Origin of the sequence: Pseudoalteromonas sp. APC 3355, from assembly GCF_030407615.1 — a bacterium.
GTDB classification, from domain to species: Bacteria; Pseudomonadota; Gammaproteobacteria; order Enterobacterales; family Alteromonadaceae; genus Pseudoalteromonas; species Pseudoalteromonas distincta.
Genome location: NZ_JASDDB010000014.1, coordinates 57,672 through 107,299, shown reverse-complemented (window position 1 = coordinate 107,299; position 49,628 = coordinate 57,672). Strand labels below are relative to the sequence as shown.

Here is a 49,628-nt window from a genome sequence, read left to right as displayed (position 1 = left end):
GTGGGGTCGCATTATAGGGAGATCCGAAAACAGATCAACCCTTTTTTGAAGAAAACTTGAAATAATGTGCTGTTCGCACATATTTACATCGAAATGGTTACTTTAAACACTAAAAAGGCCCTGATGGGCCTTTTTAATTAGTTTACTATGAGCTTCCAGCCAAGTTTTCCTTGCTGTTTAGACTCTTGTTGCAGCTCACTGGCCATTAATGGATGATCTTTTAACCAGTTACTTTCAAACTTAAGGTCTAAGACTTCATTTTTAGCAGTTAACTCAAACTTAGGCAGTACATCATCTTGTCTGCGCATTGATAAAATGACTGCTATTCGTAGTAATCTCACTATATATTGCGCTAATAGACTATTTACGCCGAGTGAATTAAAACAACCTTTTGGAAAATCAGATCGATGTGCATCTGCTACCGCTACTATTAATTTATGCTCTGACTGTGAAAAACCAGGCATATCGGTATTTTCCAAAATATAAGCGGTATGTTTGTGGTACTGCTTATACTCTATTAGTAATCCAATCTCATGAAGCTGCGCTACCGCTTTTAATAGTGGTAACCCATTTAAGCTTTCAATCGGCCAATCTTTATCAATACTCAGCGCTAACTGCATTGCCAAGCTTGAAACTCGACACGCTTGTTTTTGATCAACATGATAACGACTCATAAACCCATCAACTGTGCGTTTGCGAATGTCGTTATTATGAAACTCCGGAACCATGCTATATAAAACACCTTCACGCAGTGCTCCACCCGCCAATCCCATTTTTTCTATTTCAAGAGATTCAAATAGTGCGATTAAGATTGCAAGTCCTGATACAAATACCAGTCGACGGTCTTCACTTAACCCAGGAAGGTCTAGCGCTGCAATAGTGCTAAATGCAATTGCTTGATCTTTTATGGTGTTGAGCTTTTCAAGTGTAAGTAAGTCGTCAAGATTTTGCGCGACCATAATTTCTTGAATTGCTTGTACTGTACCAGAAGCTCCAGATGCAATTTGCCATCCAGCTGCTTTATACTCCGGAGAAATTTCATCAATGACTGTACGAGCCGCTTTTATTGCTGCGTTAAAGTTACTCTTACTTAGTTGGCAATCTTTAAAATAGCGTTCAAGATAGGTAACACACCCCATATTGAGGCTTTTGTAATGTAGGGCATCAAATGCTTTACCAATTACAACTTCTGTACTTGCACCACCAATATCAATAACAAGCTGTTTGCCAGTACAAGATGAAGTATGGGCAACACCTTTATAAATTGTGCGCGCTTCTAATTCTCCGCTGATAACATTAATGTTATGACCAAGAATCTTTTCGGCATGATTTTTAAATACGTCGGCGTTAGTTGCTAAGCGTAAGGTAGCTGTTGCTACTATGGTGATGTTTTTGTCTGGGATATCTTGTAGACGCTCAGCAAAAAGGGCAAGGCATTCCCAGCCTCGCTGCATTGCTTCAGTGCTTAATACGTTTCCTTTATCAAGCCCTGCGGCTAATCGGACTTTGCGTTTAACACGTCCAATTGTTTGTAGACCGCCAGCAATTGATTTGGCAATAAGCATATGAAAGCTATTTGAGCCCAAATCAATAACTGCGTACACATTTTTTTGCGGTTTAAGTTGCCCCACCGTTCAAAAACCTCTAGTTACTACTACTTATACAAACGGTCGCTTACGACCGTCCTTTTTGGTAACTATTATTTGGGCGACGTCCGCTGTTATTACTACGGTTACGTGGACCTGTTGAATAGTTGCGCTTTCTTTGAATAATAGGCTGAGTTAAATCATCTAGCAATGCTGTTTTATCATAATGTGATAAAGGAATGCTGTGCTCTATATATTCTTCAATTTCATGCAGGTTGTATGCATATTGCTCACATGCAAAACTAATTGCGTGGCCTGATGCACCAGCGCGGCCAGTACGGCCAATACGGTGAACATAATCTTCACAATCGTCAGGTAAATCAAAGTTAAACACATGACTTACTTCTGGAATATGAAGACCACGCGCTGCAACATCGGTTGCAACTAAAAAGTCTAAATCACCTTTGCTGAATTGCGCTAATATAGTTTGGCGTTTTTTCTGGTTAACATCACCAGTAAGCATACCTACACGATGACCGTCTGATTTAAGCCAAGCATATACTGTTTCACAACTATGCTTGGTATTTGCAAACACGATTGCTTTCTCTGGCCATTCTTCTTCAATTAAGGTTAATAACAGCTTAATTTTATCTTCTTGCGAAGGATGAAATAGCTCTTCTTGAATACGTTTACCCGTTTTAACGTCAGGTTCAATTTGAACATGCTCTGGGTTTGTCATGTGCTCAAAAGCTAATTCTTGTACGCGGTACGATAATGTGGCAGAAAATAATAAGTTTAAACGCTTTGATGTATCTGGCATACGATCGAACATATAGCGAATATCTTTGATAAAACCTAAATCGAACATACGATCGGCTTCGTCCAGCACGACTACCTCAATTTCATTAAGGGTGTAACAGCCTTGCTTATACAGATCAATTAGGCGACCTGTAGTACCAATTAAAATATCAACGCCTTTTTCTAGTTGTGCACGTTGTTTTTCGTAATCTTCGCCACCATATACTAAACCTAAGTTAAGATTACAGTGCGGCGCTAAAATTTTAGCATCTTTGTGTATCTGAATCGCAAGCTCCCGAGTAGGGGCCATGATCAGGGCTCTTGGATGTTTACTAGGTGCTTTGCTAGATTGTAATAACCGATGGCACGTGGCAGTTAAAAACGCCAACGTTTTGCCTGTACCCGTTTGAGCTTGGCCCGCGATATCGCGTCCATCACAAATAAAAGGTAGGCATTTTGCTTGAATAGGTGTGCAATATTCAAACCCATTCTCGGTTAAACCGGCAACCACTTCCGGTGCGATAGCAAAGTCTGAAAACTTTTTATCGGTTAAATGTGTCTTAGTCATAGCGTTTAAGCATAACGTTTAAACTTGCAATAAGAAACAAGAGTGTTTAAATACGCACTAAATATTTCGCCTAACTAAATCGGAGAGCGCAATGAGCGAGAAAATAATCCAAATTACTGACGATAGCTTTGAAGCTGACGTATTACAATCAGACAAACCAGTACTAGTAGATTTCTGGGCTGAATGGTGTGGACCTTGTAAAATGATCGCCCCTATTCTTCACGAAGTTGCTGATGAATACGACAGCCGTGTGACTGTTGCTAAATTAAATATTGACCAAAATGCTGGCACACCGCCAAAGTTTGGTATTCGTGGTATCCCTACTTTACTTCTTTTTAAAGATGGCCAAGTAGCTGCAACGAAAGTAGGTGCTCTTTCAAAAACTCAACTTATCGAGTTTTTAGAAAACAACATCTAACGGTAAGCTAGAACAATAAAAAGGGCTTTTTTGCCCTTTTTTAAATTTATTTTGTATAAAGACTGGACGCTTTGCCAGTGAACTGCTAGTTTATAAAGCCAACTAATCCTTAGTTATATTCAACAAACCTCACTCAACGATCAAAGCGATTTTGAGTATGACAACTGTAATAAAGAACCCACCAATATGCATTTACGCGAATTAAAAGACAAGTCGATTAAAGAGCTTGTAGACTTAGCTGAGTCCATGGGGCTCGAAAACGTAGCCCGCTTAAGAAAGCAAGATATCATTTTTGCCATTCTTAAATCCCATGCCAAAGGCGGAGAGAATATCTTCGGCGGCGGTGTATTAGAGATTTTACAAGATGGTTTCGGCTTCTTAAGATCATCAGAAGCCTCTTACTTAGCTGGGCCAGATGACATTTATGTTTCACCTAGCCAAATTCGCCGTTTCAGCATGCGTACTGGCGATTCAATTTCAGGCCTTATTCGTCCACCTAAAGACGGTGAACGTTACTTTGCTTTACTCAAAGTAAATGAAGTTAACTTTGATAAACCTGAAAACTCTCGAACTAAAATTCTTTTTGAAAACCTTACTCCACTACATGCAAACGAACGTTTTCGCATGGAACGTGGTAACGGCAGTAAAGAAGATATTACAGCCCGTGTACTTGATTTAGCATCTCCTATTGGCCGCGGCCAACGTGGCTTGTTAGTAGCTCCGCCAAAAGCGGGTAAAACAATGCTACTTCAAAATATTGCACAATCAATTACGCACAACCATCCTGATGTAACATTAATGGTTTTACTTATTGATGAACGTCCGGAAGAAGTAACAGAGATGCAACGCCTAGTTAAAGGTGAAGTTATTGCATCAACGTTTGATGAACCAGCTTCTCGTCACGTACAAGTTGCCGAAATGGTTATCGAAAAAGCAAAACGCCTAGTTGAACATAAAAAAGATGTTGTTATCTTATTGGATTCAATCACTCGTTTAGCACGTGCTTATAACACCGTTATTCCTTCATCAGGTAAAGTACTTACTGGTGGTGTTGACGCTAACGCATTACATAAACCTAAGCGCTTCTTTGGTGCTGCACGTAACGTTGAGGAAGGTGGTAGCTTAACAATCATAGCTACAGCGCTTATCGACACTGGCTCTAAAATGGATGAAGTTATCTACGAAGAGTTTAAAGGTACTGGTAACATGGAACTTCACCTTAACCGTAAAATTGCGGAAAGACGTGTATTCCCTGCTATCGACTTTAATCGTTCAGGCACTCGTCGTGAAGAATTACTAACAAAACCAGATGAGCTTCAAAAGCTTTGGATTTTACGTAAAATTGTTCATGACATGTCAGAAATTGATGCGATGGAATTCTTAATCGATAAACTATCGATGAGCAAAACCAATGATGAATTTTTTGATTCGATGAGACGCCAATAAAGCGTCTTAGCTGAATAAAAAAAGCGCCTTAGGCGCTTTTTTTATGTCGGGATTAAACACAGTTTAACTTTCATTATACTTTTTAAGTACACTCTGCAACGTATCAACGAGCGCTTTAAAGTCATTCGCACTACTTTTTTGGGTCCTGCGTAAAAGTGCTCTATCTAAACTTTGAGCCGATTGCGCAATTTCATCTAAACCAAACATTTGCGCCGCTCCTAAAATGCGATGACTATCTTTTTGTAGCGCGGCTAAATCTTCACTTATAAAATGCTGAGTAATCGTTTCACTCTCCAAAGCAAAGCTTTGCTTAAAACTAATGACAAGATCGCTCATATCAACTTCATTTTGCTTTGTAATTGGCTGATCTTCTGCATTATGTAGGTGGCTGGAAAGCGCTTTATAAAATGACTCTTTATCTATCGGTTTACCTAAGTAACCACTAAACCCTAACTCTAAATAGCCATCTACTTCATGACTCATAGCATTTGCAGTTAAAGCAAAAATAGGCCGCTCAAAACCACACTGTTTTAATAGCTGAAAAGCAGAACGCCCATCCATCACAGGCATTTGAATATCGAGTAGCACTAAATCAGGATACTCTTTTAAGCACTGCTCTACCGCTTGCTCACCATTTTCAACGGCAATAACCTCGAGCCCCATTGAACGTAAATAGCGGCTTATTAACCTTCGATTATCAGGGTGATCTTCTGCAAGTACAACACGCCCTGCCAATTGCTTATTTACCTTTGGAGCACTTTGAGTTTCAATCAGGCTTTGCGATTTATTTACTTCTGCGCACGGTAAAAAGAACGAAAACTGACTGCCCTTTTTGTATTCGCTTTGTACACTGATATAACCGCCCATCATCGCGGCTAATTGTTGCGATAAGCTAAGGCCTAACCCTGTCCCCCCAAAGCGACGGCTAATACTGTTATCAGCTTGGCTAAAGCATTCAAAAATAAGCTTTAACTGTTTAGAGCTCATACCAATACCGGTATCTTTTACAATAATCACTAGCCCTTGTTCACTCTTATTTAAAGCAATAATGATTTGGCCAGCGTGAGTAAACTTAATAGCATTAGCGCATAAATTTATAAGAATCTGTTTTACGCGTATTAAATCCAGCTTAGTGTAAAACTCATTACCCACTTGATTGTCTAAAATAAGGCGTAGATTTTTTGCTTTTGCTTGAGTGATAAACATTGCATGTACGTCATTTACAAGCTCTACAATATCAAAGCACGAAATATTTAACTCTAATCTATTGGCTTCAATTTTACTTAAATCGAGCACGTCGTTTATTAAGCTTTTTAAATGGTCACTGTGACGCTGAATTACTCTTAGTTCATCTTTAAGTGACTCAGGCTCATATAATTCATTAATTAAAGCATCTGTTTGCCCTAAAATAGCCGTTAGTGGAGTGCGGATTTCGTGGCTAATATTGGCCAAAAACTGGCTTTTAACATCGTTAGCTTCTCTTAACTCCTGTGCTATTGCTTGTAACTCGGCAGTGCGCTGCGTAACTTGCTCTGTTAACTGCTGCTTAGCGCGTTTTTCTGCGCCACGGCGGTAAAGCGCAATACCAGTTACAACAACCAAAAGTAATAGTAAAAAAGAGAATAAAGTAAGCTGAGAACGCTGCGACATTTTTAGCTCTTGCACACGTCGATCTTGTTTAAGTTTTTCTATCTCTTGGTTTAATTGGGTTGCTTTAAATTGATGCTGAAGTACCGCTAATGCATTTATAATTGCTGTACTTCTGAGTTTTCGCAGCTCACTAATATATTCTTGTTGCAAGGCCATTGCGCTTGAATAATCGCCTTTACTGGCTTCAAGTAGTGCTTTAGTCCCTAAACCCTCCCTAATTATTCGCTCACTGCCATATTCGTGGGCAAGTGAAATAGCTCTATCTAAACTTATTTTCGCCTCTTCTAAGTTGCCTTTAACAAACTGAATTTTACCAAGCGCATGTAGCGCATTAAGCTCTAAATTATGGTTACCTATTTTAAGCGCATAGTACTCACCTAATTTAGCTTGCTCGTACGCTTCATCTACTTTTTTTAACACTAAATTAGTATTTGCCAAGTTAGTATATTGCGTAGATAACTTATTGTAATCATTGGCTGAAATATAATAACGCAGCGCTAGCTGGTAATAATGAAGTGCTAAGTCAAATTGATTACTCTCCATATGAGCAACACCCATATTGTTGTATACCTGCGCAATACCACTTTTATCATCTAATCGCTGATAAACTTTAAGTACATCTTGATAAAGACTAAATGCACTATCGTAGCGTGATAAGCGTATATAAACGCCTGCTATATTAAGTAATATGTCGGTTTGATCTTGCTCACTACCGTGCGCTTCGTAAATAGCTTTTGCCTTTAAGTAAAACTCTAGGGTATCGCCTAGCTTATTCATATTAAAATAAGCCAAACCAATATTATTTAGTAAATTTGCTTGTTCAAGTAGTTGTTCATTTTTTTCAGCTAATACTAGGGTGCGGGTATATTCAGTTATGGCCTTTTGAAATAAGCCTTGATAAAAAAGTGCTACACCTTGCATTTTTATTGCACGAAAGTGCTCGTCAGGAAAGAAAGTATCTGAAGTGTTTTTTTCTAATAATTTAAAATAGTGTAAAGATTCTTTAAAATTATCAGCCGATAACGCACTATTACCTAATGCCGAATAAACAGCGACACGCTCTTTTTTAGAAACGTTTTTATTAGCAAGTAACGTATTTGCTAATTGTAATTTAGGCTCCCACTGCACTTCGTTTCTGAATTGCTCAAATAACGAATCACTATTTTGGGCATAGCTAGGAGCTATTAGTACACAGCATATAGTAAATAAGAGGCATTTAAACTTGCCCAGCATAATTTTAATCCTTCAAACCGTTACTTATATCAGTGTAATCTTTATTGAAGATACACTAACTACTAGGGCCTAAACAATGCTTAACCCACTGATTGATGAGATTTTTGAGCTGATATTAACAAGGCAGGTTTGGCAAGTTCATACTTTAGCAGCAGAACTGACAAACCGCAGCGCAATAACAACACTCGATAAAAGCCCTGAACGTGATTTATTTAAACGTAACTTTTTAATTATGAATGCATTGTACCAACTGCAGGCACAATTACGCCCTCAAAGTTTACTCATTTCAACTCTGCATATCGAGCTTTTAGAAAAAGAAGATAATAGTTTAGTAACAACGAACGAAAATTTGCGAGATTATTATTTAGATTGGCGTAATTACGATACCGGTGAAGAGAAAATTGATGAGCTTTTGAATAGTTTTTGGCGTCAGTTTAAAACGACATCACCACAACTGGTATTAAATGACAATGAATTTAAAGCGTTGGCTTTAGAATGGAAGTTACCTGAAAATTTCACTCTTAAAAACGTTCAAAAGCGCTGGAGACAACTTGCATTACAGATGCACCCAGATAAACCAAATGGTTGTGAAGTTAAGTTTAAAAAAATAAAATTACAATACGAGCAGCTAAAGGTAGCTGCTCGCTAATTTGTTAATTTAGCGGTTTAAATTAACGAGTAAGGCGACGAGCGCGTATTTTACGCCCTTTAATGTTGCCTTCGGTTAGTTTGCGAAGTGCTGGTTTTGATGAGTTACGTTCAACAGCAACAAATGCTACGTTATCAAGTACGTTAATTTTACCTACTTGACGACCTGCAACCCCATCCTTACCTGTTAGAGCACCAAGAATATCGCCTGCACGTACTTTTTGCTTTTTACCTGAATCAATCATCAAAGTAACCATTTCAGGGCGGTACGGCGGTTTATCTAATAAATTAAACGGCGGCATTTGCTCTGGAGTAATATCACGCTCGTAATGATCGCCAATTTGTGCAATTTTAAACGCTTCAGCTTCACCGTAAATAGAACAAGCAATGCCCTTTTTACCAGCACGTCCAGTTCGGCCAACACGGTGAACATGTGTTTGCGTGTCATGTGCTAAATGGTAGTTAATAACCATATCCATGTCATCAATATCTAAACCTCGTGCAGCAACATCGGTTGCAACAAGTATTGAAGCACTTTTATTTGAAAAGTGAATTAGCGTACGTTCACGATCGCGTTGCTCTAAATCACCGTGCAATGCAACAGCGCTGAAGCCTTCGTCAGCTAAATCATCACACACTTGTTGAGTTTCTACTTTGGTATTACAAAATACAACACAGCTTTGTGGTGTAAATTTAAGAAGTAATAACTTAAGCGTTGGATAGCGCTGCTTATTGTTATCCATTTTGTAGAAGTACTGCTTAATTGTGCTTTTGGCTTGCTCTTCTTCTACTTTAACCATTTCTGGATTTTTAAGTACACGCTTAGCAATTGCTTCAATAGCTCTTGGGAAAGTAGCACTAAATAACAATGTTTGACGATTTTGTGGAATACGCTCAATAATTGCATCAAGTGTGTCTTGAAAACCCATATCAAGCATTTGATCAGCTTCATCAAGCACCAATGTTTCCACATCATCTAAACGTAGAGTACCTTTACGAATATGGTCATCAACACGCCCTGGCGTGCCAACAATAATATGCGCGCCATGTTCAAGTGAACCTATTTGCGGGCCAATTGAAACACCACCACATAACGTCAATATTTTAATGTTATGAATGCCGCGCGCTAATTTACGCATTTCTACCGCAACCTGCTCGGCAAGTTCGCGAGTCGGACACAAGACTAAAGATTGAATACGAAAGCGTTTTACGTTTAATTTAGCTAACACACCCAAGCTAAACGCAGCAGTTTTACCTGAACCGGTTTTTGCCTGAGCAATGATGTCTTTACCAGCAAGTACAGGCGGCAAACTTTGCGCTTGTACAGGTGTCATGTGGGCATAGCCAAGTGTTGATAAGTTATCAACGAGTCCAGCCGGTAAAGCCAAAGATGAAAAAGCAGTTGAAGTCACAGTAAGTTCCATAGCAATAAAATAACATGGGAGAAAGCCCCACTAATATGCAGCTTATAATAGCAGAATTCGTAATTGGCAACCATTAACAAACACATTATAAAACATGTTAATGAAAGGTGTTGAAAATGATAGTAGTTTGCATTAAGATCGCGATTGTTTTTTACATACCTGCGCTGGAAGCAATTAATGAAACTGAATTCTATTTACATAGCACTATTAGCAAGCATTACAACAAGCACATATGCAAACACTACCGACCTTGAACGCATAGAAGTAAAGGGTAGCTACTTTAACGATTACAAAGTAGATAACGCTAATGGCGCAATGAGAACATCAGCTTCATTACTTGAAACTGCACAATCTGTCACTGTAATAACCGACACTATTATTAGCGAACAGCTTGCCACTACACTTGGCGAAGTACTCACAAATGACGCAAGCTTAACTGCAGGCTCACAACAACGAAATCGTGAAGTATTTAACTTACGCGGCTTTGAGCTGAGCTCATCGACAGGTTATTTACGCGACGGTCATCAGCATTGGTCGCACTATCAGCAACCAATCGAAATTTTGCAACAAGTTGAAGTAATTAAAGGCCCATCAAGCATTTTATATGGTCAGTCAGGCCCAGGTGGCTTGGTTAACATGGTAACTAAAAAGCCTACAGCACAAACATTATTTAATGCCAGTGCCGATGTAGATCAGCATGGGTCAACGCGCTTTATGGTTGATGCTGCAGGTGCATTAACTGAATCAGAAGATTTACGTGCTCGCGGGATTTTAGTAAAGCAAGACGTTGACTACTGGCGTGAATACCAAAATGGTGAAAACCGTGAGCGTGACCGCTTTTTAGGTGCTTTAGTTGTAGATTACGATATTAGCGATAACGCATTAGTACGTGTGCATTACGACCGCACAGATGACGAAGCAGGTTTAGATACTGGTGCATGGATAGATGATAATGCTAATGTAATTGGTAGCGATAAAACAATCCGTGATATGTCTTGGGCGTTTACCGATATTACCGTAGAAAACCTAGGTGTAGACCTAGAAGTATTTTTAACCGATAACTGGCAAGTAAAACTTGGCTATAACGAACAAACGTTTGAGCGCCAACGCTTTGAGTCAGCACCTCGCATGCCTAGTGGCTTTGCTGAAGGTGACAGCTATGAATCTCGTCCTTACGACCGTTTTGACGATTGGCAATTTAAAACTGCATTTATTGATTTTATTGGGGAATTTAAAACAGGTAGCTTACAGCATCAGTTTTTAATTGGCGCAAACTCGCTAGATTACTACTACGGGCAACGCCGTACTTCTGCTGACTACTTTGATTTTTCTGCAGGACAAGCAGAACCATCACGCCCATCTGTAAGTTATAAAACAGATGATACAGTAAGCGAAACTGAATACGACTATTACGGTATTTACGTTCAGGACTTAATTTCGTTCTCACCACAATGGCAATTATCGCTAGGTGGCCGTTACGATAAACAAACACGAGAAGGTGCAGATAACGAGTCATTTGTACCAAAGGTAGGTGTGCTTTATCATCCAAATACTTCGGCAACTATATATGCTAGTTACTCAGAAGGTTTTGAGCCTCAAGGTAGTGAAACTCTGATTGATGAAACCGATGTAAATAATGGCATGAAGCTAGATGCCATTACCTCAGAGCAAAGAGAGATTGGTATTAAATGGCAATTATTTGATGACCGTTTACTGCTTACAGGTGCACTTTTTGATATTAGTAAAGAAGGCACACTTGTTAGCGAACAGCTTGAGACACCTATTGGCTCATTCACAAGTGAAACAAACCAAGTGGGTGAACAACGCCATAAAGGTGTTGAAGTAAGCGCACAAGGTGCTGCTACTGACCGCTTATTTGTTATGGCATCAACTATGTATCTAGATGCTAACTTTGAACGCGATGAAGTATTGGAAGGTAAGCGCCCTACCGATGCACCAAAATGGTCGGCATCTCTGTGGACTCGTTATGAATTAAACGACGCCATTGCCATTAACGCTGGCGCTTTTTACGAAGGCGAGCGCTTTGCAGATAGCGATAATACAATTACTAAAGATGCATATACACGTGTTGATGTTGGCGCCACTTATAAGTTTAACTTAAGCAATACCGATATTAACTTACGCCTTAACATCGAAAACTTATTTGATAAAAGCTATTTAGGTGGTGGCGGCACGAGTAATGTAACTGTTGGCGAGGGCACAAATCTTCGTTTAGCAGCGCAATTTAGCTTTTAATTAAATGCTTAAATAACAGCTTTAAAATATAGCCCGCGTACATTTACGCGGGCTTTTTTGTATCTAAACGTTTATACCTAACAGCATTAAACCTATTACAAAGCCTATTCATCTCATCTATTTTTTATCATGTTTGTTACATGTTCTAATAGCGCTAATTATTAAAAAGGCTTACCCAAATGAAAAAATTAATTACCGCACTGCTGCTTACTAGCAGTATGGCTGCAAACGCTAACAACGCCGAATTTACCCAAAAGCAATTACAACAAGTCAATGAAGTGCGCACCTCTGCACTAAATAGTGATCTAAGCTATAAATTACTAGAGTCATTAACAACTGAGGTTGGCCCTCGCTTACCTGGCACTGAAAATGATAAAAAAGCAGTGGCATGGGCTAAAGCTAAATTTAATGAGCTTGGTTTTGATAAAGTATGGCTTGAAGAAGCGACTTTTCCTGAATGGCGCCGTTATAGCGAAAGCGGAAAAATACTAACACCAAGTGAGCAACCTCTACATTTAACTGCATTAGGTAACAGTATAAGCACGCCTAAAGGTGGGATCACAGCATCAGTAGTCTTGTTCGAAACACTTGATGAGTTAATTGCAGCACCAGCAAACAGCCTAAAAGGTAAAATTGCGTATATTAATTACCGCATGAACCGCGATATAGACGGGAATGGTTATGGACCTGCTGTAAAAGCACGTGGCACAGGCGCTATAGAAGCGTCTAAAAAAGGCGCTGTTGCCTACATGATGCGCTCGGTAAGTACTGGTCATCATCGTTTTGCACACACTGGCGGTAGTTACTACAAAGAAGGTGTTACAAAAATACCTAATGTAACCATTGCTAACCCAGATGCCGATCAAATAGCACGACTCATTGCTTTAGATAAAGACGTATCGGTAAATATTAATGTGCAAACCGAAAGCCTTGGTGAAGGCACAGGTTATAACGTTATTGGCCAATTTAATGGTACCGAAAACCCTGAGCAGTATGTATTAATTGGCGGGCATTTAGATTCTTGGGACTTAGGGACTGGCGCACTAGATGACGGTGCAGGCGTTGCGCTAACAATGGCAGCCGCTAAGCATATTAGCGATGTAAAGCGTCCTAAGCGCAGTATTCGTGTGGTACTTTTTGCAGCCGAAGAGCTAGGCCTTTGGGGTGCAAAAGCCTATTTTGCAAAGCATAAAAACGAGCTAAGCAATATTGTTGCAGCAGCTGAGTCTGATTTTGGCGCCGATGTTGTATATGCTTTTGAATCGAACGTAAGCGCAGAGTCACTTCCTGTAGTGCGTGCTATTGCAAAAGAACTTTCGCCGTTAAATATTGAGCATATTGGTAAAAACCAAGCGAATGGTGGCCCTGATCTAATTCCACTTAAAGCAGCAACCTCAGCACCTATTTTTGAACTTGCTCAAGATGGAACAGATTACTTTGATTACCACCATACAGCTGACGATACGCTTGATAAAGTAACACCTGCTAAGCTTCGTCAAAATACCGCTGCATACGCTGTATTTGCTCTAATGGCTGCTGATGCAAAAACAACAATTAAGCCTAAAGCTCAAAATAAGTAATAACAGACATACTTACTTACAGTTTGTGGCTTTAACTTACACGCTTCTTGTTTTACCTTTAGGTAATTAAACAAGGAGCGTGCTTTATGTTACTTTTCAACACGAGTGAATCATTTCCACATTTTGCACAAACAACACGCTGCCCTCATTGTCAAAGCGACGCCTACCATTTACTAAATAAAAGTCGCTATTTACGATTTAGCATTTTACCTATGCTTGCCTTAAAATTAAGTTATAAACGCGAGTGCTATCAATGCGGAAAAAGCGAACCTGTAAAAATAACGCAACTACCGTTAATAGAAAAACTAAGCCTACCTAAATACTTTATTGGTGTATTTTTATTACTTTGGATTGTTTTATTTTTTTATCAACAGCACCTTAATAGCGAGACTCGAAAGGAAGGCTATTTAAATGCGCCTAAAATATATGATACCTACTTAGTACACGCCGACAAATTTACACACGAGCCCTGGACCCTAACCAATTTAAAAATTGCTCAAGTTTTAAATTTTGACGAACAATTTATTACCTTTCAGATAAGCAACTACAGCTATAAACGTAATAATAGTATTACTTTGGCAATGCGTACTAGCCAGCTAATTCAAGACAATTACTTTTCCACTAAAACAATCACCCTCCCTCGTGATGAAGTAGCACGCCTTTACAACGACGAAGCTATTTACGACGTGCTGCGCCCCTATGCCAACATCCTTTATGGTGGGTTTGTGATGCATCCTCCCAAACCTAAGCCACTATATAAAGGCTTAAAGCTCGATAAAAACAATCAACAAGGCATTATTTATTTTAAAGATGGTTTGTTTGTTGAAGCATTTAATAGCTTTAAACAAGCTGCTGAAGCGGGCTCTCAATGGGGGCAATTAAATTTAGCGCAAATGTATCGTGATGGTCAGGGAATAGATCAGGATCAACAGCAAGCTATTTATTGGTACAAAAAGGCTATTGAGCAAAAAAATACTAAAGCACAATTTGAATTGGAATCTCTTTGTAAAATAGCTAGCTGTGAATAAAGCAGCAAGTATGTTACTTGCTGCTTTAATATTTTATAACTCTAAATGTTTATCTAAAAAATTAATTACTTGTTTGTAGTAAGCAGTTCTGTGTTCTTCTTTGTAAAAACCATGGCCCTCATCCTCCAATAACACGTACTTATAAGGATGGTTAGCTTTTTTCAATGCAGCAATTAATGATTCGGCTTGTTCAATAGGGGCTCGTGCATCTTCACCTGCGTGAACTATGAACACAGCTGCTTTAAGCTTATCTATATTATAGCTAGGTGAAAATGCCTTCAAAAGCGTTTCATCAGTGCCTAAAACGTTTTCAAGATAGTTTTGTCCTGTACTACGCCCTGAAATATCACCTTCTTCAAACATTAGCGGTAGGTCATAAATACCAACTGTTCCAATTGCACACTTAAACATGTCTGGCTCTAAAATGGCGCTCTGCAAAGCTGAATAAGCACCAAAGCTTGATCCCATTATACAAATGTTGTTTTTGTTTACCGTTCCATTAGAAATTAAAAAATTAACACCATCAATAATATCAAACTGAATATCAGAACCCCACTTTTGGTAACCTGCTTCTTCGAAGTTTCGACCAAACCCACCTGAACCTCTAAAATTAACTCTTAGTACAGCCATTCCCCTACTTGCTAATAACTGTACCTCAGAATCATACCCCCAATAATCACGAGGGCCATGTGGACCGCCATGAGGCATTACAACTAGAGGTAAGTTTTTATCTTCAAGACCATTAGGAACAGTTAAATACCCATAAATAGTTAAACCATCCCGAGTTTTATATTGAATAGGTTTTGTCTTTGAAAGCTCATTTTCGTTCAGCCAGCCACGCGCTGAAAATAATATTCTTAGCTTATTTTGTACCCCATCGTATAAGTAATATTTACCAGGGTTGGTATCACTTGATGCGTAAATAACATTAATATCGCCATTAGAGGTGCTACTGACTAACTGCACTTGGTCGCCTTGCAATGCTTCTATCAAAGACTTTAAACGAACACTTTTATGAGAGTCTTTATCTATAAAAGCATAGTTTGGATAACCTAACTCACTTTCTATTGCAAATAATTCTTTTGAAACTTCATCAACCCACACTCTTTTTGGAGATACATATTGTTCTTGATGAACTAATTCAATTTCCTTAGTATTTAAATTTAGTTTATATAACCCTTCAGCCTCTCCACCAACAGAAGCAGTCATATAAATGCTGTCACCAGACTTATCAAAAGCTTTTAGTCTAATATCGCCATAACTAACCTCTCCTAAATTTAATTTCTCCCAGTCACCGCCATCTTTTGCCTTGGTATGTATTTTTGCATCTATATAATTATCTGTAGATACTGAAACTCGAACATTACCATCATGATCAGTTAAAAATTCAGCCATACGTGATGGAGACAAAGTAACTTGCTTCCTTTTGCCCGTATATACATCTACTTCATAGACAATAGTATGCGGCTCATTACTCGAGGTCCAAGGATAGGTAACTACTAACATTTTTCTTTTGTTAGTAACTAAGGGGTCTAATACAAATGAAGTTCCGTATAAAGGAGTCTGCCTTTTAAGGCGTGTACCTGTTTGCATTTCACCATGGTAACCAATTAGATACTTACCTCTAGCCCCATTAGCATTTACGCCAAATATCTCACCATGATATTCAGGGTGGTCTTGCCACCCTTTTAAATACTCTTTAGTGACAACAACTCGTTCATTATTAACCCAATGATAATCACCAACTTGAGCATTTCCTTCAAAGGCAACTGCATGAAGCATTTTAAAGTTTTCAGTATCAAAAATAACAAGCGCATCTTTACCTGCAACTTTATTTATAACCGCTAAATACTCGCCGCCTGGAGAAATAGTAGCGTGATTAAACTCTTTATTTTTACTGAAGTACTCCACGGGGATTTGGGGCTGCTTTGAGAAGCTAAAAAAGCTTACAAATAACAGAAGTACTAACAAGTTACATCTTAAAAGAAAATTCATCATAATTCCCTGTATTAACAACAAGAAGTCATAATATATAAAGTCTTATGAAATGTAACGAAAATGATAACTAAATGTGTCTGCTATTTTTTAAATAACTTTGTATAACCTACATGTATAAGCACAACAACTAAGCCAGCAATCACGCCTAGCAAACCATCAAACAATAGAGGAGCTAATACTTCTCCTGTACCGCCAGCAACAGATTGGGCATAGTTTGTTACATCGACTTGAGTATGATGTAGTAACTCAACACCATGTACTAAAATCCCGCCACCTACTAAAAACATCGCGATGGTGCCCGCAAATGCTAAAAACTGCATCAACCTAGGCGCTGCTGCGAGTAAGCCTTTCCCAAGTAATTCTTTAAATTTATTAGCTGTTACCTTTGATTGGTTGAGTAAATAAAGCCCGGCATCATCCAGTTTTACAATACCTGCCACTAAGCCATAAACACCAATAGTCATTATAATTGCGATAACACAAAGCACTAAAGCTTGATTAAGCAATGTAGCACCTGCCACAGTACCTAAAGTAATCACAATAATTTCGGCAGAAAGAATAAAGTCGGTTCTTATTGCCCCTTTTATTTTTTGTTTTTCGTACTCAACTAAATCTAACTTTTCATCTTCGTCTACCGCTTCACTGTTATGAGGCAAAAACTTAGCAAATACTTTTTCAGCTCCCTCAAAACATAAAAACAAACCACCCATCATTAAAAGCGGTGTTATTAACCAAGGCAGCCATACGCTTATTAATAAAGCAGCGGGTACGAGTATCGCTTTATTTAAAAATGAGCCCTTTGCCACAGCCCAAACAACCGGTAATTCACGCTCTGCTGCTACACCTGTAACCTGCTGTGCATTGAGCGCTAAGTCATCGCCTAATACACCTGCTGTTTTTTTTGTTGCTACCTTACTCATTGTCGCAATGTCATCAAGTAAAGTGGTTATATCATCTAATAACGTTAAAAGGTTAGTGCCTGCCATAAAGCTTCCGAGCTCAAAAAATATTGCTATAAACATAACTTAAAGCGCTACTTTCACCAACGGTTAATTTTGCTTTGTTATTCTTACATTAGATTAAAATTTTGCCCTGTGTTTTAACTAACGTTTAAAGAAGATGGGAGGAAAAATGAAAGTATATTTAGCATTAATCGCTATTTTACTAAGCTTAACCGCATGTAGTGATTTAAAAACCAGTACTGCTTACCAATGCGATGATGAGAGCGTAAAACTCAATATTATTAATAATTCTGAAGCCGAACTTATCTTTAACAATAAAGTGCATGTACTTAATCACGAAAAAAGTGCATCTGGGAATAAATATATAAGTGAAGAGGTACTGTTTTGGGGTAAGGGTAATGAAGCCATGTTAATCATTGCAGGTAAAAAAAGACAGTGCACCAAGGCTTAACATAAAAACAACCAATAAATTACAATAATGCTACAATAATTAAAGACCCATTATTGTGATGAAGTTATGCGTTCAATTGCGATCAAACATAAAATAATTTTAGCCTTTACAGCCATTGGCATATTGGTGCTAACAAGTAGTGTATTTTTTTATTGGTCATTAAACAAAATTAGCGTTAACAATACCCGCACCGAAAAATTAGCGGTTCCGGTACAACAGTTCAGCAAAGATTTAAGGCTATCATTACTGTCTATTACCAAATTTAACGCCTTAGCTTACAGCCAAGCAAACCTTGATTTACTTCAACAAAATAAAAAACAGGCGCAAGTTGAGCAACTACAATTTAGCGATATGCTCAATTCGTTAAGCGCTCAACTAAATCAACAAATAACCATGCAAAATTTACTCACCAGTACCAACGCAGGCTTCGAGCAACTGACTGAAGTAAGTGTCGCAATGTTTAGCGCTAAAGAGCGTAAGTTTGTAGCGCAAAATTCCACCATAGAATTATCAGCAACGTTTAACGAGCAACTTTACAATTTAAGTTCTAACTTACTTGATATAGAACTTTTAGAAGTGCCTGTAAAACAGCAGGCGTTACTTAATGCTATGTTTGGAACAGCGACCCGTATAGACGATTTATTGTTTAACTTAAGCAATAATATAAAAAGCATTACTCAAACTGCAAGTATCAATGATTTAAATAGTCATCAGCAAGATACTCTATTTCTACTAGATAACATCCAACCTAATTTCACCTATTTAGAGCAACAAGCGCTACCTTTTAATAATGCGTTTAATGCTAAAAATTTAACGGCTAAGTTTAATCAATTAAGAGAATTGCTTAACAACGATACAGGAATTTATGCCCAACAAAATAAAGTACTCAAAAGTGCTATTGCTGCGGCTCAAAATTTTGAACACTTTCAACAGCAATTTATAACAACAGAAGGTCAGCTTATTGAACTTAATAAATTGGCTGATGAGCGCTTTAATGCCTTACAAACTAATGCAAAGGCCGCCATAAATACAGGGATTAGTTCTGTAGTAATTATTACGATTGTTTTAATTATATTGATTATCGCTATCTCTATTTTTACAACTCGCGCAATGCTAAAACCGCTTAAAAAAGTAAACCGCGATTTAGCCCGAATCGCCTCAGGTGATTTATCAAAGCGAAGCCACCCACGTAGTAAGGATGAATTTGGTACTTTGCTAAATAACATAAATAAACTCAGTGAAGACCTGACTAACCTAATTGGTGCAATTAGTAGTGACGCCCACGAGCTAGACCGCAGCGCTATTAAAACCAGTGAAAAAGGTCAGCAAATGACGGTTGTTGCACAACAGCAGTTAGAGCGAAGCGCGCAGGCAACATCGCTTGCACAAAATATGCTAATCAACTCACAAGCGGTTTATGAACAAGCAGATAAAACATCAAGTGAAATAACAAACGCATCGCAATTTGCAAATGATGTAAACGAGATTGCTAATCAAAATAGTCTAATAAGTATAGAAACTTTATTGCAGCGCCTTGATAAAGCAGTAGGCAGCACAGAAGAACTCGCACAGTACACCCAGCTTATTGAAGCCATTGTTGAAACAATTAGTAGCATTGCCGAGCAGACTAACTTACTTGCACTTAATGCTGCAATTGAAGCAGCGCGAGCGGGTGAAAACGGACGCGGGTTTGCTGTAGTTGCTGATGAGGTTCGATCATTAGCTGCACGAACACAAACCTCGACTAGCGAAATAAACACCATGATCCAAACATTGCAACAACACACTAAAACAACTCAAGAACACATTACTGATGGCCAACACCAAGCCAAGCAATGTGTTAAAAACAGCACTGAACTAAATAAAGCCGTAGAGCGTATTAAAAGCACATTGTTGTCTGTTAATCAGATGAGTGAGCAAATTGCTCATGCATCACATGAGCAATTGACTAACAGTGGCGACATTCAACAAATAATGGCAAAGGTGACAGAGCAAGCAACCTTGAATGCCCAAAACGCGACAACCCTAGCAAGCGAAAGTGAAGACGTAAACCAACTTGCACACTCTTTAACGAGTGCCGTAGAGCGCTTTAAGTTTTAAGTGCAAGTAATGACTTGCCTTGCATGAAATGGGTATAATACTTTAACTCTTTTGCTTAATAGCGGCCCACAATGAAATATAAAGATCTACGTGATTTTATCGATTTGCTTGAAAAAAAAGGCGAACTTAAACGTATCACCCAAGAAATCGACCCGTATCTTGAAATGACCGAAATATCTGATCGCACCTTACGTGCAAAAGGTCCTGCGTTATTATTTGAAAACCCAAAAGGCTACGATATGCCGGTGCTTACCAACTTATTTGGTACACCAAAACGCGTAGCAATGGGCATGGGCCAAACAGATGTTAGCGAGCTTCGCGAAGTGGGTAAGCTACTCGCTTTTTTAAAAGAACCTGATCCACCAAAGGGTATTAAAGAAGCACTAGGCGCTATACCTATTTTTAAGCAAGTGCTTAATATGCCTGCAAAAGAAGTTAAAAAAGCGCCTTGCCAACAAGTAGTTTTAGAAGGTGATGATGTAGATTTAACTAAATTACCTATTCAACATTGTTGGCCAGGTGATGCAGCGCCATTAATTACATGGGGCCTTACCGTTACTAAAGGGCCTTATAAAAAGCGCCAAAATTTAGGTATTTATCGCCAGCAATTATTAGGCAAAAATAAAATAATTATGCGCTGGTTGTCACATCGTGGTGGCGCGCTTGATTTTCAAGAATGGTGTAAAGAAAACCCAGGGCAACCCTACCCTGTATCAGTAGCATTAGGTGCCGATCCTGCCACTATATTAGGTGCTGTAACGCCTGTACCTGACACTCTAAGCGAATATGCATTCGCTGGCTTATTACGTGGCAGCAGAACCGAAGTTGTAAAATCTATTTCAAATGACCTACAAGTCCCTGCCAGTGCAGAAATAGTACTTGAAGGTTACATAATGCCTGGTGAAATGGCGCCAGAAGGCCCTTATGGTGACCATACCGGTTACTATAATGAAGTCGATGACTTTCCAGTAATGACGGTCACTCACTTAACGCATCGTAAAGATCCTATTTATCACAGCACATTTACTGGCCGTCCGCCTGATGAGCCTGCTATTTTAGGTGTGGCACTTAATGAAGTGTTTGTACCGATATTACAAAAGCAATTCCCTGAAATTGTCGACTTTTACCTTCCGCCTGAAGGGTGCTCATATCGTATGGCGATTGTAACAATGAAAAAACAATATCCAGGCCATGCTAAGCGCGTGATGATGGGAGTTTGGTCGTTCTTACGTCAGTTTATGTACACCAAATTTGTAATCGTCTGCGATGACGATGTTAACGCCCGCGATTGGGAAGATGTTATTTGGGCTATAACAACCCGAATGGATCCAGCGCGTGATACAACATTAATAGAAAACACACCTATTGATTATCTCGATTTTGCATCGCCAGTCTCAGGTCTTGGTTCAAAAATGGGAATGGATGCTACCAATAAATGGCCTGGCGAAACCACCCGCGAATGGGGCGAGCCTATTGTTATGGATAAAGGCACCAAAGACCGCGTAGATGATATTTGGGAAAGCCTTAATATTGTTTAAGTGTTTATATGTAAGTACATATCAGGCTATAAAATAACCCTGCAGATATGCTAGAATCGAGCTATTCGATTGCGTATCTGCTGTTACAAGCGCTGCTAAAAGGTAAAAAATGCAAACATTAAAAGCTGAAGTTGTAGCTATCAGCCCACTTACAGAATTTGTTCATAAAGTAATTTTAAAGCCACAACAACCTGTGACCTTTGAAGCTGGCCAATACATGCAACTCGTATTAGGCGAAAAAGACAAACGTGCTTTTTCTATAGCTAGTCGCCCTTCACAGTGCGATGCAATAGAACTGCATATTGGCGCCTCAGGTGCCGATTCGTATGCAATGCAATCGTTAGAGCATTTACGAAACGCCCATACCACAGGGCAGTTAGTAGACATTGAAGCTGGCTTGGGTATTTCACAGTTGCGCCTGCAATGTGAGCGCCCTATTATTTTACTCGCCGGTGGTACTGGTTTTTCATACGCAAAATCAATGGCTGATCATTTAGCTGAAATAAAATGCGACCGTCCTGTGTTGTTTTACTGGGGCGTAAAAGAAGAATCTGCTTTATACGCACATACAGAAATGCAAACATGGGCAGATAGCCATGAGAACTTTAAGTTTATTCCTGTAGTAGAAAATCCATCTGCTAATTGGCAAGGACACACTGGCTATGTACACAAAGCAGTAATGCAAGATATTGTGTCACTAGAACCATACGATATTTATATGGCAGGTCGTTTTGACATGATAGGTATTGTCCGTGATGACTTTATTACTCATGGTGCAATTCGTGAAAACATGTACGCAGATGCATTCGCATTTATCAAATAATTGAAATTTACTTTCAGTTATAAATAAAGGCACCTAATCGGTGCCTTTATTTTTATAACAACAAATATTTAATAGTTAAAACCTATCAACTCCATCAATATAAACAATTTCCTAAATCCCTATCTATAAACCATACTTTGTATAGAACATCAGCGGGAGAGACCCAAATGCTAAATACAAAAGTAAAAGATTTTATGCAACGCAAATTGCCAAATATCACACCAGATACAGAAATGACGACAGCCATAGCAGAACTACAAAAATTTAAACTACTTGGCGCACCAGTATTTGATAAAGATAAATGCTTAGTTGGATTTATATCAGAGCAAGAGCTGTTACAACCACTTACGCAAAGCAGTTATTTTTGTGATGGGATGGTTAAAGTCTCGCAGCTTATGCAAACAGAGGTAGTGACCGTTAGCGGCGATACCAACATTATTGAGCTTGCACAGCAGATGCAGCCTGGTAAACCAAAAAACTACCCTGTTGTAGAGGGTGTTAAAGTAATCGGTATGATCAGCCGAGCAGATGTACTTAAAGCACTTTACGATAATTACATAAGCTGCCAAACACACTAAATTGCAGATACAAAAATGCCGCTTATATAAAGCGGCATTTTTAATGCTCTTACATTAACGTGCGCTAACGAGTGCTAAAAGTTCTTTTTTATCGCCATCGCTTAAAAATGCTATTTCTAAAGCATTTTTTTGGGCTTTTTCCATATCAGCTTGAGATAAGCCTGCCTTAGGTGCAGCAACGGTATATTCATACTCAATTTCAATACCTTCAACCGCAGGATCATCAGTATTAATACACGCTAAAATACCATGATCTAAAAACGGTTTAAGTGGGTGCTTAGTTAAATCGTTTACTGTACTGGTTTGAATATTACTTGTTAAGCATGACTCAATACCAATACGGTTATCGCGTAAATAATCCATTAGTTTTGGATCTTCAATTGCTTTAACGCCATGCCCTATTCTGCTCGCACCCAACTCATTAATTGCTTGCCAAATACTTGGAGCACCAAGTGCTTCTCCAGCATGGACAGTCGAAGCTAAATACGCATTTCGTACTTGTTTAAAGTGCTCTACAAACAAATCACCCGGGAAGCCAATTTCGTCACCGGCTAAATCAACAGCAACTAAATCATTTTTAAATGCGAGTAATGCATCAAGCTCTTTTTGACACGTTTTTACGCCATAAGTACGCGATAAAATACCAATCAAGTTAGCTTTTATATTTGCGCCCTTTGTTGCTGATTTAATACCATCAACAACTGCCTCTACAACGCCTTCTGGGTGTAAACCTTGGCTTTGTGCCATGTAGTAAGGGCTAAATCGAAGCTCCACATAATCAAGACCTTGTGCTTGTGCATCTTCAATGTTTTCAATTGCGATACGTCTACACGCATCGTAGTCGCCAAGCACAGTAACTCCCCAATCTAACTTTTGTAAAAAAGCCATGAGGTTTGGTTCAGGATCAATAACTTGAACATGAGGGATTAATGCTTCAACGTTATCTGCAGGTAGCTCTATATTAAACTGTCGACCAAGTTCTAATATGGTTTGCGCACGTACATTACCGTCTAAATGGCGGTGAATATCTAGCAAAGGTAATTTTCTATTGATCATAATAGCAACCCAGTTTAGTTAAATTTGCGCGCATGATACGCAGATACAGTTATTTTTCAAGTCTATATGATTTGCGGTAAGTTTTAGCGGTCATATGTCTGCTTTTTGTGCAAAAAAATGATACAGCTTATTTTCCTGATAAGTGGTGCCAAAGAGTTTTAAAAAGCGTATTTGCATCAATAGGTTTGGTGATATAACCATTCATTCCACAGGCTAGTGCCTTTTTAACGTCATCGTCATGGGCGTTCGCCGATAGCCCTATTATGGGTAAATCAATTAACTCTAAATCACGACGAATTACTTTTGTTGCTTTGAGTCCATCCATTTTTGGCATTTGAATATCCATAAGAACAATGTCGTAGCTATTTTCGGCTAGCTTTTCTATGGCCTCAAAACCATCGTTAGCAATGTCGGCAATACAGCCTTTCGTTTTTAAAATAGCATTAGCAACATGCTGATTAAGTGGATTATCTTCTACTAAAAGTAATTTATAGCCTGTAAATGATAATGTACTTACGTCTATTTCGTTGTATTGCTGCTGAATTTGCTCTGCCTTTGGTAAAGGCGATATTAGCGGCAAACTAAATGTAAATGTAGAGCCTTTACCTTCATAACTAACTAAATCAATTGCACCACCCATTAACTCAACTAGTTTTCTGCAAATACTTAATCCTAAGCCTGTACCACCATATTGACGTGAGGTTGAGCTATCAGCTTGCGCGAACGGTTTAAACAATTGTTTTTGTGCTTCGCTACTAATACCAATACCCGTATCGTTAATACTAAAATAAGTCATTTTTTTCGACTGCCAAATTTTCAGAGTGATTTCACCTTCCCCTGTAAATTTAACCGCATTATTGAGCAGGTTCAGCAGCACTTGTTTTAAGCGGATTGGATCGGTATTGATGACCAAATTTGATGTTTTATCAAAATCGAGACTTAACTTTATTGATTTAATATCAGCCTCAAATTGAAGTAAATTAAGCATTTCATCAGCTAAACTCGCTACATTAATAGGCTCTTGCATTAAGTCTAGCTTGCCTGCTTCCATTTTTGAAAAGTCGAGCACATCGTTTAATACTCTCAGTAAAACACCCAGTGCCCCATCTGCTTGCTCTATGTAACTTCTAGCTTGTTGCCAATCGTTTTGCTGGAGCGCTAAATAATGCAGCCCTTTTATACCGTTAATAGGGGTGCGGACTTCGTGGCTCATATTTGCTAAAAACTGCCCCTTTATATGACTCGCTTCATCTGCTTTTTGTTTTTCTTTGCGTAATGTATGCGTTTGCTTAGCCACTTGTTCGCGAATTTGTATGTTTGTACCAGTAACTGAAATCAAAAATGTAATCAGTAACCACACAAATAACATACCTACTATTTGTGCAAGCCAATATACTAACCAAGACGTTCTAACTATTGGCTCATATAACTCAACCTGCCACATACGTTTGCCAATCAACAATTGATATTCTTTAAATAGCGCTTGCGAATTAGCGGTATCTGCAATATAAATTGCCTGCTTTTTCCCTGGTACCGTTGTATCAAAAAAACTAGCTGAAATTGAGTTGTTGTGATCAAATAATAGTGTTTGCGATAAGCGTTTCAGACTGACAATCGCTGCCACAAAGCCTTGAAAATCATCTTCGGTAGAGGACTCTCCAAAAACAGGATATAAAAAAAGCACACCGTGTTCGGCTGTATTTTGGACCAAATTAATTGGCTCACTTAGTGCAAGTTCATTAAGCTCTTTCGCTTTGCTAAGCGCTGCACCTCTTACTTTACTAGAAGCTAAATCAAACCCTAAAACATCTTCATTACCTTTTAAGGGATATACGTACTTTACTGGAAAGTAATTACTACGCGTACCTGCAGGTTGCCAAGCTCCATCTAGTGACTTTTCTTTTATATATAGAGGTTTGCCTGTGGCTGGATTTTCATGTGTCTCAAAATCTGCGAGTTTATTTGCTGGTATATAAGGTATCCATTCAAAAGCCAGAATTTCTTGGCTGTAGTCCAACTGCTTTGAAGTAAATTGTTTAAACTCTTTAAAATCCACGTCACTACTACTAGCAAAAAACGTAGCCAATAAGCCTAAATGAGCAGTAATACCATCGAGCTTTTGGCTTATAGCATTTTGCACAGAAAGTATTTTGGCTTCTTGCTTTTGAATATCTTTTTCTTTTTTAACACTAGCAGCGCCATAAAAACTAACGCTGATCAGTATGTAAATTAATAGCGAGGGTAAAATTACCAACATACGGTGGCGTACTTGTGTGTAATTAAAAGCGGCGAGTACTAAAGGTGTAAATATAAGCACGCCAATACTGTCGCCAATCCACCATGCTATAAAGTTATCAAAAATAGCATTGGTCGGAATCACATTATTCAATGCTAATAAACTTGTTCCTACACCTGCAGCAATAACACAACATATTGGCCCCGCTACTATTAAGCTTTGAACACTGTGTTTTAAAGAAGATAAATCCAACGGCGCTTTTATAACATTCACTATAATTTGTCGGCCAATCCAAGCCTGTAAAACAGAGGCTAAAGTAATGCCTATAGCTTGTAAAAGCACAATAAAATGAAAAATATCTACGGTGTGTTCAAGGTGAATTAAGTTAGTACAAAAAGCCCCAATAATAAGGCCAATAAATGACTTACGTCCCCAAATTAAAAAGCTCGCTAAAGCAATTCCTGAGGGCGGCCAGGAGGCGACCGCATAGCCATCTACAGAAAGAAGTGAGTTGCTAAAGTATCCTGTAAAGAAGTAAGCACAAGCCAAGCTAAGGGTTAATATTAAAAACTTTCTCAAAGCTTGTGCTCCTGAACTACAAAAAATGCTAAGTAGTTATAGTGTAGTCATTTATTGATATAAAACGAGCGCCTTTTCTGCCTGTGCACTATTTTTATAACTCAACACAGCTTGTTCAGAGAACTGTTTTTTATTTTCACTATTCAGTGCTTTATCAAATATTCTAGCTGCTAAGTCATAATCACCCTTAGCATTAGCAAGGCAAGCTAGCGCAAGTAATAGTGAATTATTTGAATCATCCTTCTTAAGCCGTTCTTGAATGCTTATTTGCAACTTAGCTGCATCGGCTGCTGTTGCTTTACTTAATATATTTGCAAGCTCTAAGTGTTGCTCACTATGCTTAACCATCTTAATTAAGTCACTTTCAATAACAGCCAATTGACCTGCTTGCGCCATTTGCATTAAATATGCGGTGTGGGCATGAGCTTGCAGCTTTTTAGGCAGCTGTTTATATTTTTCACTCAGCTTGTCTGCATCTAACGCACTAAAATAAGCACTAAATAACTGCGTCCACTGTGCATCAGTAAGTGCTTTTTTGCGCAGTAAACGCGGCAAAAAGTCTTCCAGCGCACCAAAGTGTTGTTGCTGTACTAATACTTCTGCATAAAGTTTTAACTCAAGTGCGGTGGCTTTTTTAGCTTCTGCGCTAATACGCATTTGTGATTCAATCGCGCTACTATCACCACTTGCCAACCATAGCTTTGCTACTTTTAATTGATGCTCTGGGCTTATTTCAAATAAACGCTCAAGTGCTTTATCTGTTTGATTATTAGCAAGCGCTGCTTTTGCAAGTAATGCTAAGCGAATATCTTCAAACTTATCTGGTACGCTATTACCCGATAAAGCCTGTTCTACGTGCTCGTAATCATCATTAATAGCACTCCAAAGAGCCTGCTCAATAGCTGCTTGTTTGCGCTCTTGGCTACGTGCAAAAAAGCCATGCTTAGTATTATGATAAATCGATAATAAATAACGAATTAACTTATATGTTAAATATAAAACAACAGCGGTAATGACTGCCATTATACAAAACGATACTATCGTGCCTTCTATCGTCGTATTGTTAAATGAAATAAGTACATAACCTTTTTCATCTAGAACGAATGGAGTAACCGCGAGTACAACAACAATAGCTACAATTAAAATAATTAGCCCTATCATTGCGCCCACTCCTTAACCTTTTGTGTACTGTTTAAGGTTACTTTTGGATTAAAGTTAAGCTGCTCTTTTTCAAGTTTAGACAACGCTTTGAGTACCGTTTTAGTTGTATCATCGTCTTGCTTAAAGTACTCACCAACTAAACGTTTTGCTTCACTTAAGGCGCTAAAGAAAATACTCGCCTGCTTACTCATAAGTGCATCTTGTGCCTGAGTTATATTAAGCTTGATTCGTTGATTTATTAAATGGCGCTCTTGATCCGTAAGTAATGGCTCAATGGAAACACCCTCGTGCTGACGAATAGTAATAAAGCTATCCACAATTTTATTCCAGCTATTACTCAAGTTTTGCTGCCAATCACTCACGTCACCACTTAAAGCATTTTCATCTATTGTAGCTGCTTCTTCTGGTAAATTAACAGCATTAAAAACTAAGTCGTCAATACTGCTTAGTACACTGTTTAACTGTAAATAAATAGCCTCTGTTGCAACAGGCTTAAGGCTATCAAGTGTTTGTATATCTTGCATAATCGCTTGGCGAACTTCAACTGTTCCTGGGTGCTCACTAAGTAATCCATCTAAGCGCTTTAAAACAGCACTAGTCCCTTGGTAGTCTTTTTCAGCCCATAGTTTAAACTCAGCCATACGCTGTAAGCTGGTTACTTCCTGCGGGTTTAACGATGAGCCTTGTTGCTGCGCCTTTTGCAAAGCCGCTTTTAGTTCTTGCTGATTTTGAACTGCACTTTCATTTAGGGCTGCGGCAACTTTTTCTTCACTATTAAACAGCGCTTGTTGCAAATTAGATTGCGCCGATTTAAGTGCTTGCAGCTCCTGGGTGAGTAACTTATTTTGCTCGCTTAACTCATTAACGGCTAGGTTTTGCGCCTTACCAGCATTTAATTTTTGATAAAACTCGTATCCAACACCAGAGGCCACAATTAACGAAATAAGAAGCGCAAGTACTGCAACCTTACTTATTTTTTGTTTACTTTTGTCTGCCGTATTTTTTGTAGCTGTAGGCTCTTGCTTAGTTGATTTAGCAGAGGTCGTGTTAGCTATTGTTGGTGTGGCTTTTTCTGCCGTTACTGGCTTTGACTGTTCGCTCATGTTGCTACCTTGCTGATTTATGCAGGTAAACATAGCATTATCGCTAGCCCCTGCTGCAATGTGTATATTAGCCGAACTTACCTGTTGCAGCTTTAAATAAGCGGCTATACGCTCGCTAGCAACATAAAATCGGCACTGTTGTAACCATTGTAGTTGGTGTGCAGTAAGGCTTTTAAATATAGCATCAACTGCTGCATTACTTGTTATGACTATACCGTGTACATTCTGGCTTTTCCAGTGGTCTGTCCAGTTAGAGGTAATACTCTCTGTCGGTTCACGTTTGTACACAACACAATTATTTAAAAAAGCACCGCGCTCTTTGAGCGTTTTAGCTAACTCAGGGCGGCCACCTTGGCCCTTAACTAATACTATATTACAGCCATCCACCTCGGCGAGTGATTTAAGCGCAAGTAACCCTTCTGAATCATACTGCTTTGGTACTGCTGCGCGCACACCAAATTGCTCATATATAACATCGGCTGTTTGTTGTCCAACCGCATAAAATTGCGCTTTGGTATTTATATCTGGTTTTAATTGCGAAAGTGCACTGACTGCATCTTGCGATATAAATATTATTTTATCTGCATTTAATAGTGGACTAAGCTCAGTGCTGGAGGGTGCTAAATGCGTTATTTTTAATACCGGAAATAAAGACGCCTGATAACCCGCTTGCTCAAGTTGCTGTGCAAGGGCTGCGCCTTTTCCTTCGGGCCGAGTTATCAGAATATGTGTCATTTATGCGTCTCTATAAACTTCAGCTAATATTTTGTCTGCACCTTGAGCTAGTAATTTTTTAGCAAGCTCAATACCTAGTTTTTCTGCGTCATTTACATGGCCTGTTACTTCGTCGCGTAAAATTTCGCTGCCATCAACAGCACCAACTAAACCACGCAAATGCACTTGTTCGCCATCAACCAATGCATAAGCACCAATAGGAACTTGGCAACCACCTTCTAAATAGCGATTCATCGAACGCTCTGCGTTTACGCGAATACGTGTTTGTGTATGCTCAAGTGGTGCAAGTAATGCTTTGGTTACTTCATCATCAATACGACATTCAATACCTACAGCGCCTTGACCATTTGCTGGTAATGACACTTCTGGCTCAATGTAGTCAGCAATACGCGACTCCATTTCTAAACGAATAAGCCCTGCAGCCGCTAAAATAATAGCATCATATTGGCCGTCATCTAATTTACCTAAACGCGTATTTACATTGCCGCGTAAATCACGAATATCTAAATCAGGGCGAAGTGCCTTAATTTGGCACTGGCGGCGTAAGCTTGAAGTACCAACAATAGCGCCTTGTGGTAGCTCACTTAAATTAGCAAAATTGTTTGATACAAACGCATCGCGTGGATCCTCACGCTCACAAATAGTATGCAGTGCTAGCCCTTGAGGAAACTCTACTGGCACATCTTTCATAGAATGTACGGCAATGTCAGCTCGGCCATCTAGCATGGCTTGCTCTAGTTCTTTAACAAATAAGCCTTTACCGCCAATTTTAGCCAATGGCGTATCTAAAATTATATCCCCTTGCGTCGACATTGGGACTAATTCTACGCGCACATCTGCATGAAAACGCTCAAGCTCTGCTTTTACAAATTCGGCCTGCCAAAGTGCTAGAGCGCTTTTGCGCGTTGCGATGCGTACTAATTTTGTTTTTTCTGTCATAGGGGTATCCAATTAATTACTGCGTTTAGCCAGTTTTAGTCAGCTAAAATTCTAAATTCTTTTTGGGCAATTAAATTACCTTGCTCATCAACTACATCAACACGCCAATGACCTGTTTGTGTGTTCATGATATTTTTTGTTGAGTACGTTCTGTAACGAGGCGAAGTAACATTAAGTGTAATTTCAGCCATCGTTTCACCTTCAAACGACCAAACATGCTTAACTTGCTGGCCTTGAAGGTTTTTAATCTCGCTAAAAAACGATAACCCTTCCTCAAACTGGCTTAACCTAATATCAGCAGCAAACACATTAGTAGGCTCACGCTTACTTACTTTACGAGTAAGTACCGCACGACTAATTTTACCCGTGTCTATTTGCGCGCCCAATGCCACACTTGCCACATGTGCTGTAGAGGAAAAACCTTCAGTGCCACTCAATGCGCCATCATCACTTTCTAACTCTAAAAGTAAGTCACTTTGACTAGCAGGCTCAGTTACGTTTTGGGCTTCTGCGGTTTCTTCTTGCACATCATTATCAAGGTTTGAGTTTAACTCTGTATTAATACTTTCGCTTTGATCAGTAACAATATCGTTGTTAGCCAACAAAGCCGGGGGATTATTTACAAGGTCTACTTCGACAGGTGTATTACTTGAAATGCTTAGTTGAGTCTCATTTTGCTCAGCTAACAAAGGTTCAATACTCGCTTGAGTTACCTCTGCAGACTCAGCTGGGGTATTGTTTACTGATGATTGAGGCTCAACATCCATTACCTCATCGCTTGTTTGGTTTTCAGCGTTACTGCTGAAACTTAAGAATTGTTCCTGCTCATTTGGGTGCTCACCTTGCTCTGCATTAACAGAGGTGGTTAAGCCATAAACAACTGCTGCAGAGGTCATTAATACCAACATAGCAATACTCACAATACGACGCCAATTCCACTCGTAGCTTACCGTTGGTACGCTCTGTTGTAATTCGCGTTTAACATTTGCTTTTATAACTATTTTTTGACTCATATTGACCTCAGCGGTTCCAAAATTAGCTTAAACGAGCAATTAACCATTGGCGAATAGCTTGCAATTCTTCTGCGCAAACTTGATGAGCCATTGGATATTCTTGCCAGCTTACATCCATGTTATGTGCTGTTAATACTTCAAACGCATTTCTACCCGCACTGTGCGGTACAACGTTATCTTGGCTACCATGAGCCATAAATACGTTTAAATCAGTATGTTTTGCTTCATCAGCAAATTTGTGTGGCACACACATATAAGTAGAAAGCGCCATAACACCCCCAAGCTTTTGCTCAAAGCGCGGCGCTAAATGCAAAGACACAACACCACCTTGAGAAAAACCAGCTAAAATTATTTTATTAGCAGGAATGCCATTAGCAATTTCTTTATTAATTAACTCTTCTACCTTTGCAGCAGAATCTCTTACGCCTTGTTCATCGGCACGCTTATCTAATTCTATAGACTTAATATCGTACCAAGAGCGCATTTCCATGCCACCATTTATGGTGACCGGTTGCACTGGCGCATGCGGAAAAATAAACCGTATACCAAGCTCGCTTGGTAAATTTAGCTGCGGGGCTACTGGCGCAAAACCATCCCCAGAGTCACCTAAACCATGTAACCAAATAACCGTTGCTTTATGTTCACTTTGGGCTGCATATTCTACAAATTCTAAACTCATAGTGATGATTGCCACTTAACTTCTTGGCCTGCTTGGCGAGTTGAGGCTTCATTTATAAACGCCCAAAATTCAGCGCCAGAGCGGTTATCAATCCATAACCCATCACGCATTTCAAAATGATGTCCGTTAAACTTAGTCGCAACCCATACTTGATGAAGAGGTGCTTGCTTATTGATCACTATTTTACTTTTATCAGGAAAAATAATTTCTAAAATACCTTGTGCCGATTCATAATCTAAATCAGCTTCGCAATCATCAACCTGCTCTTCAATAGTGAACATAAGAGCTTCGGCTAATTGGTGATATTCGTGTTCAGTCATTATTATTTCCTTTGCAGGCGAGCCGCCTAATATTGGGTACGTTTTAGCTTTAAATTAGCTTTAAAAATGTGCAGCTAGTGTAACAGGAATAAAATCATCCGCGAATAGCTGCATTTTTTAGATATTCTGTTACTCTGCGATTATAAAGCCAGCAACCGTATTAATCTAATGAAAGCGACACATACCTTACAATTAAAAAGACTATTAATAAGCACTGTACTGTTAAGCGCCTTAGCTGGCTGCGGACAAAGCGGTCCGTTATATTTACCAGAGCAACAAACAGAGCAAAACCAACCTCAAAATACAGCTAAACCAGCCACTACCGCTGAGCAAGCTAAAGCATCGCAAAGTCAGGAGCAATAAATGGATTATTTTAACTACAAAAACAACCAATTATTTGCCGAAGACGTCAGCGTAGCAAGCATAGCGCAGCAATATGGCACGCCGTGTTATGTATACTCGCGTGCTACATTTGAGCGCCATTACTTAGCATTTGCTAACGCCACTAAAAATCATAAAAGCTTGGTATGTTACGCTGTAAAAGCAAACTCAAATATTGCCGTACTTAATATATTAGCGCGCTTAGGATCGGGTTTCGATATTGTATCTAAAGGTGAACTAGCGCGTGTAATTAAAGCGGGAGGCGATGCTTCTAAAGTGGTTTTTTCAGGCGTAGCTAAAACGTCTGACGAAATAGCTTACGCATTAAAACTGGGCATTAAATGTTTTAATGTAGAGTCGGCGTCTGAGCTTGAACGTATTTCTGAAGTGGCTTGCGAGCTTAACCTAGAAGCGCCTATTTCTATTCGCGTAAACCCAGACATAGATGCAAAGACACATCCGTATATTTCTACCGGTTTAAAAGAAAATAAATTTGGTATTGATATTCAAACAGCAGTGAGTGTTTATCAACAAGCAGCGGCTTTACCTGGTTTAAAAGTAATTGGTGTCGATTGCCATATTGGCTCTCAATTAACGCAAGTTAGACCTTTTTTAGAAGCCCTTGATAAATTAATGGCGCTTATTGATGAGCTAAAAACCAACGGTATTGAGCTAACCCACTTAGATATTGGTGGCGGTTTAGGCGTGCCATACGACAACGAGCAACCACCACACCCAAGTGAATATGCAGCGCAAGTTACCGAACGCTTAGCTAACTACAAACATCTTGAACTTATTTTTGAACCAGGACGCGCAATTGCAGCTAACGCAGGTATTTTGGTTACTCAAGTTGAATTTATTAAACAAAACCAAGACAAATTTTTTGCCATTGTAGATGCAGGTATGAACGACATGCTTCGCCCTGCGCTTTATCAAGCGTGGCAAAAAATTATTCCGGTATCCGTTCGCGACGACGAAACACCTACTCACAACTTTGATATTGTGGGTCCGGTGTGCGAAACCGGCGACTTTTTAGGAAAAGACCGTGAACTAGCGCTTAAACAAGGCGATTTACTTGCACAACGAAGTGCGGGTGCATATGGCTTTACAATGAGCTCAAACTACAACTCGCGCCCGCGTGTTGCAGAAATAATGGTAGATGGTCAGCAGCATCACCTTATTCGTGAACGCGAAACTATTGAAAGCCTTTATCAAGGTGAGAAAGTTTTACCATAAACGTTTTTGTCTACTAGCTGCTCTGTGGCATGATTAGCACAGAGCAAAACCGAATTAGAGCGCTATGTTAGTTAATTTTTCCAAAATGCACGGCTTAGGTAACGACTTTGTTGTGATTGATAACATTACACAAAATGTTTTTTTGTCGCGAGATCAAATCAAAAAACTGGCAGATCGCCACTTTGGCATTGGCTTTGACCAATTGCTGATGGTTGAAGCACCATATTCACCTGATCTCGACTTTCATTATCGAATTTTTAATGCCGATGGTACCGAAGTAGAACAATGCGGTAACGGCGCACGCTGTTTTGCCCGCTTTGTACGCATGAAAGGCCTTACTAACAAGCACAAAATTAGTGTATCGACTAAGTCGGGCAACTTAACGCTCTACATAGAAAAAGACGGTCAAGTAACTGTTAACATGGGCCATCCTAATTTTGAGCCAAGTAAAATTCCGTTAAAAGCCAGCAAACGCGAGCTTACTTATATTATTAGAACGCAAGAACACACTGTGTTTAGTGGCGCGGTATCTATGGGTAACCCACATTGCGTGCTAGAAGTTGACGACGTAACCACCGCGCAAGTTGATATATTGGGTCCATTACTTGAAAACCACGAACGCTTTCCGCAAAAAGCGAACATTGGCTTTATGCAGGTTGTATCGCAAGAACACATTAAGCTAAGAGTGTGGGAGCGCGGCGTTAACGAAACCCTAGCCTGTGGCACAGGTGCGTGTGCAGCAATGGTGATTGGTCATATGCAAAATAAATTATCAACAACCGTTCAAGTAGATTTGCCGGGCGGTACTTTGCAAGTGCGCTGGAGTGGTGAAGGTCACCCGGTACGCATGACTGGTCCCGCAGAGCATGTTTTCGACGGACAAGTAGCACTATGAGCGAGCTAAGTACAGAGCAGGTTATTAATTACTTACAGCAACATCCTGACTTTTTAGTTCATCACCCTGAGCTACTCGCACAACTTGAGCTGCAACAGCAAGCTCAAGGCGCAACGTCACTAGTACATATTCAGCAACGTAAATTACGCGAGCACAACACGCTTTTAAAAAGCCAAATAGATGCTATGAGCAAGCATGCAACGCAAAACGAGCTCGTATATCGTTTGTTTAGCCAATGTCATCGCCAGCTTTGGAATCATGACGATTTTGACACTCTTGCAAATAATCTACGCAATATAATCTGCTCAAGTGAAGATGTTAACGACTGCAAATTAGTAAAATACAATCCCGAGTACGACGAGCTTATTGCGCATCGCCTTACCCATTCTGGGCATTATTTAGGGCGAATTAATAAACAAGAGCGCGAACAATTATTTAGTGAAGATACACAATCCGTCGCTATTTATTTAATTGGCGACACCAAGCACCCTATCGCTATTTTGGCGTTTGGTAGCAATAACGTAAACCATTTTGAGCCCGCGCAAGATAACCTGTTTGTGCTCGACTTTATAAACGCATTACACCTGCGGTTACAAAAACTAGCATGAGTGACGATGCGCCTAATATTACCGCGCTAAGCGACCACTGGCGTACACCCATAACGCTATTTAGCGATTATTTAAAGTTTGAAAAACAATATTCAGCGCACACAGTTAATCAATACGTAAGCCAACTTGGCTTTGCAGCCCTATATTTTAGCAAACTATGTGATGACTGGTTTGGCGTACAAGGCGAACATATTCGCCGCTACAGCATGGCACTGCGATCAAAACAATTAAGTGGCCGTACAATTAGCTTAAAGCTCAGTTGTATTCGCAGCTTATATAAGTTTTTAAAAGCAAAAAATATTGCCGAGCAATCGCATTACCATAATCCGGCTATAGGTATAAAAGGCCCTAAGTTTGCAAAGCCCCTACCTAAGAATCTCGATGTAGATCAAATGGCACGCTTGCTCGAAATACCCGACGACGAACCTCTCGCAATTAGAGATAAAGCAATGATGGAGTTAATGTATTCATCAGGGCTGCGTATAAGCGAGTTAGTTGGCGCTAACATGCAAGATATTAGCGCTGCCAATGGTGAAATTTTAGTGCGTGGTAAAGGTAATAAAGAGCGATTAATTCCGGTGGGCAAAAAAGCGTTAGACGCATTAAAAAAATGGCTCACAATACGCCCTCAGTTTGCAAAGCCCGATGAAATAGCAGTATTTTTAAGTAGCCAAAAAAACCGTATTTCGATTCGCCAAGTGCGCCTACGCATGCAAGAGTGGGGAATAAAACAAGGCATTAGCTCGCAGGTTCATCCGCATAAGCTACGCCACTCGTTTGCGTCACATATTTTAGAATCATCTGGTGATTTACGCGCCGTGCAAGAGTTACTAGGGCACAGCAGTTTGTCGGCTACACAAGTGTATACACATTTAGATTTTCAACATTTAGCCAAGGTGTACGACAACACTCACCCTCGTGCAAAAAAACGAACTGATTAGGTAAATAAAAATGATCCGATTTAATCGTGCTATTAAGCCATTTTCTGTCATGAGCTTTGATTTAGACGACACTCTTTACAACAATCACCCCATTATAAAAGCAGCGGTTAAAGCGCAGCAAGATTATTTAAACGCGCTCCCTAGCTACTTAGCCCAAGGCCCCAAATACTGGCAACAATGCCGCAATGAAGCCGTATTACAGTTACCTGAACTTGCTGATAACGTCACTAAATGGCGCCAACATACATTGCGCTTAGCCCTTTCTAAACTAGATTTGAATGAGCAAGAGGTAGAGTACCATGCCGATGCTGCCTACAACGCCTTTGCCGATGCGCGCAGTAAAATAGTGGTAACCGACGACGTACTAAAGCTGCTAGATAACTTAGCCCAGCACTTTACGCTGGTTGCTATAACTAATGGTAATGTTGAAATTGAACGCTTTAACTTACACAATAAATTTTCGCTCGTGTTACAAGCCGGTATGCACGGTAAAGCAAAACCTCACAGCACCTTATTTGATAAAGCCGCCGAGCACTTAAACGTTGCTAAAAGTGAAATTTTACACATTGGCGATAGCCTAGATACCGACGTACAAGGCGCAAATAATGCCGGTTGCCAATCGGTATGGTTAAACGACCAAGGCGTTAATTATGCTTATAAAGGGCTGGCTGATATTGAAATAGCCAATATTCATGCCTTAACGCACTTTATTAAATAATACCAATTGCATTAAATAAGAGGTCACAATGAGCCACTATACCAAGCTAATTACCTTGCTATTAATTGGCTCACTTAGCCTTAACGCTTATTTATTGTGGCCGCAGCCCGCGCCAACCAAAGTACAAAAAACGCAAGGTGCTGAAAAAAGCATATCGCCTAAACAACAAAATACGCTATTAAATACGGCAAAGCAGCAGTTTAAAAAACACCAATTTGAAGCCGCACTTAGTAGCTATCAACAACTCAAAAACAGCAATCCAGAAATCGCAAAAAACCTTTATTCATCGTGGCTGATACAGCTTAAAACATGGCTAAATAGCAATTTATTACTCAGCGAATCATTTCTCAATGCGCTATTAAATAACAGCCCTTATAACGTAGAGTTACTTAATTTACAGGTTGAGTATTTAATAAATAGCGAGCAAACACAAAATGCCATTATTGCTTTATTTGAGCTTAATTCATTACTGCCTGCTCATCAGCAAAGTAATGTAAATACACGTTTAAATACGCTCACTCAAAACGAATTACACACATTAACTGAGCAACAAAATTGGCAAGCTATTATTGAGCAAACACAAATTTGGCTTGATTATAAAAGCGATAACGCGCAGTTTTTATATCCGCTTGCGTATGCCTACTATCAGCAAGGCGATTTAATTAGCGCACAAGCAACCCTTGATCGAATGCCAAACCAGCACAATCTAAAAAGCCAAGTGCAAACACTGCAAGCGATGATCAATAAAGCACAATCGCAAGACGACTTTGTTGCTTTAACGCCTTACGGCGCGCATTACTTAATAAACACCGAAATAAATAACAACCTATCGACCGAACTAATGATTGATACAGGCGCAAGCGTAACCTCACTACCTACAAGTATAATTGAGCAAATTTCGCCACGACCTTTGTATTTAGGCGATGTAACGGTCAACACAGCTAATGGTCAAATTGTTGTAAAGCGTTATCAAATTGAATCGTTTAAAGTGGGCTCGCAAATTATTTATGGTTTTGAAGTGTTGAGTATTGAAAACACCCGTGGGCAAGGTTTGCTAGGAATGAATTTTTTATCGCGATTTAAATTCAATATAAATCAGCAAACAGATGAGCTAGAGTTGAGCGCTAAATAATTAAAAATCCAAAGGTAACACATGACACTAAATAACTATTTAAAAGCACTTGCTGAAAACCCAAAAAGCATTCAATTTACCGATACAATGGCCGTGATAGAAGCAAATTACGACTTTACTGCATGTGGCTTTAATAACCATGGATTACTTAGCGCTGCGAGTGAGAACAACGGCTCGTGTAAAATTTTTGCGTTTGCTAAATTAAACGATTTAAGTAAACAAAATACGTTGGATTGTTTTGGTAAGTTTTACCGAGAAGACGTGCTGCAAAACCCTAAAGGGGATGATCACATGAACATTCGCACGTTTATGTTAGCACCAGAGGCAACACCTTTTTTAGGTATTACCTTTGGAGGCGAGCCACTAAAAGCAAAATAGCCAGCAAAAATTAAAGTGGTTTTTCCATAAAGTAACGCGTACCTGAGCGTGGGTAATTATTAAGTTGATACTTAACACTATAACCGCGCTTTTCATAAAAGGGTTTTGCTTGAAAATCAAGTGTATCAAGCTGAGCAGTTGTAGCACCTAGCTCAATAGCAGCTTGCTCAAGTGCCGTTAGCAATTTATCTGCAAGCCCTTTACCTCGTGCAATATTGCTACACCAAAGCCAACTAATCATCAGCCAGTTTCCAAACACACACCCACTAATACCGGCAACAAGCTCGCCCTGCTCATCAGTAAATTTATAGCCTAATGGCACTCTTTGCGCATCAAAATGCTGGGCGTTAAATTCAACCATTTGTGCGCGAAGCGCTGAGTTTAAAGCATCGGTATTATCTACTTTTAATTGATACATTTATCGCCCTTAAAAAGCAGATACTAGCAAATTAGCTCAATCAATAAAGATTATTTTTACCATAAGGTACTTCAAGCATATTGCTGCTGGTTTTATCCGGCTGACCGCACATTTCGTCGTAAGCGCTTGTTTGCCTTAACATCATCTGTGCGTACGCTATTTTTTCAAAACGCTTTTGAACATGCAGTGGGCTTAGCGCTCTTAAAAACTCACCGCTGTCTTCTGTTACATAGTATTCAACGTTATTAATCATTACCGATACTTGATAAAGCGCCATATCTAACGAGTGAACAATAACTTTTTGTAGCGGCTCGTGCTTTTTTAACTGTGAAAATTTAATACCCATCTTGGCTACCTTTTTATATTTAACCTGAGTTCTGGTTATTTAACATTATCGATACGCAGCTTTGCTATAATCACGATCAAATTTTTATTAGCCGCTGGCGTCACACGTTATGAGCACAAAAATCCGACTCGCTAAATATATTGCCCATGCAGGTATTTGTTCTCGTAAACAAGCATCGCGTTTAATTGATGAAGGTGTAGTGACTGTAAATAATCGCCCAGCGAATCATATAGATCACGTTGATGAGCAAGACACAATAATAGTGAACGAAAAAGAAATTAAAGGTGCTGCCGATTTAGTTTATTTTGCGTACCACAAACCAGTAGGTATTGACTGCAAATTAAATATTGATGACCCAGCCAGCCTTATTCACCATTTGCCCACACTCACCCGTGTTTACCCTATTGGTCGATTAGATAAAGACTCTCGTGGTTTGCTTATTTTGACCAACGATGGAGATTTTTGTAATCAACTAATACATCCTGACTTCCACCAGCCTAAACATTATTTAGTCACCGTAAATAAGCCTTTAGACGATGCTTTTTGTAAAAAAATGGCAGCAGGCGTACCCGTTGATAAACACATAACCCTGCCTTGTGAGGTAAATAAAATAGCCAGTAATCAGTTTAGTATTGTTTTAAAACAAGGGCTAAACAGACAAATACGTAAAATGGCGCATTACTGCGGATACAAAGTAATTGATTTATTTAGAGTGCAATTTAGTGACCTCACCCTTTCAAAGCTAAACCTACCTGAAAACCAATATATACAAATTAATAAAACCGATATTTCAAAAATCTAATACCAAGTCACTTAACTACATCTCAAAAAGTTAAAAAATAAACTTGCAAAAATAGATTACAGGTGTAGTCTTAAATTAAAGATTACACTTGTAGGCGATAAAATGATTGAATTATCAAAAGCAGAGTTTGACGTGCTCGACGCACTTTGGATTAACTACCCCGCCACCGCGAGCCAAATAATTGAGCGCTTAAGCGACGATAAGCAATGGCACGAAAAAACCATTAAAACCCTGCTAGGTCGACTAGTAAAAAAAGGCGCACTTACATTTGAAAAAGAAGGTCGCCAATATATTTATACTCCCTGTATGGAGCGCGCCGACTACACCTTAAAAGAAAGCCAAAACTTTATTGAGCGATTTTTTAGTGGACGTATTGCGCCACTTGTAAGTGGTTTTGCTAAATCGGAGCAGCTTTCTCAGCAAGATATAAACGAGCTTAAAAAAGTTATAGATGACTGGGAAAAAAACCAAAAGTAAGGGATTAACATGGTTATTCAAACTGGTTTCAATTGGTTAATTGAGCAGCAACTACTATTAAGTATTTTGTTTTGTGGATTTATTTTACTTGAGCGATTTGGTTTAAAAGCCCTTGGCTCGCGGTTTGTATATAAATTAGCATGGCTATTACCTGCGGCATTGGTGATTGCTAATTTACCAAATGCGATTAAACCACTGCAAAATAGCAATATTAGCCATTTCTTAATCACCCCTAACCAGCCTTTTACACACGAAATGGGTATTAGCTGGGCGCTCATGTATGTACTTATTACCGCTGGGTTATTAATAGCTAGCTTTATTACGCATACCCGCTTTGTTAAAAGCCTGCAGTTAACTGAGTTAACACAATTTGAAGGCACTCTTACCGCTGATGTTAAAACTTATACCAGCCAACATGTAGCCACGCCAATGGTGGTCGGTATTTTAAACAGCAAGCTGGTGTTACCGAGTAACTACAATACCCAGTTTGATAAAGCCACATTAGCGCTTATTTTAGAGCACGAAAACGTACACATAAAACGCAAAGACAACCTAACAAACGCACTTATATTACTACCTACTATTTTACTTTGGTTTAACCCACTAGCTTGGTTTTGCTACGCAAGCATGCGCCGACTACAAGAGCTGACTTGTGATGAACGGGTACTTAGCAATAAAACCACACAACAACATATTTTATATAGCAAAGCCTTAATAAACTGCGCGGCAAATGCGCCCACAGGACTTATGGCTTATTCACACTACGGAGATAAAAAAACCATGTTACAACGACTAATTAATATAAAACACAGCGGGGAGCGTTCAAAGTTTGCTAAAGGTGGCTTATTGCTTGTAGCAGCAAGTATGCTAAGCGGATTAGCGATTGCAAAGCAACCAGAAGCAATGACTAAAGAGGATCACATTTCACCAACAATACGCATTGAACCTGCTTACCCAATACAAGCAGCTCAACAAGGGATCAGCGGCTCTGTTGTATTAAAATACGATATTGCAGCAAACGGTAAAACAAAAAACATTAGTGTTATTCAATCTAAACCTAAAGATATTTTTGATAAATCAGCGAAAGAGGCGCTAGCAAAATGGAAATATAAAGCATCAGATTCAGGTTTTGAAGATGTACTTGTGCAACTAGATTTTGCGATTAATAGTGAAGTGGCGCCTACCGATTTAATTGAGCGTATTAAAGTGTCGCATTAACGCCACGAGTTGTTCAAGACTACAAAGCAAGCGCCCTTTTAGGCTGCTTGCTTTGTGGTTTTAAAATATAAACCTACAAACTCACCACAATCATGGCAATGGCTGTACCCAAACCAATAAACCACACTAATGAGCGAATTATATCTAGGTTCATATAGTAAAATACGCAATACAAAATACGCGACACAATATGCGTAACCGCTAGCGTTTCGGTCACTGCACCTACAGAGTTAGTGCACAGTACAACTGCAATAGCGACAGCAAAAACAGCAAGCGATTCAAAACAGTTTTGATGAGCAGCGAGCGCCCGTGCACCAAAGCCGGTTAATTTTGTTTGTTGCGCCCTTGGGTGTTTATTGTCGTATCGACCTAATTTTGCCATTGCTATAGCAACCGGCACTTTTGCAAAGTAAGGCATTAATACCGCAAGTAATGCACATACAACTAATGTTGTCATAATTTATCCTTTTGATGTTTCGGATAATTTAGCATAAGCGTAATAAAAAAGCCGCCAGATACGTTTTATGACAAACGCTGGCGGCTAACAATAACATCAGACCTACTATAGCTAAATTTATCCTCAAACCCATGCGACATAATGTCGCAGATGATGAATATTCAACATCATAGTTAATGCATCGCTTTAATTCACAAAGCTTGTTAACTTTACTGCCTTACATTTTAACGATGACGACCATGACCTGGATATTTTTCACTTTTTTAGCCGCCTTCATGCAAGCATGGCGTAATGCCCTGCAAAGTAAATTAAGTAACGATGTGAGTGTGGCTGGCGTAACCCTCTCCCGCTTTATTATTGCAGGCCCTATTGCTGGCGTGTATTTATATGGTTTGTATCAATATCAAGATACAGCCATGCCTACGTTTAATAATGCCTTTTGGGGATTTATTGTAGGCGCAAGTGTGATGCAAATACTTGCCACTGGTTTAATGGTTAAGCTATTTAAAATGAATAATTACGCTGTAGGTGCTGGTCTTGCCAAAAGCGAGGCGTTAGTAGCTGCTATTTTAGGTGTATTATTTTTTGGCTCGGCACTTTCTTTGCTCGGTTGGCTTGGTGTGTTTTTTGGCGCTATTGCCGTATTGCTACTTAGCGGCATAACAAGCGTTAAACACTTTAATGCTAAAACAGCATTACTAGGACTGGCTTGTGGTACTTGCTTTGCACTTACATCGCTGTGGGTACGAGAAGCGAGTTTAAACTCAGGATTACTATTTCCTCACTCAGCAGCTTGGGTTTTGCTGTTTGTAATTAGCTTACAAACGCTAATACTACTGGGCTATTTATTACTAAAAGAGCCAAAAACGCTCAGTAAACTGTGGCAATACAAAGGCACTACAGCCGCTATTAGTGTTTTTAGTTGTGTCGGTTCTATTGGCTGGTTTAGTGCAATGAGCTTACAGCACGTTGCTTACGTTAAAACACTTGGACAGGTTGAAGTGTTTTTTACCATGCTAATTGCCGTTCTTTGGTTAAAGCAGCCACTTAAGAAACAAGATACTGCAGGCTTAATACTCATAGCCATTGCCGCTGTTTTGGTTATGTTGCCGAATTAATGGCAACATAAAAAAGCGCAGGCTTTTATACCTGCGCTATTCATAATTAAGCGTTTATTCAAATTACCAATTAAGAGCTTATTTTAAGTGTTATCACACCGCTAATAATCATTAATACTCCTGCAATACGACCAAATGTAGCTGCATCGTTATAAAACAATATACCTACTAAAAACGTACCCGCAGCGCCAATACCTGTCCACACCGCGTATGAGGTGCCCATTGATATTTGCCTTTGTGCAAGCCACAACATAAAACCACTAGCGACTAAAAATACCACCGCTATTGCTATGCCTTGCCAGCGTGTATCAGCGTTTTGCGAAATTTTTAAGCCAATCGGCCAGCCAATTTCAAGTAACCCAGCAATAATTAAGTACACCCACGCCATTAAACGTCTCTCTTTTTAACAATCACTTCGTATAAATCTTCGCGGCGATCTTTTAAATTACGCACTGTGCCTTCGCTATGAAGGATTTTAAGCTTATCCATATCAAGGTCACTAAATAGCAGCATTTCGGTGTTTGGTGTGGCTTCATTAAGTGTTGCATCGTGCGGGAACGAAAAGTCCGATGGCGTTAATACCGCCGATTGTGAGTACTGCACATCAAGACTTTCTACCTCTGGTAAATTACCTACTGAACCTGCAATAACCACATAACATTCGTTTTCTATTGCACGCGCTTGTGCACAGTGGCGTACACGTAAATAACTGTTTTTAGTATCAGTCCAAAATGGCACAAACAGAATATCTAACCCTTGTTTGGCCAATATGCGTGAAAGCTCAGGAAACTCTACATCGTAACAAATTTGAATACCTACACGACCGGCATCGGTATCAAACACGGCAATTTTATCGCCGCCTTGAATAACCCAATCGTTTTGCTCATGCGGGGTTATGTGTATTTTACGTTGCTCGTCTATTTTACCGCTACGATGGCATAGGTAACTTACGTTATAAATTTTATCATCTTCGGCAAGTGGCATAGAGCCGGTAATAATATTAGCGTTGTATTCTATTGCCATACGCGACATGGCGTTTTTAAACGTTTCGGTATATTCCGCTAAATAGCGAATCGCTTCTGTTTGATTACTTTGATTTCCTAAGCCCATTAGTGGCGCATTAAAAAATTCAGGGAATAATATGAAGTCACTTTTGTAGTCAGATACGGTATCTACAAAGTATTCAACCTGCTTTAGCATTTCTTCAACCGATTCAACACAACGCATTTGCCATTGCACAGCACCTACTCGCACGATTGATTTAGTTGACTCAAGTACCGTGTCGGTTGGCTCATACATGATGTTATTCCACTCAAGTAAAGTGGCGTAACCAACTGATTCTTGATCCTCCGGTAAATACTTTTTAAGTAAGCGTTTTACCTGAAAATCGTTAGATAACTGAAAGCTCAAAATAGGATCGTATAATTCTTTTTGATCTACTTTTGCAATGTATTCCATTGGCGTCATTTCACTGCTGTGATTGTAATAACGCGGAATACGCCCACCAGCTAAAATAGCGCGTAAGTTATATTGGCGGCACAATTCTTTACGGGCATCATAAAGGCGACGACCTAAACGCATGCCTCTGTGACTTTCGCTAATAGCAACATCTAAGCCGTATAGCGCATCGCCGTCGGTATCGCTAAATACACGGTCGTGACCGTCTGCAATATCTTCGTATGTATGCGGGTTTGAAAAACGCGTGTAATCAACCTGTACGCTTAATGCTAAGCCCACCAGCACGCCGTCATCCACAATACCTATTTGCCCTTCAGGAAACTGGTCTATTAATCTAAAAATGGTATGACTTGGCCACGCACCGCCTAAGTCGGGATACGCTTGATCCATCAAGGTTTTAATTTGCGGATATTGCTCTCTGGTTAAGTTACAAATTTCAAGATGGGTTTTTTCTGCCGACATACACAACTCCTTTGGGCATAAGAAAATAAAAGCCGAATGTACGTTAAAGTACACTCAGCTTTGTATCATGTTTTTTACGTTACGCGTACTACTTTAAGCTACGATAAAAAAGTGTGGTTACTTTCTCTTTTGGTAACCAGCCTGCGTATTCAAGATTCAGCTCAGCCAATGGATCGGCTTTAAGTACTTGCTCTAAGCTTGCATTATTTTGCATTGCTTTTAGCATTAAGTCTTTCGCGTTTTGAACTAGCTTACCATACGCTATCAGTCCTGAACGGTCACTTACCTTGCCGTGTCCTGGTATTACTTTAGTGTTGTCGTCAATTTGATTAACTACATCGTTTACCGCCGCTAAAATACCATCAACGCTGCCGCCGCTATCTACATCAACAAACGGTAAGCTGCCAAAATTAAAGTAGATGTCGCCCATGTGCACTATGTTGTCGTTACTAAAAAAGATAACGGAGTCTCCATCGGTGTGTGCATGTTCGTAATGCACTACATGGGCGTGTTCGTTATTAAAATGTAGTTTTAAGTCGTGACCAAAACTAATGCGCGGTAAAAAGTCTGACCCTTCGCCGTGCTGCTCTTCTAAACGTTTGTGTACATTGTCGTGCGCTATAACGTGCGCACCCGCTTTAGCAAAGTTCTCGTTGCCACCGGTATGATCGCCATGATGGTGAGTATTAATAACAAACTCTGCACTGCCTGGTTTTAAATCGCTAATGGTTTTTTTAATATCATCTGAGAGTTTGGCAAACTGATCATCAATAATATAAATGCCGTCATCACCTACACTTGCTGCAATATTACCGCCTTGCCCAAATAGTACGTATACATGGTCACTTAATTTTTGTGCTGTTACTGGGCCATCGTCTGCTTGCGCTGTAGTGCTTAGTAATAAACCTGTTATTAATGCGGGTAGTATTTTTTTCATTTTAGTTCTCTGTTGTTTTATTGGTAATTATATAGAACGTGTTTAGCTATACTTTAGTTCATCGTGTCGGCTTTATTACTATTTGATGTATTAATTGTTGAGGCAATAAAGGCGTATGTTTACCTTCTACGTAATCACTAAATCCCGCTCTGTAAAATTCAGAAAGAGGGTGCCCCGATTGCCCACCGGGAATAGCTAAAATTGCATGTTCTAAATGCCCTGGTTGAGCAATAAAACGCTGTGATGCGCCAAAACTACGCCCTTGTACGGCGGGCATATAACTATCTCCAAAACCTGCTGCTGTGGGCATATTTAATAACTTAGCAAGTAACGGCATTTGCTTTGCAAATGGATGCTCTATCACTAACTCATTTACCTTGCCCCACTGCCAGTTTTGTACGTTATTACCAAATTGTTCTGTAAGCTTAGTAATAGTTTGGCTAAATGCTCCTTGTAACTGCTCATCCCAGCTTTTAAATTGTGGGTTTATCCATGTGTCGGGCTTGTTGTTTATAAGCTGCCAAACAGCGGGCTCTAAATCTCGTTTTACATATTTAAGTGTGCCTTGTTGTTTATTTAATTCATCTTCCATATTACTAAATAAAATATTAATCACTGCATCGCGGTAGCGCTTAACTAAGGTATACCCTGTGGAGGTTGAACACGCACATTGCTGCCAGTTTTCAAGCGCTGTTATATATTGCTGATTTTTAGTTGTGTCGGCTTTTAATTGCTTTAATAGCAGAGCATGCCAAGGCATTAAAAAGCGAGCTTGGTTATCAAGTTGTAATGCGTAAAAGTCGCTCTCAGCAAATGTTTGTTTTTCAAATAATCTATCGCGAATTTGACTCGAACGTGCGCCGAGTGCATAACCACCATTACCAAAACGCGCGTCATCCTCAGCCGATACCACGCGAGAATTACCAGTCCATAATCGACCGCTTTGCGGGTTTTTAATAAAAGGGCGTTGTAATTCATTTTGCTGCCAAAGCGCTGAGTAGTCATCGGCATTTACGCCAAGCTCACTTGGCGCTTTACGAGCCGGTATACCGCCCATGTTTTTCCACGCTGCGCTACCAAGGCTGTCTACCACCATAAGATTTTGCACCGGAATGCCCACATCGCTTGCTACAGCAAGTGCATCATCTACCGTTTTGGCTTGCTCTAATTTTAATAACTGCATATTAACGGCATAAGGCTGATGGGCTGCCCAGCTCAACGCATAAGGTTTTTCGTTAATATATTTTACAGGTCCGTATTCACTGAGTATTAATGAATAGTTTTCAACCTCCCCATCGGGTAATGCAATCGATTCATCTACTTGCCATGTTTTACTATCATCGTTTAATGCAATCCAATCGGCTGTATCTAAATAACCGTTAGTAAATCCCCATGCAACATTGTTGTTAGTGCCAACAACAATGGCAGGTGCGCCGGGCAGCGATACACCGGTTACCTGAGTCTGCTCACCACTGTGCATGTAATTTAATTGTGCCCTGTACCAAATTACAGGTACTGCCATCGATAAATGCATATCATCCGACACCATACCAGCCTCTGTTTTAGTAAGCGCCCCTGTAACAGCCCAGTTATTACTGCCGCGCTCTTGGTTGGCTTCAATACTTTTAACTATATGCTTTGTTTGAGTTGGAAAGGTAGGTATGCCGTCGCTATAAGGCGCTAATTTGCTGCCATCAAGCGCGGCTTGGTACTTACTCGGTTGCGTTAAAAAATCAACCATTTGCTTTGTGTACGCTTGCTCAATTTGAATAAGTGCTTGGTCGCGCTCAAATGTGGCGCTTTGTAAATCAAGGTACATGCTAAATATCACAAGTAGGCTGTCTTCACTTTGCCATGGCTTTTGCGCTGCACCTGTTAGTAAATATTCAAAGCTTGAATACCCCACTTGCGCTAAACCTTCGTTTACACCTTGAGCGTAACTTTTAAGTAATTGCTTATCTGCCTCTGGCAGGGTTTGTAAAATAATTTGGCTGCGTTTACGTAATTGATGAAAACGCATTTTTTTATCGAGCCCCAGCGCAACTTCACCAAATAATTCACTTAACTCACCTGCGGCATTACGCCTGAGTAAATCCATTTGAAAAAATCGGTCTTGCCCATGCGCATAACCTAAACCATAGGCAGCGTCGTTTCGGCTATTGGCGTTTATTACTGCTTGCCCTAGTGCATCGCGCGAAATTTTTACAGGCTCTACTACCGCGTTACTGCGTCCGTTTCCATCAAGAGCGGGCAAACTTAAACTAAGTACCCCATAAACAACAGCGGTACTTGCCAGCCCTAATATCACAATTAATAACAACAAGCGTTTGATTACTTTAAACATCACCGTTTCCTTTGCACGTTTTGACCAAGCGTTAAGCACATATAATAACCACAGTTTTATTAAATAATAATGTTCTTGCTCGCAAAGGGTGAAATAAACATCAAAATCCACGATAATGTCAGCTCCACACATCGTGCAGAACTAGTTGAGATCAATATGACTGAAAAAACATTTATCAAAGGTAAAGACCGCGACCTAGAATCGTCAATCTCTACCATGCAAAACAAGCTTAAAGCCCTAAACATTAATGTTGAAGAAGCGCTTTGGCTTAACCCTGTAGCTAACTGTTATTCGGTTCATATAAAAGACAGCGACTGCGGTGTTATGTTTACCAATGGTAAAGGCGCAACCGACAAAGCATCTATTGCTTCAGCACTAGGTGAATACTTTGAACGT

Annotated in this window: 45 protein-coding genes (1 of these 45 only partly in view); 24 read left to right on the top strand and 21 right to left on the bottom strand. The window is 39.6% G+C overall.

What is annotated here, in order from left to right; all coding sequences use genetic code 11:
* Positions 1-137: 137 nt before the first annotated feature.
* Both gppA and rhlB read right to left on the bottom strand, forming a co-directional pair.
* Positions 138-1,631, bottom strand: a complete 1,494-nt coding sequence (gppA, locus tag QMA08_RS16925) for a guanosine-5'-triphosphate,3'-diphosphate diphosphatase (RefSeq protein WP_002960939.1) — start codon at positions 1,629-1,631, stop codon at positions 138-140.
* A gap of 43 nt (positions 1,632-1,674) precedes the next feature.
* Positions 1,675-2,952, bottom strand: coding sequence for an ATP-dependent RNA helicase RhlB (gene rhlB / locus QMA08_RS16920; protein ID WP_002960940.1), 1,278 nt, complete (start codon positions 2,950-2,952; stop codon positions 1,675-1,677).
* Positions 2,953-3,043: 91 nt separating this feature from the next.
* Here rhlB and trxA point away from each other — a divergent pair, with 91 nt between their 5' ends.
* Positions 3,044-3,370, top strand: a complete 327-nt coding sequence (trxA, locus tag QMA08_RS16915) for a thioredoxin TrxA (RefSeq protein WP_002960942.1) — start codon at positions 3,044-3,046, stop codon at positions 3,368-3,370.
* Positions 3,371-3,556: 186 nt separating this feature from the next.
* The gene (gene rho, locus QMA08_RS16910; protein ID WP_002960945.1) at positions 3,557-4,816 is read left to right on the top strand and encodes a transcription termination factor Rho; all 1,260 of its coding nucleotides are present in this window, start codon (positions 3,557-3,559) and stop codon (positions 4,814-4,816) included.
* Positions 4,817-4,879: 63 nt separating this feature from the next.
* Here rho and QMA08_RS16905 read toward each other — a convergent pair whose 3' ends face one another.
* Positions 4,880-7,699, bottom strand: coding sequence for an ATP-binding protein (locus QMA08_RS16905; protein ID WP_290175012.1), 2,820 nt, complete (start codon positions 7,697-7,699; stop codon positions 4,880-4,882).
* A gap of 76 nt (positions 7,700-7,775) precedes the next feature.
* Between QMA08_RS16905 and QMA08_RS16900 the strand changes: the two genes are divergently transcribed.
* Positions 7,776-8,348 (top strand): DNA-J related domain-containing protein, encoded by a 573-nt coding sequence (locus QMA08_RS16900; protein ID WP_278380182.1) that lies wholly within the window; start codon positions 7,776-7,778, stop codon positions 8,346-8,348.
* 22 nt (positions 8,349-8,370) lie between these two features.
* On the opposite strand, the gene dbpA is transcribed toward QMA08_RS16900, so the two are convergent.
* Positions 8,371-9,759 (bottom strand): ATP-dependent RNA helicase DbpA, encoded by a 1,389-nt coding sequence (dbpA, locus tag QMA08_RS16895; protein WP_002960948.1) that lies wholly within the window; start codon positions 9,757-9,759, stop codon positions 8,371-8,373.
* 189 nt (positions 9,760-9,948) lie between these two features.
* Here dbpA and QMA08_RS16890 point away from each other — a divergent pair, with 189 nt between their 5' ends.
* The 3 genes from QMA08_RS16890 (at position 9,949) to QMA08_RS16880 (ending at position 14,635) form a co-directional block, all read left to right on the top strand.
* Positions 9,949-12,027, top strand: a complete 2,079-nt coding sequence (locus QMA08_RS16890; RefSeq protein WP_278380184.1) for a TonB-dependent receptor — start codon at positions 9,949-9,951, stop codon at positions 12,025-12,027.
* Between the two features lie 179 nt (positions 12,028-12,206).
* Positions 12,207-13,607 (top strand): M20/M25/M40 family metallo-hydrolase, encoded by a 1,401-nt coding sequence (locus QMA08_RS16885; protein ID WP_290175011.1) that lies wholly within the window; start codon positions 12,207-12,209, stop codon positions 13,605-13,607.
* An 86-nt stretch (positions 13,608-13,693) separates the two neighbouring features.
* A complete protein-coding gene (locus tag QMA08_RS16880; protein WP_290175010.1) occupies positions 13,694-14,635 on the top strand; it encodes a sel1 repeat family protein in 942 nt (313 codons plus the stop codon).
* 33 nt (positions 14,636-14,668) lie between these two features.
* Here the strand turns inward: QMA08_RS16880 and QMA08_RS16875 are convergent, their stop codons facing one another.
* A complete protein-coding gene (locus tag QMA08_RS16875; protein ID WP_290175009.1) occupies positions 14,669-16,630 on the bottom strand; it encodes a S9 family peptidase in 1,962 nt (653 codons plus the stop codon).
* 83 nt (positions 16,631-16,713) lie between these two features.
* Positions 16,714-17,619 (bottom strand): DUF808 domain-containing protein, encoded by a 906-nt coding sequence (locus QMA08_RS16870; protein ID WP_024595166.1) that lies wholly within the window; start codon positions 17,617-17,619, stop codon positions 16,714-16,716.
* A gap of 145 nt (positions 17,620-17,764) precedes the next feature.
* On the opposite strand from QMA08_RS16870, the gene QMA08_RS16865 reads away from it, so the two are divergent.
* From QMA08_RS16865 to QMA08_RS16845, 5 genes are all read left to right on the top strand, one after another.
* Positions 17,765-18,046, top strand: coding sequence for an MliC family protein (locus QMA08_RS16865; RefSeq protein ID WP_182724818.1), 282 nt, complete (start codon positions 17,765-17,767; stop codon positions 18,044-18,046).
* 66 nt (positions 18,047-18,112) lie between these two features.
* Positions 18,113-20,146: a methyl-accepting chemotaxis protein gene (locus tag QMA08_RS16860; protein ID WP_290175008.1), complete on the top strand. Its 2,034-nt coding sequence runs from the start codon at positions 18,113-18,115 to the stop codon at positions 20,144-20,146.
* Between the two features lie 71 nt (positions 20,147-20,217).
* Positions 20,218-21,684, top strand: coding sequence for a 4-hydroxy-3-polyprenylbenzoate decarboxylase (gene ubiD / locus QMA08_RS16855; RefSeq protein ID WP_149603358.1), 1,467 nt, complete (start codon positions 20,218-20,220; stop codon positions 21,682-21,684).
* 109 nt (positions 21,685-21,793) lie between these two features.
* A complete protein-coding gene (gene fre, locus QMA08_RS16850) occupies positions 21,794-22,507 on the top strand; it encodes an NAD(P)H-flavin reductase (protein WP_002960960.1) in 714 nt (237 codons plus the stop codon).
* Positions 22,508-22,674: 167 nt separating this feature from the next.
* Entirely contained in the window at positions 22,675-23,085 is a 411-nt protein-coding gene (locus QMA08_RS16845; RefSeq protein ID WP_182753027.1) for a CBS domain-containing protein, read from the top strand.
* 54 nt (positions 23,086-23,139) lie between these two features.
* Here the strand turns inward: QMA08_RS16845 and add are convergent, their stop codons facing one another.
* From add to cyaY, 8 genes are all read right to left on the bottom strand, one after another.
* Positions 23,140-24,141, bottom strand: a complete 1,002-nt coding sequence (gene add, locus QMA08_RS16840) for an adenosine deaminase (RefSeq protein WP_290175007.1) — start codon at positions 24,139-24,141, stop codon at positions 23,140-23,142.
* A 127-nt stretch (positions 24,142-24,268) separates the two neighbouring features.
* Positions 24,269-26,956: a CHASE domain-containing protein gene (locus tag QMA08_RS16835; protein ID WP_290175006.1), complete on the bottom strand. Its 2,688-nt coding sequence runs from the start codon at positions 26,954-26,956 to the stop codon at positions 24,269-24,271.
* Between the two features lie 51 nt (positions 26,957-27,007).
* Complete coding sequence (locus tag QMA08_RS16830; RefSeq protein ID WP_290175005.1) at positions 27,008-28,117, bottom strand: heme biosynthesis HemY N-terminal domain-containing protein; 1,110 nt, start codon at positions 28,115-28,117, stop codon at positions 27,008-27,010.
* Positions 28,114-29,955 carry a uroporphyrinogen-III synthase gene (locus tag QMA08_RS16825; protein WP_290175004.1) on the bottom strand — a complete coding sequence of 614 codons (1,842 nt, stop codon included), beginning with the start codon at positions 29,953-29,955 and terminating at the stop codon, positions 28,114-28,116. The genes QMA08_RS16830 and QMA08_RS16825 overlap by 4 nt, the downstream gene beginning before the upstream one ends.
* A complete protein-coding gene (gene hemC / locus QMA08_RS16820; protein ID WP_024594617.1) occupies positions 29,956-30,894 on the bottom strand; it encodes a hydroxymethylbilane synthase in 939 nt (312 codons plus the stop codon). It abuts the gene before it with no gap.
* Positions 30,895-30,929: 35 nt separating this feature from the next.
* On the bottom strand, positions 30,930-31,907 hold the full coding sequence (locus QMA08_RS16815) for a DUF2914 domain-containing protein (RefSeq protein WP_149603362.1): 978 nt from the start codon (positions 31,905-31,907) through the stop codon (positions 30,930-30,932).
* Positions 31,908-31,929: 22 nt separating this feature from the next.
* Entirely contained in the window at positions 31,930-32,586 is a 657-nt protein-coding gene (locus QMA08_RS16810; RefSeq protein ID WP_002960978.1) for an alpha/beta fold hydrolase, read from the bottom strand.
* Positions 32,583-32,906 (bottom strand): iron donor protein CyaY, encoded by a 324-nt coding sequence (cyaY, locus tag QMA08_RS16805; RefSeq protein WP_002960979.1) that lies wholly within the window; start codon positions 32,904-32,906, stop codon positions 32,583-32,585. The genes QMA08_RS16810 and cyaY overlap by 4 nt, the downstream gene beginning before the upstream one ends.
* A 168-nt stretch (positions 32,907-33,074) precedes the next feature.
* On the opposite strand from cyaY, the gene QMA08_RS16800 reads away from it, so the two are divergent.
* From QMA08_RS16800 to QMA08_RS16765, 8 genes are all read left to right on the top strand, one after another.
* Positions 33,075-33,269: a lipoprotein gene (locus QMA08_RS16800; RefSeq protein ID WP_024594615.1), complete on the top strand. Its 195-nt coding sequence runs from the start codon at positions 33,075-33,077 to the stop codon at positions 33,267-33,269.
* Positions 33,270-34,523, top strand: a complete 1,254-nt coding sequence (lysA, locus tag QMA08_RS16795; RefSeq protein ID WP_002960983.1) for a diaminopimelate decarboxylase — start codon at positions 33,270-33,272, stop codon at positions 34,521-34,523.
* Between the two features lie 64 nt (positions 34,524-34,587).
* Positions 34,588-35,418: a diaminopimelate epimerase gene (dapF, locus tag QMA08_RS16790; protein ID WP_002960987.1), complete on the top strand. Its 831-nt coding sequence runs from the start codon at positions 34,588-34,590 to the stop codon at positions 35,416-35,418.
* Positions 35,415-36,026 carry a DUF484 family protein gene (locus QMA08_RS16785; protein WP_290175003.1) on the top strand — a complete coding sequence of 204 codons (612 nt, stop codon included), beginning with the start codon at positions 35,415-35,417 and terminating at the stop codon, positions 36,024-36,026. Before dapF ends, QMA08_RS16785 begins: the two co-directional genes overlap by 4 nt.
* A complete protein-coding gene (locus tag QMA08_RS16780) occupies positions 36,023-36,967 on the top strand; it encodes a tyrosine recombinase XerC (RefSeq protein WP_024594613.1) in 945 nt (314 codons plus the stop codon). The genes QMA08_RS16785 and QMA08_RS16780 overlap by 4 nt, the downstream gene beginning before the upstream one ends.
* A 10-nt stretch (positions 36,968-36,977) precedes the next feature.
* A complete protein-coding gene (locus QMA08_RS16775; protein ID WP_290175002.1) occupies positions 36,978-37,685 on the top strand; it encodes an HAD-IA family hydrolase in 708 nt (235 codons plus the stop codon).
* Between the two features lie 28 nt (positions 37,686-37,713).
* Positions 37,714-38,817 carry a retroviral-like aspartic protease family protein gene (locus QMA08_RS16770; protein WP_290175001.1) on the top strand — a complete coding sequence of 368 codons (1,104 nt, stop codon included), beginning with the start codon at positions 37,714-37,716 and terminating at the stop codon, positions 38,815-38,817.
* Positions 38,818-38,838: 21 nt separating this feature from the next.
* Positions 38,839-39,195, top strand: a complete 357-nt coding sequence (locus QMA08_RS16765; RefSeq protein WP_290175000.1) for a HopJ type III effector protein — start codon at positions 38,839-38,841, stop codon at positions 39,193-39,195.
* 10 nt (positions 39,196-39,205) lie between these two features.
* Here the strand turns inward: QMA08_RS16765 and QMA08_RS16760 are convergent, their stop codons facing one another.
* Complete coding sequence (locus QMA08_RS16760; protein ID WP_290174999.1) at positions 39,206-39,613, bottom strand: GNAT family N-acetyltransferase; 408 nt, start codon at positions 39,611-39,613, stop codon at positions 39,206-39,208.
* A gap of 40 nt (positions 39,614-39,653) precedes the next feature.
* On the bottom strand, positions 39,654-39,959 hold the full coding sequence (locus QMA08_RS16755) for a DUF6482 family protein (protein WP_002961002.1): 306 nt from the start codon (positions 39,957-39,959) through the stop codon (positions 39,654-39,656).
* A 109-nt stretch (positions 39,960-40,068) separates the two neighbouring features.
* On the opposite strand from QMA08_RS16755, the gene QMA08_RS16750 reads away from it, so the two are divergent.
* The 3 genes from QMA08_RS16750 to QMA08_RS16740 all read left to right on the top strand — a co-directional run bounded on the left by QMA08_RS16750 (position 40,069) and on the right by QMA08_RS16740 (position 42,456).
* Positions 40,069-40,761, top strand: a complete 693-nt coding sequence (locus tag QMA08_RS16750; protein WP_002961005.1) for a pseudouridine synthase — start codon at positions 40,069-40,071, stop codon at positions 40,759-40,761.
* Positions 40,762-40,863: 102 nt separating this feature from the next.
* On the top strand, positions 40,864-41,238 hold the full coding sequence (locus QMA08_RS16745; protein WP_007377323.1) for a BlaI/MecI/CopY family transcriptional regulator: 375 nt from the start codon (positions 40,864-40,866) through the stop codon (positions 41,236-41,238).
* Positions 41,239-41,247: 9 nt separating this feature from the next.
* Positions 41,248-42,456, top strand: coding sequence for a M56 family metallopeptidase (locus QMA08_RS16740; protein WP_290174998.1), 1,209 nt, complete (start codon positions 41,248-41,250; stop codon positions 42,454-42,456).
* 73 nt (positions 42,457-42,529) lie between these two features.
* On the opposite strand, the gene QMA08_RS16735 is transcribed toward QMA08_RS16740, so the two are convergent.
* Complete coding sequence (locus QMA08_RS16735) at positions 42,530-42,913, bottom strand: MAPEG family protein (protein WP_290174997.1); 384 nt, start codon at positions 42,911-42,913, stop codon at positions 42,530-42,532.
* Between the two features lie 230 nt (positions 42,914-43,143).
* Here QMA08_RS16735 and QMA08_RS16730 point away from each other — a divergent pair, with 230 nt between their 5' ends.
* Complete coding sequence (locus QMA08_RS16730; RefSeq protein WP_188085500.1) at positions 43,144-44,031, top strand: DMT family transporter; 888 nt, start codon at positions 43,144-43,146, stop codon at positions 44,029-44,031.
* Between the two features lie 70 nt (positions 44,032-44,101).
* Here the strand turns inward: QMA08_RS16730 and QMA08_RS16725 are convergent, their stop codons facing one another.
* The 4 genes from QMA08_RS16725 to QMA08_RS16710 form a co-directional block, all read right to left on the bottom strand.
* Positions 44,102-44,419: a multidrug efflux SMR transporter gene (locus QMA08_RS16725; protein ID WP_002962354.1), complete on the bottom strand. Its 318-nt coding sequence runs from the start codon at positions 44,417-44,419 to the stop codon at positions 44,102-44,104.
* Positions 44,419-45,951, bottom strand: a complete 1,533-nt coding sequence (locus tag QMA08_RS16720; protein ID WP_024595458.1) for a bifunctional GNAT family N-acetyltransferase/carbon-nitrogen hydrolase family protein — start codon at positions 45,949-45,951, stop codon at positions 44,419-44,421. The genes QMA08_RS16725 and QMA08_RS16720 overlap by 1 nt, the downstream gene beginning before the upstream one ends.
* 88 nt (positions 45,952-46,039) lie before the next feature.
* Entirely contained in the window at positions 46,040-46,888 is an 849-nt protein-coding gene (locus QMA08_RS16715; RefSeq protein WP_278380217.1) for an MBL fold metallo-hydrolase, read from the bottom strand.
* Between the two features lie 58 nt (positions 46,889-46,946).
* Positions 46,947-49,232 (bottom strand): penicillin acylase family protein, encoded by a 2,286-nt coding sequence (locus tag QMA08_RS16710; RefSeq protein WP_290174996.1) that lies wholly within the window; start codon positions 49,230-49,232, stop codon positions 46,947-46,949.
* 156 nt (positions 49,233-49,388) lie between these two features.
* On the opposite strand from QMA08_RS16710, the gene ycaO reads away from it, so the two are divergent.
* Positions 49,389-49,628: the start of a 30S ribosomal protein S12 methylthiotransferase accessory factor YcaO gene (gene ycaO, locus QMA08_RS16705; RefSeq protein ID WP_290174995.1), read on the top strand. Its footprint extends 1,521 nt past the window's final position; 240 of the gene's 1,761 nt are visible here — the first part of the coding sequence; the start codon lies at positions 49,389-49,391; its stop codon lies off the right edge, out of view.

What these genes read in the sequence shown, in the direction of transcription:
- rhlB (WP_002960940.1), bottom strand. Translation starts at nt 2,952, where the DNA reads ATGACTAAGACACATTTAACCGATAAAAAGTTTTCAGACTTTGCTATC.
- trxA (WP_002960942.1), top strand. Translation starts at nt 3,044, where the DNA reads ATGAGCGAGAAAATAATCCAAATTACTGACGATAGCTTTGAAGCTGAC.
- rho (WP_002960945.1), top strand. Translation starts at nt 3,557, where the DNA reads ATGCATTTACGCGAATTAAAAGACAAGTCGATTAAAGAGCTTGTAGAC.
- QMA08_RS16905 (WP_290175012.1), bottom strand. Translation starts at nt 7,699, where the DNA reads ATGCTGGGCAAGTTTAAATGCCTCTTATTTACTATATGCTGTGTACTA.
- QMA08_RS16900 (WP_278380182.1), top strand. Translation starts at nt 7,776, where the DNA reads ATGCTTAACCCACTGATTGATGAGATTTTTGAGCTGATATTAACAAGG.
- QMA08_RS16890 (WP_278380184.1), top strand. Translation starts at nt 9,949, where the DNA reads ATGAAACTGAATTCTATTTACATAGCACTATTAGCAAGCATTACAACA.
- QMA08_RS16885 (WP_290175011.1), top strand. Translation starts at nt 12,207, where the DNA reads ATGAAAAAATTAATTACCGCACTGCTGCTTACTAGCAGTATGGCTGCA.
- QMA08_RS16880 (WP_290175010.1), top strand. Translation starts at nt 13,694, where the DNA reads ATGTTACTTTTCAACACGAGTGAATCATTTCCACATTTTGCACAAACA.
- QMA08_RS16875 (WP_290175009.1), bottom strand. Translation starts at nt 16,630, where the DNA reads ATGAATTTTCTTTTAAGATGTAACTTGTTAGTACTTCTGTTATTTGTA.
- QMA08_RS16870 (WP_024595166.1), bottom strand. Translation starts at nt 17,619, where the DNA reads ATGGCAGGCACTAACCTTTTAACGTTATTAGATGATATAACCACTTTA.
- QMA08_RS16865 (WP_182724818.1), top strand. Translation starts at nt 17,765, where the DNA reads ATGAAAGTATATTTAGCATTAATCGCTATTTTACTAAGCTTAACCGCA.
- QMA08_RS16860 (WP_290175008.1), top strand. Translation starts at nt 18,113, where the DNA reads ATGCGTTCAATTGCGATCAAACATAAAATAATTTTAGCCTTTACAGCC.
- ubiD (WP_149603358.1), top strand. Translation starts at nt 20,218, where the DNA reads ATGAAATATAAAGATCTACGTGATTTTATCGATTTGCTTGAAAAAAAA.
- fre (WP_002960960.1), top strand. Translation starts at nt 21,794, where the DNA reads ATGCAAACATTAAAAGCTGAAGTTGTAGCTATCAGCCCACTTACAGAA.
- QMA08_RS16845 (WP_182753027.1), top strand. Translation starts at nt 22,675, where the DNA reads ATGCTAAATACAAAAGTAAAAGATTTTATGCAACGCAAATTGCCAAAT.
- add (WP_290175007.1), bottom strand. Translation starts at nt 24,141, where the DNA reads ATGATCAATAGAAAATTACCTTTGCTAGATATTCACCGCCATTTAGAC.
- QMA08_RS16830 (WP_290175005.1), bottom strand. Translation starts at nt 28,117, where the DNA reads ATGATAGGGCTAATTATTTTAATTGTAGCTATTGTTGTTGTACTCGCG.
- QMA08_RS16825 (WP_290175004.1), bottom strand. Translation starts at nt 29,955, where the DNA reads ATGACACATATTCTGATAACTCGGCCCGAAGGAAAAGGCGCAGCCCTT.
- hemC (WP_024594617.1), bottom strand. Translation starts at nt 30,894, where the DNA reads ATGACAGAAAAAACAAAATTAGTACGCATCGCAACGCGCAAAAGCGCT.
- QMA08_RS16815 (WP_149603362.1), bottom strand. Translation starts at nt 31,907, where the DNA reads ATGAGTCAAAAAATAGTTATAAAAGCAAATGTTAAACGCGAATTACAA.
- QMA08_RS16810 (WP_002960978.1), bottom strand. Translation starts at nt 32,586, where the DNA reads ATGAGTTTAGAATTTGTAGAATATGCAGCCCAAAGTGAACATAAAGCA.
- cyaY (WP_002960979.1), bottom strand. Translation starts at nt 32,906, where the DNA reads ATGACTGAACACGAATATCACCAATTAGCCGAAGCTCTTATGTTCACT.
- QMA08_RS16800 (WP_024594615.1), top strand. Translation starts at nt 33,075, where the DNA reads ATGAAAGCGACACATACCTTACAATTAAAAAGACTATTAATAAGCACT.
- lysA (WP_002960983.1), top strand. Translation starts at nt 33,270, where the DNA reads ATGGATTATTTTAACTACAAAAACAACCAATTATTTGCCGAAGACGTC.
- dapF (WP_002960987.1), top strand. Translation starts at nt 34,588, where the DNA reads ATGTTAGTTAATTTTTCCAAAATGCACGGCTTAGGTAACGACTTTGTT.
- QMA08_RS16785 (WP_290175003.1), top strand. Translation starts at nt 35,415, where the DNA reads ATGAGCGAGCTAAGTACAGAGCAGGTTATTAATTACTTACAGCAACAT.
- QMA08_RS16780 (WP_024594613.1), top strand. Translation starts at nt 36,023, where the DNA reads ATGAGTGACGATGCGCCTAATATTACCGCGCTAAGCGACCACTGGCGT.
- QMA08_RS16775 (WP_290175002.1), top strand. Translation starts at nt 36,978, where the DNA reads ATGATCCGATTTAATCGTGCTATTAAGCCATTTTCTGTCATGAGCTTT.
- QMA08_RS16770 (WP_290175001.1), top strand. Translation starts at nt 37,714, where the DNA reads ATGAGCCACTATACCAAGCTAATTACCTTGCTATTAATTGGCTCACTT.
- QMA08_RS16765 (WP_290175000.1), top strand. Translation starts at nt 38,839, where the DNA reads ATGACACTAAATAACTATTTAAAAGCACTTGCTGAAAACCCAAAAAGC.
- QMA08_RS16760 (WP_290174999.1), bottom strand. Translation starts at nt 39,613, where the DNA reads ATGTATCAATTAAAAGTAGATAATACCGATGCTTTAAACTCAGCGCTT.
- QMA08_RS16755 (WP_002961002.1), bottom strand. Translation starts at nt 39,959, where the DNA reads ATGGGTATTAAATTTTCACAGTTAAAAAAGCACGAGCCGCTACAAAAA.
- QMA08_RS16750 (WP_002961005.1), top strand. Translation starts at nt 40,069, where the DNA reads ATGAGCACAAAAATCCGACTCGCTAAATATATTGCCCATGCAGGTATT.
- QMA08_RS16745 (WP_007377323.1), top strand. Translation starts at nt 40,864, where the DNA reads ATGATTGAATTATCAAAAGCAGAGTTTGACGTGCTCGACGCACTTTGG.
- QMA08_RS16740 (WP_290174998.1), top strand. Translation starts at nt 41,248, where the DNA reads ATGGTTATTCAAACTGGTTTCAATTGGTTAATTGAGCAGCAACTACTA.
- QMA08_RS16735 (WP_290174997.1), bottom strand. Translation starts at nt 42,913, where the DNA reads ATGACAACATTAGTTGTATGTGCATTACTTGCGGTATTAATGCCTTAC.
- QMA08_RS16730 (WP_188085500.1), top strand. Translation starts at nt 43,144, where the DNA reads ATGACGACCATGACCTGGATATTTTTCACTTTTTTAGCCGCCTTCATG.
- QMA08_RS16725 (WP_002962354.1), bottom strand. Translation starts at nt 44,419, where the DNA reads ATGGCGTGGGTGTACTTAATTATTGCTGGGTTACTTGAAATTGGCTGG.
- QMA08_RS16720 (WP_024595458.1), bottom strand. Translation starts at nt 45,951, where the DNA reads ATGTCGGCAGAAAAAACCCATCTTGAAATTTGTAACTTAACCAGAGAG.
- QMA08_RS16715 (WP_278380217.1), bottom strand. Translation starts at nt 46,888, where the DNA reads ATGAAAAAAATACTACCCGCATTAATAACAGGTTTATTACTAAGCACT.
- QMA08_RS16710 (WP_290174996.1), bottom strand. Translation starts at nt 49,232, where the DNA reads ATGTTTAAAGTAATCAAACGCTTGTTGTTATTAATTGTGATATTAGGG.